A 45,029-nucleotide genomic window follows, 5' to 3' on the forward strand; every position below is an offset into this window, starting at 1 on the left:
ATGGATTACTCAATACGCGCGGTTTATCGCTTGCTTTTGCTGTTCGAGCGCACATTGCGCGAGAAATAAGCGGGATCCTTTTTGGCGACCCAGGCGATAAACGCGCGAATATCCTCATGCTGCCGCAAAGCCTCCCAGGTATGGAAGGATTTGAACAATTCATGTTCGGTGAAGGTCGAATGGATTTTCTGGTGGCAGATCTTGTGAATATCGAACTGCTCGCGTCCCTTGCAGGTCTTGGGAATCAGGTGATGGCGGTCGACGTGGGCCTTGCCGAGCGGGCGGCCGCACAGGGGACATGCGGCGTCGCTCATCCGCTGCGCTCCGTGCTCAGGCCTCTGCCGGCTTGGCTGCCTTGCCGGCCTTGACCGGCTTGGGCAAGGAAATAAGCCGGGTGCCGGCCAGCCTGTCGTGCAGGAATTGCCGGTCCTCGTAGATAAACGCGGTCATCGCCCACGCCACGACGTTGATCGCCAGCGCGCTCGCCACCTCGGTCTTGCTGGTCAGATGAAAACGCCAGCAAATCACCAGGGCCGGCAACACCCAGCCCCAGGCCAGCAGGTAACGCAAGACAGCAGCCTTGAGCGGCACGCTGGCGTGCCCGACCTTGACCAGCTTGATGCGCCAGGTTTTCATGGCCAGCGTATGCCCGCTACCGGTCCACGAATAGATGAAATAGGCGCCTGGAACCAGGAACAGCACGACCGTGCGGCCATGCTCGATAACGCTGTGGCTCATTTTCTGGGTCACCAGCAGGAAGATGAGCAGGCCGAACATGACAACGGCGGTCAGCAGGAACAGCTCGTACACCAGGCAGATCAAACGACGTTTCAGGGTAGGCGTGGCAACCAGGGTCTTGCTATTTTGCATTGGATACGGGAGCGGCCGGAATGCCCGGCGGTGTCATGGGTGGAGTGGTAAGCGCCGCCGGCGTGGCCGGCACGGCCAGCGGCGCGCCTGCGGACGGGCTGACGATGCAGCGCGGCACGGCAGCCGGGGCATTGCGGATCGTGCCGGGCGGACAGGCGGTCGGCGGCTTGGTCGGTGCCAGCGGCTTGGTCTGCGTGGTCGGCGGCAGGTTGGTGACCTGCTTTTTGGCGACGGCGGCGTCAAGTGCCAGCTTTTTCTTTTCTTCTTCGGGCAACTGCTGGTATTTCTCCCATTCGACCGACTTCTTGCTCTTGTCGATCTTTTTGCTCAGGGTATAGTTTTCGCGCGCCAGGCGCCGCTCTTCGGGTGTGAGCTTGACCCAGTCGCGCATGCGTTCCTGCACCCGCAACTGCTCATCAGGTTTCATTGAGGAATAGCGGTTGGCGATATCGAGCCACTTTTGCTTGCGCACCGTTTCCATGTGGTCCCATTCGGCCTTGAGCGGGTCGAGCGCGACCTGCTGCGGACGCGACAGGTCTTTCCACAGGAGTTTGTCGCCCATCGGCGCCGGCTTGATCGCCACGGGCGCGGCCATGGCTGGCGCCGGCTTGACGACCGGCGTCAGTGTCGGTGCGGGCTTGGAAATGGGGGCGGTGACGGGCGCTGCAATCTGCCCCGGAACGACTGCCGGCGCTTGCAAGGGCGGGCCTGCGGGTGGCGGCGCGCCGGTCTGGGCTGCGGCGATGCCCGCCGCGCCGGCTGTTGCCAACAAGGCAAGGGCGAGCGCCAGGGACGTCGACGATGGAATCGCGCGCGTCATCCTTATTGGCCGCGCTGCGCGAGGTAGGCGTTGAAACCCTGGTCCAGATACGCCGTCAGCGGCAACTCGTCGGACAGGACCGCCGCGTCCAGCTCGGCGATTTCAGCGATGCGCTGCTGCTCTTCGTACTGATACACGCCGGCCAGGCCCGCCACCAGCGCCATCAGGGGAAGCGCCACGCCCATGCGGCCGAGCGAGGAAAACGAAAACAGGGCGCCGATATTGCCGGCCAGCTGGGTTTGCGCGGCCTTGACGGGCGCGTGCGGCTTCTTGCGCGCCATCGCGGCGGCGCGCGCGGCGGCCAGGCGCTCGCCGGTCGACGCCGGCAGGTCGTCGAGGTGCTCGTTCAGGGCATGGCGTACCTTGTACGCAAAGTTCAGATCGTCGGTGTTCATAATTTTATTCCCTTGGCTTTCAGCGATTCAGCGAGGGTATGGGTGGCTCGCGAGCAGTGCGTTTTGACGCTTCCCTCCGAACACCCCATCGCTTCGGCTGTTTCAGCCACGTCCATGTCCTGCCAGTAACGCATGAGGAAGGCTTCCCGTTGACGCGCTGGCAGTTTTTGTACTTCGGCATCGATCAGACTGAGTGTCTGCTGGCGCTCGACCTGGTCGGCGCTCGATTCCGCCGAGGCCGAACCTTGTTCCGCCTCCAGCGATTCCAGTATATCAAATTCTTCGTCTTCTCCCTCGCGTTTACCCATGCCCGAGAAGAGGCTGACCCAGGTATTACGCACCTTTTCACGCCGGAAGTAATCGAGGATGGTGTTTTGGAGAATGCGCTGGAACAGCATCGGCAGCTCGGCGGCCGGCTTGTCTCCGTATTTTTCGGCGAGCTTGATCATCGCGTCCTGCACGATATCCAGCGCCGCTTCATCCTTGCGGACGGCGTACACGGCTTGCTTGAAAGCGCGCCGCTCGACATTCTCAAGAAAATCGGATAACTCTTTGTCTGTGGCCATGCGAACAGGGGTGGGATGTGACGGAACCTTGAAGCACCACAGGTACATAGCCTGTGGGCATTGGAGAAAACTGACGCATGCTAGCAAAGAATGGGCCTTTTTGCATGGTATTTACTGTGATTGCCCTGCGGAATGCCACGAAAGCAGCCGTGCCGGGCCGATTTAACTTGACCGCAATGGTGCAACGCAGTAAGGTATATGACGCTTTGCAACCCCGAAGCTGTATGGTCAAGTCGAAAACGCCACACAAGGCCAACATCGACGTGACGCGCTTTCATATGTAGGCAGTTTGCTCTAACCCGCGCCACAAGCGCGAGAGGTTCGCAGTAATCGCTACAGAAACTCACGCCAAACGAGTTGCGTTTAGCGCCGGTTCGTAACGTATCTATGGGTACGTGAAAGATCGACGTGACCGCAGAAAGAAGGGAAGCCTGAGCACTGTCGCGACACGTGTATCTCGTTAGGAAAGAGCATCCGATCACCTCCCAATGGGTCTTGAAAGGAATGTATCATGAACAACGAATCATCGGCCACCATCACGGGGTCCGAAATACTTGTCCGTTGTCTGGCGGAAGAAGGCGTTAAACACGTTTTCGGTTATCCAGGCGGTGCCGTACTGTATATCTACGACGCCATCTTCAAGCAAGACAAATTCCAACACGTCCTGGTACGCCATGAGCAGGCCGCCGTGCATGCGGCAGATGCCTATTCGCGCAGCTCGAACACCGTCGGCGTGGCCCTGGTCACCTCCGGTCCGGGCGTCACCAATGCCGTCACCGGCCTGGCGACGGCGTACATGGATTCGATTCCGATGGTCGTCATTTCCGGCCAGGTGCCCAGCACCGCGATTGGCCAGGATGCCTTCCAGGAATGCGATACCGTCGGCATCACGCGTCCCTGCGTCAAGCACAACTTCCTCGTGAAGGATGTGAAAGACCTGGCCGCCACGATCAAGAAAGCGTTCTTCATTGCGCGCACCGGCCGTCCCGGTCCGGTCCTGGTCGATATCCCCAAAGACATCAGCATGCACAAATGCGTCTACGACTATCCGAAGGATATCGAGATGCGCTCGTACAAGCCGATCGACAAGGGCCATTCGGGCCAGATCCGCAAGGCCGTGCAATTGCTGCTGCAGGCTGAACGTCCGATGATCTACACCGGCGGCGGCGTGATCCTGGCCAATGCCTCGCCCGAGCTGAACAAGCTGGTCGACAAACTCGGCTTCCCGGTCACCAACACCCTGATGGGCCTGGGCGGCTACCGCGCGTCGAGCGACAACTTCGTCGGCATGCCCGGCATGCATGGCACCTACGAAGCGAACATGGCGATGCAGCACTGCGACGTCCTGATCGCCATCGGCGCCCGCTTCGACGACCGCGTGATCGGCAACCCGAAACACTTCGCTTCCAATCCGCGCAAGATCATCCACGTGGACATCGATCCATCGTCGATTTCCAAGCGCGTCAAGGTCGATATTCCCATCGTCGGCAACGTCAAGGACGTGCTGATCGAATTCCTGGCGCAGCTCGACGCCGCCGACGCCAAGGTCAATGCCGCCCCGCTGAAAGACTGGTGGAAGCAGATCGGCGAATGGCGCGGGCGCGACTGCCTGAAATTCGCCGATTCCGACCTGGTCATCAAGCCGCAATCGGTGGTGCAAAAGGTGTGGGAAATCACCAAGGGCGACGCCTTCATTACCTCCGACGTCGGCCAGCACCAGATGTGGGCAGCCCAGTACTACCCGTTCGACAAGCCGCGCCGCTGGATCAATTCCGGCGGCCTGGGCACGATGGGTGTGGGCTTGCCGTACGCCATGGGCGTGCAGATGGCCAATCCCGACGCCACGGTCGCCTGCATCACCGGCGAAGGTTCGATCCAGATGTGCATCCAGGAACTGGCTACCTGCAAGCAATATCACCTGACGCCGAAAATCATTTTGCTGAATAACCGCTTCCTCGGCATGGTGCGCCAGTGGCAACAGATCGATTACGGTTCGCGCTACTCCGAGTCCTATATGGATTCGCTGCCGGACTTCTCGATGCTGGCCGAATCGTTCGGCCACGTCGGCATGAAGATCGACAAGCCGGGCGACGTCGACGGTGCACTGAAAGAAGCCTTCGGCATGAAAGACCGCCTCGTGTTCATGAACTTCATCACTGACCAGTCCGAAAATGTCTGGCCGATGGTCAAGGCCGGCAAGGGCTTGTCCGAAATGCTGCTCGGCTCGGAGGACTTGTAATGCGCCATATTATTTCTGTCCTGCTCGAAAACGAAGCCGGTGCGCTCTCGCGCGTGGTCGGGCTGTTCTCGGCCCGCGGCTACAACATTGAAACCCTGACCGTGGCGCCGACCGAAGACGCCACCCTGTCGCGCATGACCATCGTCACCAGCGGCTCGGACGATGTGATCGAACAGATCACCAAGCACCTGAACCGCCTGATCGAGGTGGTCAAGGTGGTCGACCTGACCGAGGGCGCGCATATCGAGCGCGAGCTCATGCTGATCAAGGTGCGCGCGGTCGGCAAGGAACGCGAAGAGATGAAGCGCACGGCGGATATCTTCCGCGGCCGCATCATCGACGTCACGGAAAAGACCTACACGATCGAGCTGACCGGCAACAAAGGCAAGCTCGACGCGTTCATCGATTCCATCGACCGCGCCTCCATCCTCGAAACGGTACGTACCGGTGGATCGGGTATCGGCCGCGGCGAACGCATTCTCAAAGTTTAATCCGTGCCCACGAGCACGCCCTTACATTAAAAATTACAGGAAATAACATGAACGTTTTTTACGACAAAGATTGCGACCTCTCCCTCGTTAAAGGCAAGAACGTTGCCATCATCGGCTACGGTTCGCAAGGCCATGCGCACGCACAAAACCTGAACGATTCGGGCGTCAACGTCACCGTCGGCCTGCGCAAGGGCGGCGCGTCCTGGACCAAGGTCGAGCAGGCTGGCCTGAAAGTGGCGGAAGTCAACGACGCGATCAAGGCGGCCGACATCATCATGATCTTGCTGCCGGACGAGAACATCGCCCAGGTCTACACCGAGAATGTGGCGCCGCACGCCAAGCAGGGCGCCGTACTGGCCTTCGCGCACGGCTTCAACGTGCATTACGGCCAGGTCGTGCCACGCGCCGACCTCGACGTGATCATGATCGCGCCGAAAGCCCCGGGCCACACCGTGCGCGGTACCTACGCAGCCGGTGGCGGCGTGCCGCACCTGATCGCTGTCTACCAGGACAAGTCCGGCTCGGCGCGCGATATCGCCCTGTCGTACGCCATGGCCAACGGCGGCGGCCGTGCCGGCATCATCGAAACCAACTTCCGTGAAGAAACCGAGACCGATCTGTTCGGCGAGCAAGCGGTTCTGTGCGGCGGCGCGGTCGAGCTGATCAAGGCTGGCTTCGAGACCCTGACCGAAGCGGGCTACGCGCCGGAAATGGCGTACTTCGAGTGCCTGCATGAGCTCAAGCTGATTGTCGACCTGATCTACGAAGGCGGCATTGCCAACATGAACTACTCGATCTCGAACAATGCCGAGTACGGCGAATACGTGACGGGTCCGAAAGTGGTGACCTCGGCCACCAAGGATGCGATGCGCCAGTGCCTGAAAGACATCCAGACCGGCGAATACGCCAAGAGCTTCATCCTGGAAAACAAGGCAGGCGCACCGACCCTGATCTCGCGCCGCCGTTTGACGTCCGAGCACCCGATCGAAGAAGTCGGCGCCAAGCTGCGCGCGATGATGCCGTGGATCGCCAAGAACAAGCTGGTGGATCAGTCAAAGAACTAATTGTTGGCGTAACGGTACACGTGGATCGTACCGTTACACTTTAGACCGTCGTTCCCGCGCCTGGCCCTGCGCGGGAACGACGAATGAATAGATGTAATCAACCTTCTCAAATTTGCAAATTTTGATTACAACGGTACGTGGTCCGTCCGATTCCGGGTATCGTCCGGGTTAACCAAGCTGATGAGGTAGAAATGCCTCATGTGCTTGTCATTCACCTGGAGAAAATCATGTCCCTCAAAAAAATTGCATTAATCGCCGCCCTGACCCTCGCCACCCAAGCGCACGCCCAAACGCAGCTTGCGACCGCCGGCGCGATGGTGATTGTTCCCGCCTACGGTGAAGTCACCCATCCGAACGACCAGGTCGTCGCCACCTTCTTTATCGAAGAGCAGGACAAGGACAAGGCCGCCGCCGCTTCGCGCGTGAACCAGAAGATGAAGCAGGGCACAGAGATCGTGCGCCGCGAAGATCCGAAAGCGATCCTCAAAACGGTCGGCTACTACACTTACCCGATCTATCCGGAAGTGGCGCCGCGTCCGGATGGCCAACCGCAGCCTCGTCCGCTCGTGCCGACCGGCTGGCGCGTCGGCCAGTATCTGGAAGTGAAAACCACCAACCTGGCCCATCTGCCCAGGATGACGGCCGCCGTGCAAAAGATCCTGGCCCTGAACGGCCTCAATTTCGGCCTCTCGCCCGACACCACCCGCAAGCTCGACGCCCAGCGCCTCATTGCCACCTACAAGAACCTGAATGAACGCGTCGCCGCGATCGCCAGCGCCATGGGCCGTACCCTGGCCGAAGCGGTGGTCGATACGGTGGACTTTGAAGGTTCCGGCAACTATGCAGGCCAGCAAGATGCTGCGCCGCAGTTCATGCGCGCCGCCAAGGCGGAATCGGTCGAAGTGGCCGAACCGAGCTTCGAGCCTGGCGAAACCACGCTGCAAATGCGTCTTGTTGGAAAGGTGAAGTTCAGGTAAAAGTATCTGGTCGCTAAGTTGACGGTGCTCCCACTATAATAAGTGGCAAACCCGCCGCGTCCACTTTCGGACGCGGCCGCACGAAGCGATCCAATTACTTGAAACGGAAACATATGGCCACATTCCCACGCCGCAGAAAGCCCTCAGTCCCGAAAGCGAAGGGTGGCAAGCTGTCCCGCTTCAGCAAGATTGGCCGCCGCGTCGATGCCGACGGCAACCCGATGCGGCGCCGTGGAATCTACCTGTTACCGAATGCCTTCACCACCGCCGCCCTGTTCTGCGGCTTTTACGCCATCGTCATGGCCATGAACCAGCGTTTCGAGCACGCCGGCTGGGCCATTTTCATCGCCATGATCCTCGATGGCCTGGACGGGCGCATCGCCCGCCTGACCAACACCCAATCCGAATTCGGCGCCCAGTACGACAGCCTGGCCGACATGGTCTCCTTCGGCGCCGCGCCGGCGCTGGTGATCTACGAATGGTCGCTGCGCGGCCTCGGCAAATTCGGCTGGCTGGCCGCCTTCGTCTATTGCGCCGGCGCCGCCTTGCGCCTGGCGCGCTTCAACACCAATATCGACGTGGTCGACAAGCGCTTCTTCCAGGGCTTGCCCAGCCCGGCCGCCGCCGCCATGGTGGCCGGCTTCGTGCTGATGATGACCGACCTGGGATTTTCCGGCGCCGAGCTGCCCTGGATCTCGTGGGGCATCGCGCTGTTCGCCGGCCTGACCATGGTCACCAACGTCCCGTTCTACAGCTTCAAGGACGTCAACTTCCGCAAATCGGTACCGTTCATCGTGGTGTTCCTGATCGCGCTGGCGCTGGCGCTGGTCTCGATCGACCCGCCAAAAGTGCTGATGCCACTGTTTGTTATTTATGGTTTGTCCGGCTATGCCGTGTACGCGTGGCGCCTTGCCAAAGGCAAGCCCGTGAGCATCGTGCAGACCGACGATGAACCTGTCGACCCGAGCGAACGCCGCTGACCATCGATGCGATTCGATGGCGGCCGGCGCACGCCCTTACACTAGCCCAATGGAGCCGCCATGACGAATTCGAATCGCCTGATCATTTTTGACACCACCCTGCGCGACGGCGAGCAATCGCCCGGCGCCTCGATGACCAAGGATGAAAAGGTCCGCATTGCGCGTCAGCTCGAGCGCATGCGCGTCGACGTCATCGAAGCCGGCTTCGCGGCCGCCTCGCCGGGCGACTTCGAAGCCATCCGCGCCATCGCCAGCGCCGTGCGCGAATCGACCATCTGCTCGCTCTCGCGCGCCAACGACCGCGACATCGCGCGCGCCGCCGAAGCGCTGGCGCCGGCCGAACGCAAACGCATCCACACCTTCATCGCCACTTCACCGCTGCACATGCAGATGAAGCTGCGCATGGAGCCGGAGCAGGTGCTCGAACAGGCGAAAATCGCCATCCGCTGCGCGCGCCAGTACACCGACGACATCGAGTTCTCGCCCGAAGACGGCAGCCGCTCCGACGAAGACTTCCTGTGCCGCGTGCTCGAAGCGGTGATCGCCGAAGGCGCCACCACCATCAACTTCCCCGACACGGTCGGCTATGCGGTGCCCGAAGTGTTCGGCGCCACCATCCGCCGCCTGCGCGAACGCATCCCCAACTCCGACAAGGCCATCTGGTCGGTCCACTGCCACAACGACCTTGGGCTGGCGGTCGCCAACTCGCTGGCCGGGGTGATGATCGGCGGCGCGCGCCAGATCGAATGCACCATCAACGGCCTGGGCGAACGCGCCGGCAACACTGCGCTGGAAGAAGTCGTGATGGCGCTGCGCACCCGCAGCGACCACTTCGGCCTGGAACTGGGCATCGACACCACCCAGATCGTGGCGGCCTCGAAAATGGTGTCGCAGATCACCGGTTTCGCCGTGCAACCGAATAAGGCCGTGGTGGGCGCCAACGCGTTTGCGCACGCCTCCGGCATCCACCAGGACGGCATTCTGAAAGCGCGCGAAACCTACGAGATCATGCGCGCCGAAGACGTGGGCTGGGCCGCCAACAAGATCGTGCTGGGCAAACTGTCGGGCCGCAACGCCTTCAAGGAACGCCTGCGCGAACTGGGCATCGAACTCGAATCCGAAGCCGAAGTCAATGCCGCCTTTGCCCGCTTCAAGGAACTGGCCGACCGCAAGTCCGAGATCTTCGATGAAGACATCATGGCGCTGGTCTCGGACGAGGAACACGCGCAGGAAGACGAACATTACCGCTTCGTGTCGCTTGCGCAGCGCTCCGAAACCGGCGAAATCCCGACCGCCAAGGTGGTGTTCGCGATCGGCGGCAAGGAGTTTGCGTGCGAAGGCGAGGGCGATGGCCCGGTCGACGCCACCGTCAACGCGATCGAGAAGGAAGCGGCCAGCGGCGCCGAACTGGTGCTGTTTTCGATCAACGCGATCAGCAACGGCACCCAGTCGCAGGGCGAGGTCACGATGCGCCTGTCGCGCGCGGGGCGGATTGTGAACGGCGTTGGCTCCGATCCGGACATCATCGTCGCTTCGGCCAAGGCGTATCTGTCAGGGCTGAACAAGCTGCACTCGAAGGTCGAGCGCGTCAACCCGCAGCAGTAGCAGGCATGCGTCTGACCGCACTTTTCTTTGCTGGTTTGTGCGCCGCCGCCAGCGGTGCGCATGCCAGTTCCTGCACCTTCCAGAAAATCCACTGGGCCCGCACCAGCGCTGCCGGCGAGATACTGGTGGGCGCGAGCTTCGGCACGGTGCGCAGCCTTGACCGTGGAAAGACCTGGAAAGACGTGGTTGGCAAGCGCGTTCGTGCCGATGCCGGCGGCGCGCAGGAATCGTTCGTGCACGCCAGCGGCGACGGCGTGCAATACGCCACCCGCAGCACCGGCCAGCGCCGCCACCTGGTGCGCAAGGACGATGCGGCCGCGCCGTGGCTGCCCTTCGCGCTGCACTACGCCGACAGTGCCGCGCCCTTCAACGCAGTGCTGGTGGGCGGGCAGCGCCACATCTTGTACTTCATCGGCGGCGACGAAGCGCAGGCGGGGCCGGTGCGCCCAAGCGCCTTGTACCGCTCGAACGGCGGCATGGTCGAGAAGCTGGTCGACCTGGACACGGCCGGGAGCAAGGACGCCTATCCCTTTTTCCTCGGCGAGGATGGCAGCATGGCGTACGCCGGACCCGACAAGATCTGGGCCAGCTTTGGCGCAGGCGCCGGCTGGACCAGGATCGAAGGCCAGTCCCTGACCAAGCTGCCCTGGACCATGTGCTACAAACCGGCGTCGTGACCTCGCACGCGCACGCCTACCGATACCTGGCGCCGTCCGCAGTCGGTCCAAGCGCGCAGCCGCGCCTGCAACTGGCCACCTCCGACCTGCAAGGCGCGCATCCGCATTTTTTCGAGGGCAGCCTGAGGGCGCCGCGCCTGTCGGCAGAACTCCTGAGCGCTGTCCACCTGATCGTCGGTTCGCGCTTTTTCGTGCCAGCCAATACGCTTGCGCGCATTGTCGCGCTGGCCGACCCGGTGGTCACGTCGGGCGGCGGACGGCTGCGCTTCGAGGGCTTTTCATCCTGCTGCAGCGCCTACATCCGGGTCGACATGCTGCCTGGCGCCTACGAGGGCGATGTGGTCGGCAAAGGGACGACCAACGTCGACTTCAACGCCCCCATGCGCGCCGCGCTGGCCGGCGTGCGCGACGCCGATGGACTCGGCCTGTCGATCGGCCAGGACGCGCTGCGCCTGCGCTCGGGCAGCGCCGACATCGTCGAGAAAAAAGTCGCTCTGCCGCTGCGCTGGCTGCGCGGCATGCTCGAAGTGCAGTCCTACCAGGCGTCGATGCGCAAGAAACTCGAAGCGCGCGGCATCGAAGCGCTGCGCTTTTTTCGCTCGCTGCCCCGTGCGTCGACCAGCAAGACGCCGCTGTGGGTGGTGGCCGGCGCCGGCGGCCTGCGCACCACCACGCGCGCCGAGCCGCTCGGCGTGCGCATCGCCGATACCAGCCGCCTGCGCGTGCTCGAACCACTGCTGCCCAAGGCGCTCTCGCTCGCGGTGTATGCCGACGATGCCCAGCAGGCCAGCGCCTGGGTGCTCGACTTCGGCAGCATGCGCCTGACGCTCGCCTTGAGTGCCGAAGTCTGGCGCGGCTTTTCCGGCGAAGGCCAGGCCCTGCGCGCGCTGATGCAGGCCGGCGACAATGTGGCGCTGGCGCGCGTGCGCGCGCAACTGCAATGGCAGGCGCAGCTTGACTGTGTCGCCCTGGCGCACGAACTCGGGCTCGACAAGTCGCAGGTGGACGACGCGCTGCGGGTACTCGGCGTATCGGGCCTGGCCGGTTACGACGTGGCCGAGGGCAGCTACTTTCACCGCGTGCTGCCGTTCGACCTGGCGCTGGCCGACGACATGCACCCGCGCCTGGCCGGTGCACGCGCGCTGATCGACACCGGCGCGGTGCGCCTGGTGCGCAGGGCGCCGATGGAAGCGTCCGTGCAGGGCGCCGGCGTGCTGCACCGCGTGCGCGAGGTCGACGGCGAACTGCTGTGCACCTGCCCTTGGTTCGGCAAGCACCAGGGGGCGCGCGGACCATGCAAGCATGTGCTGGCCGCCGAAGCCATTCAATCGATGTCGCCGCAAGGAGCTCCATGACACAAGCCGATGACCTGTTCGTCCCCGCCAATCCGGTCGAAGCGGCCATCCGCGCGGGCGACATGGACGCCGTGGCCGCCGCCGCGCGCGCGCTGACGTGGCCCCAGCGCGCCAGCCTGCGCGCCGCCCTGCTGGAGCTCGAACGCGCACTCGCCAAGGTCTACGTGGACAACGATCCCGCGCTCCTGCACTGGTGGGGCGGGCGGCCCAAGCTGGAGCAGGAACGGTGCGTCAGCGCGGCCCTGTTCTTGTGTGGGAACGCGTCCGACCAGGTCGAGCACTGGCTGTGGGACGACGCGCTGTTTCCTTACCTCGATCTGATCGAACCGGCGTCGGTACGGGTCCTTGCCGATGGCCTGATCCGCAAGGACCCGAGCTGGATTCATTCGGTGCAAAGACTGGTGGTGGCCGGCCTGTCTGACCGGCCCGATCACGAGAATTACACGATCGGGCTGATATACGCGCCACGCAGCTTCCGGCCATCCGCCACGCCGCCGCTGGCCATGCTGGAGGCCGATCCGGGCTTGCTGGACGGCCCGCTGTGGCGCATATTCGAGGTCGAAGGCACGGGCGAGACCAACATGTCGGCCATCGAAAAATACAATCACCGGCCGGACAATACCTGGACCCACGCACTGCTCGAAATGGCGCGCCGCGACGGCGTCACGCGCGCGCGGCTGATCGCCGCCACCGTCGGCACGCTGGAAAAGGATTGGCCCCAGTTCCGGGCCGGCTGGTTCTCGCGCTTTCACACGGTGCTCGCGCCAACGCCGGCCGAGATGGCGCCGATTGCCGCGCGCTACGTGGGCCTGTGCCAGAGCCGCATCGCGCCGACCGTGACCCTGGCCCTGTCGGCTCTCTCCGACCTGTTCAAGAGCGGCCACGCCAGCGCCGCCGACGTACTCGGCGGGCTCGAACCGGTGCTGTCGTCGGCGGTCAAGGGGCAGCTTGACGGCGCCCTCAAGCTGCTCGACGCCGTGGTCAAGCAGCACCCGGCAGGCGCGCATGCCGCCGCCGCGCTGGCGCAACTGGCGCTGGCGCATGAATCACCCGATATCCACAAGAAGGTGATCGCGCGGCTGGCGGCGTGGGGCTTTACCGGCGACACGCGCGCCGCGCTCTGCGACGCCTTGCCGCACGTGTCGGCCGCCAATCGCGCCGCGTTGGCGGCGCTGCTCGGCGTGGACGCTGCGGCACCAGTGATGTCCGCGCTGCCGGCTGCGCGCGCCATGCCGTCCCCGCTCGACGCCAGCCGTGTGCTGGCGCCGCTGGCGGACCTGGACGAGGTGGTGCAAACCATCGCCTGCGTGCTCGAAAACGAGGATGACGCGAACCAGTTCGAGCGTGCGCTCGATGGCGCGGTGCGCCTGCTGCCGCTGAACGCCGAGGCGCGCGAGCGGCTGCAGCCGGTGCTCAAGCGCGCGCGCAAGCTGCTCGATTCGCTGCGGCGCCATAATAGTCCGCTCGCCGCCTCGCTGGCGCGCGTCCTGCTGGCCGCTGCCGGCACGCCGTCAGCGCTGGCCGGCCCCGTGGGCGACTCGCCATCGGCCGAGCTATCGCGCCGCATCGACGATTTGATCGTGTTCGCCGCGCGCCATCCTGGCGTGCAGGCGCTGTGCACACCGACCCACCGGGGCGGTTTCATAGCGCCCGATGCGCTGGTGGCGCGCATGGCCGCGCATCTGCAAGCCGGGGCGCAGTCCTCGCAGGACGAACAGGTGCGCTCGCTGCTGCGCCTGGCCAGCGGCGACTGGCCCGATGCCCGCGCCGCCGCGCGTGCGCTGGCGCCAAACGAGTATGTGCAGGCGCTGCGCTACGCGCTCGGCGACGACCTTGCCGTCGGCGCGAACGCGGCATTGTTCGCCGCCGCTGCCCGCATCCGCCATCCTGGCCAGGACGATACGCTGCTCGCGGCCAGCGGCGCGGAGGCGGGGCCGGACGGCGCCCGCGCCGCGCGCTACGCATGGTCGGTCGAGGATGAGGTGTTTGCAGGCGGGACCTATCGCCACATCATCATGGTGGTGACGCCCGCGCCGGCGCATGGCGACGCCCCGTTCATCGCCATGCGCCGCCATCAGCCGTACTTCTGGCAAGGAGGCGAAGGCGAACTGTTTTACGGTGCGTCGATCCTGCCGTCGAACCTGGATGCTTTCTTCGCCAATGGTTTGGTGCAGATTGGCGATAATCTCGACTGGTGGGAAACGCGCTGGCAGCACAAGGCTTACCTGTCGCTGCTGCTCGACCCGGCCACGCCGGCGACGCCGCTGGCGGCGGCCATGCTGGCCTGCGCGCTGGGCGCCAAGGAGCCCGGCCAGTGCGCGCTGGCGGTCGATGTGTTTGTCGCCGTGGTGCTGGAAGGGCGTCTCGATCCGATTCTCCTGGCCGGCGAGATCCGCGCGATGCTGGTGTCGCAGCATGCCAGGGCCGCGCGCTACGCCGCCAGCCTTGCCAGCGTGGCGCGCGCCGATCCGGCCATGCCGGGCGCGGTGTGCGCGCTGCTGTGCGGCGTGCTCGATTTCGGGAACGCTGCGGCGCCCAAGGATGCCGGCGCGCTGCTCGAACTGCTGCTGGAACTGTCGCTCGGCCACGGTGTGGCGCTGGCGCCGCACATGCGCGCCACGGTCGCCGCGCTCACGCTGAGCGGCAAGGGCAAGGCCGCGCAGAAGGCACTGCTGGCGCACCTGGACTGAGGCGCGCTTACCATTTCTGCTCGGTGGCCGCCTGTTCGCTTTTTTCGCAGTTGGTCTTCTTGTGCTGGATGCCGTTTTTCATGATGTCCAGGCCATCGGGCGCGTGGTTCGATTCGACCGTGATGCAGTAGGTGCCGTTGGCGCCGACCACGCGGTAGCGCCGCCTGCTGTAGGGGCCGGGATCGATAATCTCGGTCACCTTGGGCGCCTCGTACCAGCGGTTCGGTGCGGCATCGGCCGCCGCCTGCAAACCCTGGGCCAGCCGGCTTGCGCCGTTACTCACGGGGGCGGTGATGGGCTGGCCGGGATGGGCCTTGCGCAAATCCTGGTCGATTTTGCCGATGCTGCTTCTGGCCTGGCGCATGATCTCGGCCGCGCTCGGGGTTGGCGTGGATGGCGCGTCGGCTGTCACCGCCTCCACCGGCTGTTCGGTGACTGCTTGTGCCGGCGCTTGCGGCGGCGAGGCGGGGGCAGGGCGCGCCGCCGCGCTACTTGCGCCGGCCGTTTTTCTCGCCTCCGGCGGCGCTGGCGGCACCGGTGCCGTCGGCCTGGCCTGCGGCGCGACCGTGACCCACTGGATGCTCTGCCCCGTATCGTGATCGACTGGCGGGAGGCGTCGGGCATATTGCCAGCCCACAATCAGCAAAGCGTGCACGAGCAAGGTCAGCGCCAATGCCGCGGTGTGGCGTTGCCGTGGAGGTGGCGTGAAAGCGAAGTTCATGGGCGCAAGTATAAGCATGGTTTCGCTGGCGTAACAGAACTGGACTTGTCTCTTTTTATGACTTTGCAAAAGTGGCGTGCGGCGGTGCCTTGGGGGGCGCCAGCCGAACCCGCGCGGCGGCGCGGCCGGTGTGGATCGCGCACGCTACTGGAGCGGTATCAAGGCGACGCTGCTTGTTGTCCGATCATGGTTAAATGGTGCGCTAATGGTTTGTTCCTTGAACGCGACCGGGGGAGTGACGAACGGATGGGAATGTCGACGACGGCGCGCTTATGCGGCTGATCTGCCTGGTGCTGGCACCCGTGCTCGCGCTGCGCCTTGCGCATGCCGCCGACACCGTGCAACTGGTGACCTATTATGACTATGCGCCCTGGTTCGTGCCGGCCCAGCCATCCGCTGGGCTGAACGCCCGGCTGGCGAGCAAGCTGAACGGCATGGCTGGCGGACGCTACCATTTTGAATCGGTCTACATTCCGCGCCGGCGGCTCGATGTGCTGTTGCAGAAGGGGACGGTCAATATGGTAGTTGCATGGGTGCATCCGCGCTTTTTTGACGATCCCGGACGCACGCGCTATCGCTGGACTGCTGCCTTGATGGACGACGAATCGCTGGTGGTATCGTCACGCGCGGCGCCGCTGGAGTACGACGGTCCCGGCTCGCTGCGCGGCAAGCGCTTCGGCGCCCCGAGCGGTCACCATTTTCCCGATCTGGAACCGTTCATTGCCGCTGGCGACATCACGCGCGTCGACGTTCCGCAAATCAAGAATGCGCTGCAAATGATCGTCTCGAACCGGCGCCTGGACTTTACCATTGTCGACCGTTCCACCCTGGACGCGCTCAGGAACGATCCCTTCATGGATTCAACGCTGCTGCATGTGGCCAGCCGGCCCAGGACGGCGTCGTACGAGCGCAGCATGCTGGTGCCGCTGGACAAACCCGAGCTGTACCGCTTCCTGCAGGGAGCGCTCGAGGCCTTAAGGAGCGACCGGAGGTGGCTGGCGCCGCGCCAGCACCTGCCTGACAAGCGGCCTGCGACGGTCGACCGGTAAAGGTCATTGACGCGCCAGCTTTCATTTGTGCGTGCTTGCGATAACCGTGTCGACAAATTTTACACGCGGGAGCGAGCTGGCGCGTACTGCGTTGATTGCATTGAAAAAATTCGGCAGGTGTGGATATTGCTTCCGCTTTGGCTCTTATCTGGCGCTATCGTTTCACCGGCGTGCCGCGCGTGCGCTTCCTGCGCCATCAATGCCACCCGGAGCTCGACTATGCCTTGGATTAAATCGGTCAATACAGCAGTCACGGAAAATGCCTGGAATTCATTGGTCAGCGTTGTGCCAAACTGCACGCCCGAGCAAGCGCGTCGACACGCGCTTCTTGACCCGGAGATTGCTTACTTTTTCCACTGCCGCGAGCCGATGGCGGTTTCCAATCCCGCATGGCCTTCACCGCGACAATTGAACGCCGGAGATTGTGCTTTTTTTACCGGAACGCCTTCACCCGGCAGTGCGCCGCAGGCGGACGGCTATACCAAAAGCGGGCTGAGCATCGCCTACGTGAATAATATCAGCGCGGAGAATCTGCTGAAAGTGCTGTGCTACGTTGATACTGACGGCAATGCCGCAGTCGATATAGCCTGCATTTTCGCGGCAAACCTCAACGCGGCGCTCGAAGTCGGGTACAAGGCGCTTGCACCCGACTTCGCGCCGCCGGCGGGAGGCGCTTACGCCTGCGCCAACGCGCGCACGTTCGAGACGCTCAATTCGGGTGCTATCGCTAGCTTGCAAGCGCGCGGCATTACGGTACTGCTGACATTCCTGGGCAACCATGACGCCGCCGGCTGGAGCAATTTCCCTACAAGCGAACTGGCGGATAATTTCGTCGACCAGTTGGTCTGTGTGGTCGGCACCTACGGCCTGGATGGCATCGACATCGACGACGAATATTCCGATCCACCGTCAAAGCCAGTCGTGCCGCTGGTAACGGTGACAAGCAAAATCAAGGAGAGGATGCCCAACAAGATTCTTTCCAAGGCCCTGTACGCAGACCACGGCGCTTTCGCGCCTGTGTATAACAAGATGACGCTGGGAGAGACGCTCACCTACGGTTGGGAGATGAGCTATTTCGACTGCGATCCCGACTCGCGTCTTCGCCCGTATACAAAATTCATGAAGTCGACCAGGTTGGCCTTGGGCTTTGAGGCTCCTTCGGCGCTCCCTGTCACCGCTACCGTGGCATTGCTCAAAGAGCAACAATACGCGGGCATGATGGTTTACGCGTTCGAGACGGATGCCAACGCGACACTGCTCGGCGAGCTCGTCAGAGCATGGTGCGGGCACGGCGCGTGGTGCGGGCCGGATCAGGGCGCCGTTGGGGCGCTGCCCGGCTGATCGTCATCGCCCCTGCGCGGCCGCCCGCATCGGCGTGGGCGGCTACCCCGCGGCGTGCGTCTCGGGTCTCCTCAATCCCTGAAAAAACCCCGCTTTTCCTCATACATCGGGTCCGGCCCGCTGATCATCTTCCTGACGATGCCGTTGCGGTCGAAATGCACGTGCATCATCGAATTCCACACGCCGCTCTCTTTATAGCGGTACGACCACACCTCCAGGTCCGACAGCGAAAGGTAGGAACGTTCGGCCGGGCGTCCCACAGTCACCATCACATCGGCCTTGTTCGCCTTGTCGATCTTGATGCGCCCGAACCCCACATCACCCAGCACCTGCTCGAACGCGGCCAGCCGGCCGTCCGGCCCCATGCGCGCCATCCAGGTGAACTGGCCGAACGGCCCGGTCGCATATTCGAGCACCTGGCCCGCCGGCAGGGGATGCACTGCGGTCGGCTCGCCGAACTTGGCGCGCACCACCTCGAGCGTGTCGCCCGGGACTGGTGGCGTGCGCATCATCGCCGCGCAGCCGGCCAAGGCCAGCAGCGCGCTCAGGATTGCTACTTTGACTAGTTTTTGCATAAAAACCACCATGGAAAGGACCAAAACACCATCATGCACCAGTCGCGGGCAAGCATCACTGGCAGCACGCCCGGTTTTCGCATATACTTGCGGGTCTGGCCGTTTTGGCCGGTTCATCAATCGAAGTTCACGGTGTGTCGGGTTGCGACTCGTGCACCGCATGTGAAAGGTATCATCATGACCGTAGAAAACATCAACAAAGCCGCGATCATCGCGGACAACGCCCGTGCGCAAAACGACACCGGCTCCCCTGAAGTTCAGGTCGCTCTGCTGACCGCACGCATCAACGAACTGAACGGCCACTTCAAAGCTCACGCGAAAGATCACCACTCGCGCCGTGGTCTGATCATGATGGTCAACCGTCGTAAGAGCCTGCTGTCCTACCTGAAAAGCAAAGACGCAACCCGTTATCGCGATCTGATCGCTAAACTCGGCCTGCGCAAGTAATTTTTGCCGATCCAAGTTGATCAAGAAATGCCTGCACAGCTTGCTGTTGCGGGCATTTTGCATTTCTAGTCCCCAAAAAGTAGTAAAGGCAACAAGCAATGTTGCCTGTGGTGAGGTGGACGACAGCGCCTGAAAATCTGTCGGCAAATAGAAAGGGATTACCCATGTTTAATAAAGTTACGAAAACCTTCCAGTACGGCCAACACCAAGTTACCCTGGAAACCGGCGAAATCGCCCGTCAAGCCTCCGGCGCCGTCATGGTGTCGATCGAAGACACCGTCGTCCTGGCTACCGTGGTTGCGCGCAAAGACGCCAAGCCAGGCCAGGATTTCTTCCCGCTGACGGTCGACTACGTCGAGAAAACGTACGCAGCCGGTAAAATCCCGGGCGGTTTCTTCAAGCGCGAAGGCCGTCCTTCCGAAAAAGAAACCCTGACCAGCCGCCTGATCGACCGTCCGATCCGCCCGCTGTTCCCAGAAGGCTACCTGAACGAAGTTCAGATCATCATCCACGTGCTGTCGGTCAATCCTGAGATCGATCCGGACATCGCCGCCATGATCGGCGCTTCGGCTGCCCTGTGCGTCTCCGGCATCCCGTTCAGCGGCCCGATCGGCGCCGCGCGCGTCGGCTACGCCAACGGCCAGTTCATCCTGAACCCGACCACGACACAACTGAAAACATCCGAGATGGACCTGGTTGTTGCCGGTACCGAAACGGCCGTGCTGATGGTCGAATCGGAAGCCAAGCAACTGTCCGAAGAAATCATGCTCGGCGCCGTCGTCTACGGCCATGACCAGATGAAAGTCGTGATCGATGCGATCCACGAATTGGTGCGCGACGGCGGCAAGCCGGAAGTTGAATGGACCGCCCCGGCCAAGAACGAAGCGCTGATCGCCCGCGTCAAGGAACTGGCTGAAACGAACATCAACGACACCTACCAGATCAAGGACAAGGTTGCCCGTACCGCCAAGCTGAAAGCCTCGTTCCAGGAAGTCTACGCCGCCCTGGCCGCTGACGCTGCCGCCACCGGCATCGCCCAGCCGGACAATGTCGACGTTGGCAACGTCCTGTTCGACATCGAAGCCAAAGTCGTGCGTTCGCAGATCCTCAACGGCGAGCCACGCATCGACGGCCGCGACACCCGCACCGTGCGTCCGATCGCGATCCGCACCAGCATCCTGCCACGCACCCACGGTTCGGCCCTGTTCACCCGCGGCGAAACGCAAGCGCTGGTCGTGGCTACCCTCGGCACCGCGCGCGACAGCCAGAAGATCGATGCGCTGATGGGCGAGTACACCGATGACTTCATGATGCACTACAACATGCCTCCGTTCGCCACCGGCGAAACCGGCCGTGTCGGTACGCCGAAGCGTCGCGAAATCGGCCACGGCCGCCTGGCCAAGCGCGCGCTGATCGCCGCCTTGCCCAACCCGGAAGACTTCAGCTACTCGGTGCGCCTGGTATCGGAAATCACCGAATCGAACGGTTCCTCGTCGATGGCTTCCGTCTGCGGCGGCTGCCTGGCGCTGATGGATGCCGGCGTGCCGATGAAAGCGCACGTGGCCGGTATCGCCATGGGCCTGATCAAGGAAGGCGGCAAGTTCGCCGTCCTGTCCGACATTCTGGGCGACGAAGATCACCTGGGCGACATGGACTTCAAGGTAGCCGGTACCGCCAATGGCATTACCGCGCTGCAGATGGACATCAAGATCATGGGCATCACCAAGGAAATCATGCAAGTGGCACTGGCGCAAGCCAAAGAAGGCCGCGACCATATCCTGGGCGAAATGCAGAAGGCCATGCCGCACGTGAAAACCGAACTGTCGGATTTCGCACCGCGCCTGATCACCATCAAGATCAATCCTGAAAAAATCCGTGACGTCATCGGCAAGGGCGGCGCCGTCATTCGCGCGCTGACCGAAGAAACCGGCACCCAGATCGACATCAGCGATGAAGGTATCGTCACCATCGCGTCGGTCGACGCCGCAGCCGGCCAGGAAGCCAAGCGCCGCATCGAAGAACTGACCGCCTCGGTCGAAGTAGGCAAGACCTACGACGGCGTTGTGCTCAAGCTGCTCGACTTCGGTGCGATCGTTCAGGTCATGCCAGGCAAGGATGGCCTGCTGCACATCTCGCAGATCGCCAACGAGCGTGTGAACGCGGTTGCCGACTACCTGAAAGAAGGCCAGCAAGTGCGCGTCAAGGTTCTCGAAACCGACGACCGCGGCCGCCTCAAGCTGTCGATGAAAGCTGCTGAAGGCGCGGAAGCGGCTGCTCAGTAATCGTTAGCGGCTCACGCCTGTAAAAAAAACCGCCAGCGCGCAAGCCCTGGCGGTTTTTTTCACGCTATTCAATCAAGAAAAGGACAACGCTCATGGATGACCTCAACGCTCCGTACCACGCCCACATTTACTACGACGACGCCACGCGCCCGCAGGCACTGGCCTTGCGTCAGCGTTTGCTCGATGCCAAACAGTCCGGCGCTATTGCCCAGCTGTTTTTTGTCGGCGAATTAAGCGAGCACGCGGCCGGCCCGCATCCGCTGCCCGAATACGAGATCCACTACAGCGCCGCCATGCTGCCGGCGGTCATTGCGCTGCTCGAAGCGTCCGGCCTGCGCGCCCTGGTGCACCCGCTGACCGACGACGACCTGGCCGACCACACCACCCTGGCGCACTGGATCGGCGAACCGCTGCCGCTCAAGCTGGAAACCCTGGACCCGCCCGGCGTGAACCAGGGCGTGGCGCGCTTCGGCAAGTCGGCGTTCTAGGCTGGCCTTACTGCGTCATCAGCCGGTTCAGCGCTGAATAGTCCATCGGCGCATATGGCGCGACAGCGACCGTGCCGCTGTCGAGGAATTGGCGGGTCAGGGTATCGGCGCAGCCGAACATCGCCTCCGAGATGGCCGAACCGGCGCTCAGGCGCCGCGCGCCCAGTTGCGCCAGGCGCGCCGGCGCCGGCACGCCATCGCACGCCATCACATTGAGCGGCAGGGGCGTTGCCTTGGCCACGGCCGCGATGTCATCCTCGGTGGTAATGCAGGGCACGAACAGGCCGCTGGCGCCGGCTTCCTGGTACAAGGCGGCGCGCCGGAGGGTCTCACGCACGCGCTCAGTGGTCTGCTCGTGCAAATAGACATCGGTGCGGGCATTGATGAACAGGTTCACGCCGCGCGCGTCGGCAACTGCCCGGATCGCCCTGATCTTTTCCGCCAGCAGCGCCGGCGCGCCGGTGCCATCTTCAATATTGATGCCGACCACACCAGCATCGATCAACTCGCCAATCAGCCCGGCGACCTGCGCGGGATCGGCGCTATAGCCATCCTCCGCATCGACCGTCAGCGGCAGGGAACTGACCCGCAAGATCGCCTTGACGGACGCTATCAGCAGCGCGCGCGGCAGGGTGCTGCCGTCGGCGAAGCCATGCGACCAGGCGACCGCTGCGCTGCTCGTGGCCAGCGCCTTCGAGCCCGCCGCCGCGGCAATGCGCGCGCTGCCCGCGTCAGCGCAATTGGGCAGCATCAGCAAGCCATCGGCGTGCAGTGCGTGGAACAGAATGTCTTTACTGACTTGCATCATTTCTCCTTTGTGGATGTCAAACCGGGCCGGCGTAATCACCAAACGCTTGTTGCGCTATTGATATCACTATACCGGTTCCACGAAAATACGTCCGCCAGGCCCCTCGCAGGAATGGGTGCATGCGGCGGGTGCGAAACGCTTTTCGCCACGCCGGCCCGAACGGCGGCTTGTCCGAAACGCATTTCGCCGCCACCGCCGCCAAACTGGCCGTTCGCTCCTTGCGCGCGCTGGCACAGCCCTTGCAATAGATGGATCAGGACGCGCAGCAGCATCAACCTTACTTCCACGCGCATCCACCATTGAACAGAGGGGTTGCCCGTGAACCGTCGCCTGCTTGAATACAGTCCGGTCTTCGACATCTTCACCAAGGCCACGCCGCGCGCCGAGGTGCAGGAATCCGAGGCCGGCCCGCTTTCCGACGACAGCGCCGACCTGGCGCTGGCCGCCGAACTGCTGGAAGCGGACCAGCCGGCCGACCTGCGGCGCGTGCTGGGCCGCGCCATCGCCGGCGCCGGCGTGCTCGGTGCGCGCGTGGCGCGTTCGCCAATGGGACCGCTGCTGATCACCGAACTGCTGCGCGCCTTGCAGCCGATCCTGACGCCGCTGCGCCCCGGCCTGGCAAGCGCGCACGGCAAGAGCGTGCGCATCAACCTCGGTGCACGCTTGCTCGGCCTCGAACTCGAAGGCCTCAGCCCCGAGGACAAGGAATTCATCCTGGCGCGCCAATTGGTACGCCTTGCCGACGAAGCCGCGCGCCACGCCGGCAAGGCTGGCAGCGCCTCGGCGCAGGGCGCGCGCGCCGCCGTGCAAGCCGCCGCGCGCCAACACGCACCTGGCCTGCTGCCGCGCATCGCGCTGCCGCCGGCCACGCACGGACGCTGGACCCGCCAGGCGGGCCAATTGATTCTTCACGATTGCTGATCCGGACGGATCGTCCATCCGGGCATTTTGTTGTTTCACTCTTCTTTGGGAGCGCATCATGCATGACATCGACCGCACGACAATGGAATATGGCCAGGAAACCAGCTACGAGGGCGAACAGTTCGAGTTCGGCCAGGGAGAGTGGAGCGGCGAATCGGGCCTGAACGAACAGCAGGAAGCCGAATTCGCACAAGAGCTGCTCAACGTGAACAACGAAGCGGAGCTTGACCGCTTCCTGGGCGACTTCATTCGCAAGGTCGGCGCCACGGCCGGCCGCGTGATCCGCTCGCCGATCGGGCAGGCCGTCGGCGGCGTGCTCAAAGGCGTGGCCAAGAAAGCCCTGCCGCTCGCCGGTGGCGCCATCGGCGGCTATTTCGGCGGCCCGCTGGGCGCCAAGATCGGCAGCGGCCTGGCCTCGGCCGCCGGCGGCGCGCTCGGGCTGGAAGGGGAAATGAGCGGCGAAGACCGCGAGTTCGAAGGCGCCCGCCAGTTCGTGCGCCTGGCCGCCGACACGGTGCAGAAAGCATCGCAGGCGCCGGCCTCGGGCGACCCGCGCTCCATCGCCCAGAATGCGGCAACGGCCGCCGCGCGCCAGCATGCGCCAGGTTTGCTCGGACGCGGCGCGGCCGGCGGCGGCTGCGGGAGCTGTGGCGGCGCTGGTGCGGGACTGGGCGGCGCCAGCAGCGGCATGGGCAGCGGCGGCGGGCGTGGCGCCAGCGGCCGCTGGAGCCGTCAGGGCAACAAGATCGTCCTCTACGGCGCCTGACTGTCATGAGCCCGTATGCCTCGTCGCTGCTCGAACAGGAAGCGCGCTCCCTGCAAACCAGGCTGGCGCGGGTCCGCCCCTTTGCCCTGATCGAGCCCATGGTACCGGCGGCCGCGCTGCTGCCGTCGGCCCAGGCGGCGCTCGAGCGCTATCTGGTCACGGGGCGGCGCGAGCTGCAGGCGCTGGTCGCGGCCTTCCAGCACTGGCTGGCCGGCGCGCGCGACACCGCCAGCGCGTCCGAGGCGCAGCGCCGCTTCACCTTCTTGCGCCTCAAGTTCAATGCCACGCTGACCCAGTTCGACCTGTTCAACGACGTCATTACGCAGCGCAGCGAGCATGAAAACGGGGTCTGGCTGTCCGGCCTGGACGCGGTCGCGGCCGACGCCCTGTCCCTGCCGGGCGACTATTACCGCCTGCCGCCCGTGGTCTGTTATCTGGACCGAGGGCCGGGCGCGGCGATCCGGCGCGCGCGCACCCGCCTGCCGGGCGGCGGCGAGAACCCGGTGGCGGTGGTGCGGGTGCCGCGCGAACGCATGATCGGCAGCGGCATCGCCTCGTCGCTGATCCACGAGGTCGGACACCAGGGCGCGGCCCTGCTCGACCTGGTCAATTCGCTGCGCCCCGAACTGCAGGCGATGCAGCAAAGCGACCCGGCCCAGCGCGAGGTGTGGCAGTGGTGGGAACGCTGGATTTCCGAGATCGTGGCCGATTTCTGGTCGGTGGCGCGGGTCGGCGTGGTCTCGACCCTGGGCCTGATCGGGGTGGTCAGCCTGCCGCGCGTGTTCGTGTTTCGCCTCAGTCCCGACGATCCCCATCCGATCCCGTGGATCCGCGTGATGCTCAGTTGCGCGATGGGGCAGGCCCTGTATCCGCATCCGCAGTGGGAGCGCCTGGCCAATGTGTGGCACGACTACTACCCGAGCGCCACGCTGGCGCCGGAGACGGTCGACCTGTTGGGGCGGCTGCGGCGCGGCATGCACGACTTTGTCGGGCTGCTGGTGCGGCACCGGCCGGCCGCGCTGCGCGGCAAGACCCTGCCCGAGGTGCTCGATGTGGCGCGGCGCCAGCCGGCCGCGCTCTCCGCCTTGTACCGGCGCTGGGAGGGCGCGCCCGCGCAGATGTACCGCGCGCCGCCGTCGCTGGTGTTCGCGGTGCTGGGCCAGGCGCGCGCCGATGGCCTGGTCGGGCCGGAGGACGAAAACGTCCTGCTGGCCAAACTGCTGACGCACTGGGCGCTGCGCAGCACACTCGATACCAGCTTCCTGTGCGCCTCGCTGGACGCGCGAGCGCCGGCGCTTGCCCGGGCACCTTTGACTTTCCACTAAGGAGATTGACATGAGCAGCAAGAACAATGTGAAGGAAGCCCGCGCGGGGTCGCTCGAGGTGACCGTGCACGAGGCCCAGACCGGCGCGCCGGCGTCGGACGGGATGGTCAGCGTGTATCGCCACCCGGGCGGCGCGGGCAGTTTCGATGCGTCCAGCTGGGCGCCGTCGGGGGCCATGCCGGAGGCGACCGCCGTCACCGGCGGCACAGGGCAGGCCACCATCGCCAACCTGGCGCCGGGCAGTTATGTGGTGGTGTACGAACACTATCCGCTGACCGCTCCGCGCCTGGTGCAGATCGATGGCGGCTGCCGCGCCGTGGTCTGCTTCCAGCTGGAGCTGAAACTGCGGGCCGAACTCAGTTACGAGACGGTCGACTGCCAGTCCAACACCTGCAGCGTGGCGCGCGTGTCGGACCGGGTGGTGGCGACGATCTGCTTTTCCGGCAACCAGTCCGACCTGAAGCCTCATGTGCGCGTCATGCCCGCACCCGGGTGGATCGCGCGCGAGGGCGATCCGTACGTGTTGTCGCGCGTGGTGCGTCATGCCGGGCCGCAGCAGTTCGAGGCGGTGCTGGCATTCGCACGCCGCCCGGTCGTCATCGGCGGCGCTGGCCATGCGGCCGCGGCCGCGGCGCCGGAGCCGGGCATCGCGGCGGAGCCGGGCGCGCCGGCCCTGATCGGCATCCGCCAGGGTTTCGTCGCCGACGAGCGCACGCCGACACCCATATCGGGCAGCATCGGAGTGTCGCTGACGCGCACCGAAACCGAGCCGACCGACGACCTGCCACTGTGGACCCTGATCCGCAACAGTACCGATGCGATGTCGTTCTCGAACTACCTGAACTTCATGGATGCGCTGTTCTGCACTCCGGGCAACCGCGGCCCCGGCTTCGAGGCCAAGAACAAGCTGTTCGAGCAGCTGCGCCAGCGCCGCGCGCTGCCCTTCAACGATTCGGATGCCTACCGCGTGCTGAAAGTGGCGACCGAAGCGTTCGTGATGGTCAACTGCGGGGTCTTGAGCGATCCGATGCGCTTCAACCCGACCGAGGACCAGGCCTACCTGGACCGGCGCGACATTCCCGCCACGCCCGACCTGGAAACCACCTTCAATGCCGATTACCTGGAAGAGACGGTCGACGGCACCAAGGTGCTGCCGTACCTGGCCATCATCCGGCGCAAGCTGCCGGACGTGCCGATCCATCTGCTGCGCGGGCAGGAGGGCGAGGCCGATCTGTGCTTCGGCATCGTCCAGCAAAAGCTGGCCAACCCTTGCCTGCTGGAGCTGATCTGGTCTTACTGGCACGAAGAGGGGATGCTGGTGCAGACCATGAACGCGATCACCCAGCGCTTCCAGAACGTGCGCGCGCTGGGCCGCGACGATCCGCTGGCGAACCTTGAAATCGATCCGCTGCGCCCACTGAATAACCTGATCTGGGGCTACACCCAGGACGAACAGCATCGCCTTACCGTGGTCCGCCGCAATTACGAGTACGACCATCATTACGGCGTGCGCCTCGACGGCAAGGCGGTCCAGCATTTCCGCCCGGCCGACACGCGCTCGAAATTCCTGGAAGCCTTCCACTACCTGCTGCGCCTGTGCACCTCCTTCTACCGCCAGGACGACGACACCACCGTCAAGGCCGACGCCTTCCCGGTCTTGAACGGCCTCAAGGAAGTGCACCTGATCCTGTCGCAGGGCGCGCACAACCAGTTCGGCGACCTGCCGTCGACGGCGCGCATCGAAATGCTGATGCAGCAGTGGATGCTGGCGCGGCCCGAGTTCCGCGAGTTCCTCCCGACCCGCATCATGGTCGCCTATCCGGAACCGTGGATGGACCGGGTGGACGCCATGAAGAAGCTGCAGGGATGGTCGGACACCAGCGTGATGCACTTCCGCAGCCTGGCCATGTTCGGCGAACAGGTACTGCTGTCGGTGCGCTACGGCGCCTGGAGCGATATCTACGAGCCGACCCAGGCCTTCAACTGGGCGCGCTTCTGGCGCCCGCAGATCCAGGGCTACATCCACGCCTACCGCGCCGCCACCGGGGTCGACCTGACGGTCGACGCGCGCGATCCGAAGGCGGAAGGCACCTTGCCCTCGATCCTGCTGCGCCAGCGCCTGGACCAGCAAGCGCGGATGGCGTGAGCAAGCCCGCCACATGCTCGACTTCGCCAACGCCCTGTACCTGGGCCTGCGCCATCCCAGCACCGCGCTGGGCGAGTGGGATGCGCTGACCCTGGGGCGGCCGGCGGCCAGCGGCGAGCCGCCCGGCGCGGCGCAACTGGCGGCGGCGCTGGCGCTGCTGTGCGGCTGCGAGGCGGCGACCCTGCTGCCATCGACCCTGCACCTGTTCTGCGACCTGTTCGAGCTGATGGCGCAGGCCCCGGTGGCGATCCTGGTCGACGGCGCCAGCTACCCGATTGCGCGGGTCGGGGCCGAACGCGTGGCGGCCAGGGGCACGCCGCTCACGGTGTTCGCCCATGCCGACCTGGGCGCGCTGAGGCAGCTGTCCGCCGCGGCGCAGCGCCAGGGCAGGCGTCCGCTGATCCTGGCTGACGGCTACTCGCCCGGCGCGGCCCAGGCGCCGCCGCTGGCAGCCTACGCCGCGCTGGCGCGCGAGGCGGGCGGCTGGCTGGTGCTGGACGACACCCAGGTCATCGGCCTGTTTGGCAGCGGCGGTGGCGGTTCGCTGCGCCGCCACGGCATCGACGGGCCGCATGTGGTGGTCGGCAGTTCGCTGTCGAAGGCCTTCGGCGCGCCGCTGGCGGTGCTGTGCGCCAGCGCGGACCTGGTGCGGCGCTTCGGGCAATCGAGCCAGGCGCGCGTGCATTCCAGCCCGCCGTCGGTGGCCTCGATCCGGGCCGCGCTGGCCGCGCTGCGCATCAACCGCGCGCACGGCGACCAGCTGCGGCGGCGTTTGTGGTGCCGCGTGGCGCAGTGGCGCGCCAGCGCGGCCAGGCATGGCATCGCACTGCGTGCCAGCGCGTTTCCGGTGCAGACGCTGGCGCTGGGACGTCACACCGATGGCGTGGCGCTGCACGCCTGCCTGCGCAGCGCCGGCGTCGATGCGGTGCTGCAGCGGGCGGGCGCGCAGGCCACGCTCAGTTTCATCGTCACGGCGCGCCATGCGCCGCACGACATCGAACGCGCACTGGCGCTGCTGGCGGCCTGCCTGCGCGCGCAGACAGGTTCAGCCGGACACACAAGGAGGGAGCATGAATACGGAATTTGAAATGCTGGAATTCGGGATGGAACAAGAGCGCGGCGCACGCCGTGGGGCGCCGGCGCGCGCGCCACGGCCCCCGATGGGGCGCACTTGGCCGGCCAGGCCGCCAGCGCCGCGCCGGCCGGCGTGGGGCGGCTGGCGCTACCCGGTGCTGGCGCCGTGGCCGGAACCGTATCCGTACCGCGCCCCGCCCGACGACGCGCCGTACGCGCAGGACGACGAGCCGTACGATGAAGTGCCCAAGACCATCCAGCCGGCGCTGCAGCAAATGCCGCCCAAGGAGCGGCCCGTGTACAAGTCCTACGGCTTCCTGCGCGATGCGGTGAACGCCCTCAAGCCCAACGTGGCGGGCCTGTACCTGATCGAGTTCACTTCCGATGGCCGCAAGCGCGCTTACAGCGGCCAGGCCGGCAGTGTGCGGCGCCGCCTCCAGCAGCATCTGCTGTGCGCCACCATGCTGGGACTGGACGTGGCCAAGCATAAGGTGTTCGTGGCCGAATCCACGCTGGACCGCAACGCGCGCCGCGACGTCGAAAAGACCTTGCACAAGAATATGGGTGTCGGTTCAGCCGGCAGCGGCAAGAAAAAACCAGTGCTGACCAACCAGCGCACCGAATTCGAGGCCGAGCTGCTCGGCGAATCCTGGCGCTGACGTTCGCCATCGCTTCATCAATCCAAGGAGATCATCATGCAAGAGTCAGGATGTGCTTGTGCCAAATGCCGCCAGCAGGCCGAAATGGGCGAACTGGAAATGCTCGAATTCGAGGCGCCCGGTCCCTTCGGGGAGCAGGAGGAAATCGCGCTGGCGATGGAACTGATGTCGGTCGCCAGCGAGGAAGAACTCGAACAGTTCCTCGGCAATATGTTCAAGGGAATCTGGAAGGGCGTCAAAAAGGTCGGCTCCGTCATCGGCAAGGTCGCCAAGCCGCTCGGCGGCATGCTCAAGGGCCTGGCCAAGACCGCGCTGCCGTTCGTGGGCAGCGCGCTCGGTTCCTTCATTCCGATTCCGGGCGTGGGCACGGCCATTGGCGGCGCGCTCGGCGGCGCCCTGGCCAAGGCGCTGGAGATGGAGACCGTCGGCCTGGAAGGCGAGGAACGCGAGCTGGAAATGGCGCGCCGTTTCGTGCGCATCGCCGGCACGGCGGCGCAGCAGGCCGGCCTGGCGGGGCAGGGCGCCGATCCGCAGCGCGCCGCGCGCCAGGCGCTCGATGCGGCACTGCGCTGCCACATGCCGCAACTGCGCGAGTCGTCGCCCGCTCGCGGGAGTAGAAGCGGCAATGGCGGCACGTGGCGGCGCCAGGGCGGCGGCCGGATCGTGCTCGATCTATGATCATCGACTGCCACTGCCATGCGGGCGAGGGCGACGGCTTTTCCGGCCCGTGGGACAGCGACGCCGGCCTCGAACGCTACCTGGCGCGGGCACGCCAGGCCGGCATCGCGCGCACGGTGCTCTTGGCCGCGTTCCACTCCGACTATGCGCAGGCCAACCGCAGCGTGGCGCGCATCGTGGCCGCCGACCCGGGCCGCTTCTACGGCTTCGCCTTCGTGCATGCGCAGCGCGACCGCGGGCGGGTGCGCGCCATGGTACGGGTGGCGGTGGAGGAGTACGGCTTCGTGGGCATCAAGCTGCACCGGCACGACGCGCGCATTTCGCGCGAGGTGTGCGAGACCGCGCGCTTCTTCCGCCTGCCGGTGCTGTACGACGTGACGGGCGAGGTGGCGGTGGCCGAACTGCTGGCCAGCCAGTTCCCCGACGTGAACTTCATCCTGCCGCACCTGGGCAGCTTTGCCGACGACTGGAGCGCGCAACTGGCGCTGGTCGACCACCTGGCGCGCCACCGCAACATCCACGCCGACAGCGCCGGGGTGCGCCGCTTCGACCTGCTGGAGATGGCGGTGCGGCGCGCCGGCGCGCACAAGCTGCTGTTCGGCTCCGACGGTCCGTGGCTGCATCCGGGCGTGGAGCTGGCCAAGATCGGCATGCTGGGCCTGGCGCGGGACGACGAGGCGCTGGTGCTGGGCCAAAACCTGCTGCGCCTGATCGGGCATTGAAGCGCGTAGGGCGTCAGTGGGCCTTGGCCCACGCCTTGCGCCGGATTTGCAGCGCGCGGTCGGTCACGCCCAGGCGCAGCGCGGCGCGCTGGTTGTTGTCGCCTTCCTGTTCCAGCACCAGCTGGATCGCGATGTCGGCCGCGGCCTGGCTGATGCGCGCCAGGCCGATGCGCAAATCGATGGCCTCGCGGATCGCGCTCTCGAAGCGCACATCGGGCCAGCAGGCCGCCATGCCGCCACGCGCGGGCCGCTCGTCGGGCGCGAGGTCGCCGATGGTGATCGGGCCCGGGCCGCTGTGGCGGTACCACAGGCGCGCGACGGTCTGGCGCAGTTCGCGCACATTGCCGGGGTATTGGCGCAGCAGCAGGAATTCGCGCACGGCGTCGTCGAATTCGCAGGGCACGCCCGGCCCGGCCAGCAGCGCCAGGAAATGGCGCGCCAGCGGCAGCACGTCCTCGCTGCGTTCGCGCAGGGGCGGGGTGCGGCAGCGCCAAGCGGCGATGCGATGGTACAGGTCGGCCCGGAAGCGCCCGTTGGCCACGTCGTCTTCCAGGCTGCGGTTGGTGGCGCACACCAGCCGGAAGTGCGAATGCTGCCAGGTATTGCTGCCCACCCGTTTATAGCTGTGTTCCTGCAGCACGCGCAGCAATTGCGCTTGCAGCGGCAGCGGCAGTTCGCCCACTTCGTCGAGGAACAGCACGCCGCCGTCGGCCAGCGCGAAGGCGCCGTCGCGCGCGTTGGCGGCCCCGGTAAAGGCGCCGCGCTCGTGGCCGAACAGCTCGCTGCCGGCCAGCTCGGGCGTGAGGGTGGTGCAGTCGAGCACGGTAAGCTCGCCGCGCCCGCCGAGGCGGTGGATCAGTTGCGCAATCTGGTCCTTGCCGGTGCCGGTTTCGCCGGTGATGAGCACCGGCGACTCGGTGAAGGCGGCCACTTCGACCACGCTGTGCACCAGTGCGCGCCAGGCCGGGCTGACCCCGACCAGGCAGTTGCTCACGGCGGGCGAGTCGGCCAGGCGCTGCAGGGCGTCGCGCCGCTCCAGGCGGGCCCGCACCTGGGCGGCGTCGCCGCTGGCGTCGGTCCAGCTGAGCACATCGAAGACGCCGGCGTCCAGCAGGGCCCACATGTCGGCCGTGGCCGGCGCGCGCGCGCCCACGGCAATGGCGAGCACGCTGGCGCCGGCGGCCAGGGGCCGCACCCGCTCCAGCACGGCGCTATCGACGCCATCGATCAAGACCAGGCCGAAGCCGGCCGTCAGGGCGCCGCCCGCTTCCGGCTCCAGCCCGGCCTGTTCCAGCGCCGCCGCCACCTTGGCGCGCACTTCCGCACTGACCGGTTCAAACGCGTGGATCCAGAGTGGGAGGGCCAGTCGGGCTAGCATGCGCGTCATTCTCCCGGTCAAAGAAAGTTGCACAATGTTTGACAAGGCTCAAATGTTCGTTGAGCCCGGATCGATATAAATCACTATACGTGCTCCTATCTGCACAAACTTTGATCTAGCTCAATACTGATTTTGTTGCGCATAAGTTCGCGACATGGCATGGAAAATGCAAACTACCATGCAAGCACGCGCGGGCCGATCAGGGCCCCGACGGCCGCCGGGATCAGCATCCCGAGCAGGTACCAGAAGCCGACGAATACCGCGCTTGCCTCGGGGCAATGCAGGCAGTACACGGCGGCGGCGGCCGCGCCGGCGCCGAATCCGGCGGCCGCGCCTGCCAGTCGCAGGCGGGTGGGCGCCAGGTTGCGCACGACGTGCAGCGCGGCGCCGAACAGGGGCAGCGAGATCAGCGCGATCAGCAGCGGGCAGCTGCGCCAGGTACGGCCCCAGAACAGCTCGGCGCGCAGCTCGGGCGCCGCTTGCCACAGCATCATTGCCGCCAGACACCAGATCAGCACGACCGGCGCGCTCAGCAGCAGCGCTAGCATGGCGGTGCGCGCGCCCGGCGTGGCCAGGCGTTTGAGCGCCAGCGCGCCGGCCGCTGCCAGGGCGAGCGAGAAGGCAAGCTTGGTCCAGAACGGCGCCAGGGTGGCGGCCTGGGCCAGGTCGGCGCGCAGGCCCAGCCCGGCCAGCACGATGAAGGTGCTGGCGAGCAAGCCGGCGGCCAGCGGCAGCAGGGCGGTGCGGGCCGGGGCCGCCTGCACGCGCACGTCCGGGCCGCTGGAGAGCATGTCAATCAACTCATCTGTGTTCATAGCGCATCCTTCAAGAGGGTTGCCAGGGTTTTCAAGCCGCGGTGGACGGACACCTTGACCGCCGCTTCGGTCATTTGCAGGGCGTCGGCCGCTTCGCGCACCGACAGGCCGTCGAGCTTGGTGTAGACGATCGCCTCGCGCTGCTTGACCGGCAGGGTGGCCAGCAGCTTGCCCAGGTCGCGCCGCGCCTCGCCGGCATCGGCGTCGGCGCTGGAAAAGAAAGCGTCTTCGTCGGGCAGCGGCTCGGTCAGGGCGTCGCGGCGCGCATGGCGGCGCATCCAGTCGACCAGCTTGTAGCGGGCAATCGCCACCATCCACGCCGTCAGCGGCACGCCGGTATCGTAACTCAGGCGCTGGTTATGGATCGCCAGCAGCGATTCCTGCACCAGATCTTCGACCTCGTCCGGCCAGCGGTTCAGGCGCCGCCGCAGGAAGGCGCGCAAATGCGACGCCGTCGCCTGCAAGAAGGCGCGGTAGGCCTGGGCGTCGCCATCGAGTCCTTGCAAGAACAGGGCGTGCAAGCGCAATTCCGTGCTGCGCAAGCTGCTTACCTCAGGTATTCGTTCCATCGGGGCCTTTAGTAACAGCGTTTGATCGATATAGATTATTTTGCGACATATTTTTCCTGGGCTGTAACCAATCCCGGGCGCGTTGCGAACTACCTGTCAGTGTCATTCATAAACAGGCAAAGTCCATGAAACCGTTTCCCACCTTCACCGTATTGACAAGGTCCGGCGCCGCGCCGGCATCATATGCCGCTTCTTGCCGCGAAGTCAAAAAGGGTGCGGCCGCCGGGGGCGCGCGATGAGCCGCGATGCGCGCACCATCCATCCGCTCTGGCTGCGCCTGACGCACTGGCTCAATGCGCTCGCCGTGGTGCTGCTGGTCGCCAGCGGCTGGCGCATCTACAACGCGACCGCCTTTCTCGGCTTTGCCATTCCCCCTGGCATCACCCTGGGCGGCTGGCTGGGCGGCGCACTGCAATGGCACTTCGCCGCGATGTGGCTGCTGCTGGCCAACGGCATCCTGTATTTGCTGCTCAACCTGGCCTCGGGACGGCTTCGGCGCCAGTTCTTTCCGATTTCGCCACGCCAGTTACTGCTCGACATGGGCGCTGCGCTGAAAGGCAAGCTGGCCCATGCCGATCCGCGCCGCTACAACAGCGTGCAGCGCCTGGCTTACCTGTTCGTCATGCTCGACAGCATCGTGCTGGTGCTGTCCGGGCTGGTGCTGTGGAAATCGGTGCAGTTTCCCCTGCTGCGCGTGCTGATGGGTGGCTATGAAGGCGCGCGCCTGGTGCATTTTTTTGCGATGGGCGGCCTGTGCGCCTTCATCGTCGTGCACGTGGCGATGGTGGCCCTGGTGCCGCGCACCCTGCTGGCCATGCTGCGCGGCCGCTAACAATCAAGGCTCGGGAGACCTCAATCATGAAACTGTTCAAACCACGCGGCATCGCCATTCCCGCCGAGGGCGCCGCCATGCTGGCCGACGCCGTCAAACGCATCGCCCAGCCATCGCGCCGGGCCTTCCTGGAGCGCAGCCTGACCCTGGGCGGCCTGAGCTTGCTGACGGGTTGCTCCACCGGCGACCAGGACAGCATCGAGCAGGCGCTGACGGGCATCTCGCGCTTCAACGACCGGGTCCAGGGCTTGCTGTTCGATCCGGCGCGGCTGGCGCCAACTTATCCGGCCAGCATGATCACGCGGCCGTTTCCCTTCAATGCCTTTTATGGCGAGGACGAGGTGCGCGAGATCGATGGCGAGGCCTGGCGCCTGGAGCTGAGCGGCATGGTGGCCGACCGCAAGCCGTGGACCCTGGCCCGGCTGCGCGCGCTGCCGCAGCAGGACCAGATCACGCGCCATATCTGCGTGGAAGGCTGGAGCGCGATCGGCAAATGGGGCGGGGTGTCGTTCGGGCATTTCCTGCGCCATGTGGGCGCCGACCTGAGCGCCAAATACGTGGGCTTCCAATGCGCCGACGATTATTTCACGAGCATCGACATGGCCACGGCGCTGCATCCGCAAACCCTGATGGCGCTGACCTACGACGACCAGCCCTTGCCGCCGCGCTACGGCTTTCCGATGAAGCTGCGCATGCCGACCAAGCTCGGCTACAAGAATCCGAAGCATATCCAGGCCATTTTCGTGACCAATACCTACCCTGGCGGCTACTGGGAAAACCAGGGATATAACTGGTTCGGCGGCAGTTGACCGGCCTCCGATCGCTGTCCCGCACCACCCGCAAGCAGTACTTATCCTGTTCACTCACTTTGAAGGAAATACCATGAAAAACGTTACCACCGCCCTGATCGCCGCATGCCTGATGCTGTCCTCTTCCGTGTATGCTCAGGATGCCATGAAGAAGGATGAGATGGCCAAGGATGGCATGGGCAAGGATGCCATGCACAAGCCGGCCATGCAGAAGGATCACATGGCCAAGGATGGCATGAAGAAAGACGCCATGGGCAAGGATGCGATGGCCAAGGATGGCATGAAGAAAGATGCCATGGGCAAGGATGCGATGGCCAAGGATGGCATGAAGAAGGATGGAATGAAAAAAGACGCGATGGCCAAGGATGAGATGAAAAAAGATGCCATGGCCAAGGATGAAATGAAGAAGTAAACGTGGTGCCCGGCCGCAGCGCCGGGCGTTTCCTCCAGGAGGCCGTATGACGCAAGCCATCGCCAGCAGTACCAGCAGCGCCGCGTATGCCTATGGCGCCGCGAAAGCGTCGCCCGTGACCCTGCAAGCGCAATTGCAGCGCTATCAGCAGCAGTTGTCCGACTGCGTCAACTGCGCCAGCGCCGACACGCCGCAAGGCAAATCCGATATCCAGGCGATCGCTGCACGCATCACCCAGGTGCGGCAGCGCATCGACCAGGAAAGCGGCAGTGCCGCCACGCCGGCGGCGGCCACTGCCAGCGCGCCATCCGCCACGGCGGCGACGGTCACTGCCGGCGCACCGTCTGCCACTTCCTCCGGCAATATCATCGACGTCTACGCCTGAATCCGGCCCTGCATGGCCGGATGCAGCGCCGCAGGCGCACTTGCCCGAGCACTTACTTGAGCGGGATGGCTTGTTCCTGTTCGGTGCCCTGGCTGTCCGATTTGCAGATCGCATACACGCTTTGCTTAACAGATGGTGAGCGGCATAAAAAAACCGCCTGCTGTGGAGGCAGGCGGCCTGGGTTTTTCGCACGCCTGCATGCTGCGCACGCGTGCCGTGCGGGCAACTCGGGGGATTTTCCTGAAACGATGTCTTGAGCGACGCCTATTTAAACGGGACGTTCAGTATCACCGTTGGAATCTTGGGGTAGGCGAACCAGCCCACGCCGTTCCTGTTTTTACCGTTCATGCCGCCCGTGCAGGAAAAATCCGGCATCGTGAATGGAACAGCGCGGTTTTGGCCGTCGACGATCACCATCTCGCATCGGGCCGTATTGCCGCGAATAAAGAAGCGCGCTTCGTACGTTGCGCCGGCTTCAGGCAGGAATGTGGCGGTCACGGAACAGCCTGCATTGGCTTGGCCCTGTACCTCGATCGTCGCCAGGTCGAAGGTGAACTCCTTGCCCGCTGCGATTTTCTGGGCCGGCAATTCGTCAAGCTCGTCCATGCCCATGCTGGTGCCGATGCGTCCGCCCGACGGCATGCTGTCGCAGGCTGGATTGGCAAACACGTTTGCCGTTCCGGTACGCATGCGTCCGGCAGAATCGGTGTCGAAGTACATTCCCAGGGACGCGGTCGGCCCCTCGGGCGGTGGCGTATAGGTAACGCAGCCGGTCAAGGCTGCCAGCAGGACGGGCAGGGCACAGGTTTTGGTGGTCATGGCAGATAGCCGGCTGGGCCGGCGGATAATGTTTGGAAAAGCGGGCAAAAACAAGCCGCCGGTGCTTGCGCAGCGGCGGCTTGCGGGCGAATCGATCCGGTACAGGCGCCCTGACGGGCTTTCCTTCCGTCCCCGGACTTACTTCTCCTGGACGGTGAATTCCCCGTATTGCTTCAATTGTTCGGCCACGGCGGCATTATCGCCGACCACGATCACCGATTGCAGTTCCGGGGCGAAATATTTCTTGCCCATCTCGCGCACCTGCGCCGAGGTCACCTTCTGGATCAGCGGCACGTACTGGCCGAGGAATTCCGGCGGCAGGCCGACCAGCCAGTTGTTGGCCAGGGTACCGGCCACGGCGCGCTGCATCTGGTTGCTGATCAGGTAGCCACCGGCCACGTAGCGCTTGTTCATGCTCAGTTCCGCGTCCGGGACCAGCTCGCTGCCGATGCGGGTGTACTCGTGCAGGTATTCCTTGAGCGCCGCGCCGGTCACTTCATTGCGCACATCGGCCCCGCCGACGATGCTGCCGCCGTTGCGGAAGATGCGCGCACCGGCCGAGGCGCCATAGGTGTAGCCCTTTTCCTCGCGCAGGTTGAGGTTCACCCGGCTGCTGAAACCGCCACCGAGGATGGTGCTGGTCAGGCGCAGCGGCACGTAGTCGGTGGCGCTGGCGGCCATGCCGGGGCTGCCCAGGCGCATGGTCGACTGCACACTGCCGTCGCGCTGCAGGATCAGGCGCACCGGCTTGGCGGCCAGGCTCGCGCCCCGGGTGTCGGGCAGGGCAGGGCCGTCCGCCTTCCAGTCGCCGAAGGCGGCCGTGGCCAGCTTGAGCGCCTCGGCGTTGCCGATGCGGCCGGTGATCACCAGCAGGCTGCGGTCGGGGCGGAAGCGCTTGCCGTGCTCGGCGTGCAGCAATTCCGGCGTGACCGAGGTGATCGATGTCACGGTCGGGCTGGTGTTGCCATACGGGTGAGGGCCGAACACCACCTTGTTCAGGGCGCGGTCGGCGCGAAAGCCCGGACTGGTTTCGGACACTTTCAAGCCCTCCAGCGCATTGCCCTTGCCCAGTTCGACTTCCTTCGGCGGGAAGGCCGGCATACGCGCCACTTCGGCCAGCAGTTGCAGCATCGGGCCGGCGTTCGAGGTCAGGGCATTGGCCGAGACCACGATGCCATCGTGGCTGGCGCCGGCGCCGACTTCGCCACCCAGGCCCTGGGCCGCTTCGGCGATGGCGCGCGAGTCGCGCCTGGTACTGCCTTCATTGAGCAGGCCCGCCAGCAGGTTGGCGAAGCCGGGGTGCTCGCTGTCGTCGGCGGCCAGGCCGGCACCGCGCACGGCCAGCACGTAGTCGACGCGCGGCAAGCCCTGGCGCGGCACGACCCACACCTGCAAGCCATTGGACAGGGTTTGCTTGAAGATCTGCGGAATCGGAATCGGTTTGTCCTTGCCGTACGGGGGCAGGGTATTGGCAGTGGCGGCCTTGGCGCTGTCGGCGGCAAAGGCGGCCGGCGCGAACAGCAGGGAAATACTCAGTGCCAGCATCAGTTTTTTCATGGCGGCTCTCCTTAATTCTTGGCGGCGGGTTGGGCGGCGGGCGCCGCGGCGGCGGTCTTGACGACCGGCTTGCGGTCGATGACGGTGCGGTTCGCTTGCGTCAGGTAGGTCTTGGCCACGCGCTGGATGTCTTCCGAGCTCACGCCATCGATCCAGCCAGGGATCTGGTTGACCACGTTGGCGTCGCCCCACAGGGTTTGCAGCTTGGCCAGGGTGTCGGCGCGGTCGATGAAGCTTTCCAGCGTGTTGTACCAGTTGGCCAGCATGCGCGTCTTGACCCGCTTGAGCGTGGCCGCATCGACCCCGCCTGCCACAATCTTCGCGACTTCGTCATCGATACCCTTGAGCATGGCGTCGGCGCTGCTGCTTGGCTTGTACAGCGCGAACACGGTAAACAAGGTCGGGCCGTCGAATTCCCACGGGCTGGTCAGCCCGTACAGGGAGTCGACGTTGAGCGCCACTTCGCGCCCCTTGACCAGGCCCTGGTACAGCACCGAGGCGTCGCCGCCGGCCAGCAGTTCGCCCAGCACCGCCATCGGCGCCAGGTCGCGGCTGCCGCGCGCCGGCATCTTCCAGGCGGCGGCAATGGCCGGCACCTGTGCCAGCGCGTCGCTTTGCTCGATGCGTTTTTCGGCCGTGCCCAGCGGTTCGCTGAAGTCGGTCGTTGGCGGCGTTGGGCGTTTCGGAATGGCGGCGAAGTATTTTTGCGCCAGCGCGAAGCCCTGGGCCGGGGTCACGTCGCCCGAGATCGCCAGCACTGCATTGTTGGGACCGTAGTAATCGCGGTGAAAATTGCGCACGTCGTCCAGGCTGGCGCCCTCCAGGTCCTGGAAGCTGCCGTAGCCGTCGTGGTTGTTTTCCCATTTCTGGAACGCCTGCTGGTTGATGTCGATCCACATGAAGCCGCCGTACGGCTGGTTCTTCACGTTGACGCGGATTTCTTCCTTGACCACGTCCTGCTGGTTCTTGAGGGTTTTTTCGTTGAAGTCGAGCGTTTTCATGCGGTCCGCTTCGAGCCACAGGATCGACTCGATCGACGATACCGGCGCCGTCTCTATATAGTTGGTGAAGTCGGGCCGGGTCGAACCGTTGTTGCGCCCGCCGCCGCCGGTGATGGCCTTGTCGAACACGCCCTTGGGCGCGTTCGGCGTACCCTGGAACATCAGGTGCTCGAACAGGTGGGCGAAGCCGGTGCGGTTTTTCGGTTCCAGCCGCATGCCCACGTGGTACACCACGCTCACGCCGACGGTGGGCGAGGTATGGTCGGGCGAGACGATCACGGTCAGGCCGTTATCGAGCTTCTTGACGTTGACGGGGATGTTCCAGCTGTCGCTGGCGGCCGCAAAAGCGGTCAGCGACAGGGAAAGTCCGGCGATGAGAACGGGGAGTTGGCGCATGCGCATGAAAGACCTCATGATAAAAACCTGGGAAACGACCTTGGCCGCAGGGGCGGGACCCGCTGCATGGCGAAGTATCTTAACGTACGTTGGTTTTTAAACAAACATATGCATGCGAAAAAAAACCGTCGTAGCGCGAAGCTACGACGGTTTTATGCAGGGCGCGTGAGTGCTTACGCTGCCAGTGCGGCGGCTGCTGCCTTTTTGTTGCGGCGGCGAGCGGTGAAGCCCAGCAGGCCGAGGCCGGCCAGCATCATGGCATAGGTTTCTGGCTCAGGTACTGGTGCCAGGGCGATGTTGGCCGAGTAGCGGCCCGATGCGTTCGACAGGATGCTGCCTTTGACCTGGATGGTGTAGGCGCCAGCGCTCAGGCTGGCGGTCGACAGCGACCATTGGTCGGTCGCGCCGGTCGACAGCAAGGTGCCGCCGAACAGGGTACCAGTGCTGTCGATCAGGTTGAAACCGGTGATGTCCAGGCCATTCTTGGCGTTGCCGGTGATCGACAGGACGCCAGCGGCGAATTCGCCAGCCTGGGACAGGGTGAAGCTGTAGTTGTCAACAAAGGTATTGCCTTTGTTGCCGCCAGTGAAGAAGCCATCGGCTTCAGCGAAGTTGTCTACCAGTTCCAGGGTCGAGTTATTGACGATTTCGACAGCGGATGCGTGGCTCGACACGAGTGCAGCGGATGCCAGCGCGATGGCCGACAGGAAAACTTTGGATTTTTTCATCATAAAACACCTATTAAAGTTGCCTTTTGTTAAGGCCGGATTGGGGCTTGAATCGCGTGTGTGGACGCGAGGGCCCAATCTAACATCGGCATGTGACAGTAGTAAGGATGAGGCCGCCTCTTTACATTTCGTTGCAATTTGCTAAACAGAACGTTTAGTTGATATGAAAACCCTATGACAAATCCATCTTCATAGTGAAGAGCTCGCTTAAAGTCTGCTGCACAGCACCATTTGTGTTTATATCATTTCTGTTTGTAGTCCTATTCCTACAAGAAGACGAGAAATTTAGGAAGGTTGGCTTTAAGTAAATCCTAAGTTGCCGCACTGTTGAGCTAGCTCAACACCCAGGTTTCGCATCATGCTGGTGTGCGGCTCGCCGTCTTGGTGCTGCGCCTGTGCTGTATTGCGCTACTTTGGTGAGGCGGACCGCCGACATGGCCCGCGCAGCTGGCACGGAACCTGCAACTGATTCCTTGCCCGGATGGCGAAGTCGCCGCCGGCATGAAGAAGGAGAGCACCATGTTGGAAGATGCGAGCACCGTGGAACGCCCGCGCGACGATGGCTTTGATGGCGTCAAGCTGTCGGGCGACGTTTTTGGCGCGCTGATCAATCTGTCGGGCCGGCGCCGCTTCACGTCGCAGCGGGTGGTCCTGTACGCGGTGCTGGCCTCGATGGGCCACGAGGGCGCGGCCGCCACCGCGCGCGCGACGCTGGCGCTGTTTCGCGACGCCCACCTCACCCTGGTCGAAGGCAAGGGCGGCCTGCCGGGCGTGTTCTGCGCCCAGCTGCGCGACGCCTATTTCGGCGTGCTGCAGGGCGACCGCGTGATCCGCGATTTCATTGCCCTGGCCGAATCGACCCTCGACGCCATCGTCGGCGAAGGCCGCGGCGCACCCGCGCTGCTCGACGAGCTGGTGCGCAGCGCCACGTCCCTGCTGAGCGTGCTCAACGGCCTGACCCTGGTGTATGAGGAACAATCGAAGCGCCACGCGCAATTGCAAAAGCGCCAGCTCCAGGTAATGATGGGCGATATCAAGACCATCGCCAAGCAGGCCCGCATGGTCGCCTTCAACGCCCAGATCGTCGCCGCGCGCGCCGGCCAGGCCGGCAAGGAGTTTTCCGTGGTGGCCAGCAGCATGACCTTGATCACCGGCGAAATCGACGACCTGGTGCACCAGGCGCTGAACGGCGCGCTGGCCAGCTGAGACCGGGCGGGGAGGGCGTCAGCGCGCCAGGCGCTGGCCCAGCCACTTGCCCAGGCACAGCAAGGTCAAGGTCGGCGGCAAGCCCCACGGCCCCGGAATGACCGAGGCGTCGCACACATGCAGGCCGGGTACGCCGGCTTGCAGCTCGCCGTCGACGCCGTCGCCGATGGGCACGCTGCCGCCCGGATGCGCGGCAAAATGGCGGCTCTTGAACACGTGGCTGGCGCCGCAGGCGGCCAGGATCGCACGCGCCATGGCTTCGCCCTGGCCGAATTTGGCGCGCTCGGCCGGGTGCAGCGTCTTGTCGACCCAGCGCGGCCCCACCGCGCCGCCAGCCTGGTCGCCGATCTTGACCATGATCGACAGCGTGCGGCGATGCGCGAACAGGCGGTCGAAGCGCCCGGCCTGGGCCGTGAAGCCCTGGTACATCGGCTTGGGCAAGGTCATGTCGGCCAGCGAAATGCCGGCCTCGTCCAGTCGCATGCCGGCCGCCATCGGCACCTCGGCACCGCCATCGAGGCCGTCCACGCTACCCATCAGGGCGATCACCGGATCGCTGAACAGGCTGCTGTTTTGCGCCCGCAAGCCGCTCTGGTGCAGCAGGCGCGGGCTGCCGACCCCGCCGCCGGCCAGGATCACCAGCGGCGCCAGCGCTTGCTGGAGTTTTCCGCCGCGTACATACTCCACGCCCGCCGCCTCGCCGTGCATCAGCAGTACGCGCGTGGCGCGCGCCGCGTCGATCAAGATGGCGCCGTGGCGGCAAGCCTCGTCGATGAAGTCGCGCGCGCTCCACTTGGCCCCGAACGGGCAGCCATAGGCGCAGCGCCAGCAAGCGCTGCGGCACAGCTGCGGGCGGATCATCTTGTCGAGCTTTTGCCAATCCATGCCCAGCGTGCGGGCGCCCTGCATGATGCGGGTGGCCATCGGGCCGACCAGCGCATCGGGAAGCGGCCCGATCGGCAGTTCGGCGCGCAGCGCGCGCAGGGCCGGCGCCAGGTCGATGCCGTGCGCGGCGAAGCGCGCCAGGGGCGGATCGGCGGCGGTGGCAAAATTGATGCTGGAGCTGCCGCCGGCGTTGATGCCCTGGACCAGCAGCGAGCCGTCGCGGTGGATGAAGGCGCCCTTGCCGGGAATGGCGGCGATGCGCGCCATCTGGCCCAGCGTGCCGCTGAGCGGGGCGGCGCTGCCTTGTTCAAGGATCAGCACGCGCAGGCCGCGGCTGGCCAGTTCGCGCGCCACGCTGGCGCCGCCGGGGCCGCTGCCGACGACGATCGCGTCGTGCGAGGGCGTGCCGCGCGCGGCGGACGAGGGGGCGGGGGAGTCGGACATGGGCCCGAGTATCGGCCGCCGTGGCGGGCGCGTCAATCGCAATGCGTTCCATCGCGCCGATTTGTGCGAACAGGTGGCGAAAAATGCAGTTCGTCGCAATCCGCTGGAAGCGCGCGCGGCGCGTGGTTAAAGTTACACCATACCGCCACGTCATCGAACCCAAGCCAAGGAGCGCATCATGAACATCGCCAAACACATGGAAGCCATCTTTCTTGCCGTTGTCGCCGTGATCGGCGCCACCACCTTCGCCACGGCCGGTGATGCGCCCCAGCGCAGCGCACCGGAGGTGGCCGCTGTCGGCGCTGCCGGCGGCGCCGCGATGCCGGTGGTGGTCGTCAGTGCGCGCCGCCTGAGCGCCGCTGAAAAGGCGCAGTTGCCACAATAAGCTGGAAGGCCAGCCTGCTTGCTGGTAGTGTATGTACCGGCCGGCCGGACCGGCACCGATAAGAAGATCTGGAGACGCGCAATGAATCAGTTTTTCCACGCCGGCGCACTGGCGGCAGCCTTGTGCACGCTGTTTGCCCCGGCCAGCGCCGCCTCGGACGGGAATGTCACCGAAACGCGCATGGTCGACGCCAGGGCGCAGCGGGTCAGGCTCGACGGCGCCATCGATTTGCGCCTGCGCCAGGGGGCCGTGCCCAGCCTGGTCATCAGCGGCGACCAGCGCCTGGTGCGCTCCATCACCACCGAGCAGGATGGCGACACGCTGTCCATCGGCAGCGAAGGGCGCGGCAGCAGCGTGCGCGCCGAACTGACCCTGCCGAGCCTGCGTGAAGTGGCCTCCGAAAGCATCGGCTGGACCGATGTCAGCGGTTTTTCGGGCGACGAGCTGGAGCTGTCGCTGGAAGGGGCCGGTTCGATGAAGGTCAATTGCAATTACCGCCTCGTCAGCGCCAGCCTGGGCGGGGTGGGCAGCCTGAACCTGCAGGGCGTTGCCAGCGAGGGCGTGGAGCTGGTGCTGCGCGGGGCGGGGTATGCGACCCTGAGCGGCGGCGCCAAGTGGCTCAAGGCCAATCTGGGTGGGCTCGGCGGCCTCGACGCGCAGCACTTCCAGGTCGACAGCGTGACTCTCGACTTGAACGGGCTGGGCAATGCGGCGGTGACGGCGCGCCAGAGCGCGACCTTGCGCCTGAGCGGGCTCGGTTCGGTGACGGTGTACGGCAAGCCGCCCAACCGCAGCGTCAGCGTCGACGGCCTTGGCAAAGTCAGCTGGAAATAACCGTCATGGCTTTCACATGAGACGGACGACTGGATCAACAGGACGGGCAAGCCGTTCCTGGTGCGATACGCGAACCATGAAAAAATTATTCGTTGCGATGATCGTCGCACTTGGCCTGCACGGCAGCGCGCTGGCCGGCTTTACCGAAGGCGCCAACGCCTACAATGCGCGCGACTACACGCGCGCGCTCAAAGAAGTCGCGCCGCTGGCGCGGGCGGGGCATATGGAGGCCCAGCATTTGCTCGGCCTCATGTATTACATGGGGCGCGGAGTGGCGCGCGACTACAAGCAAGCCATGCTGTGGCACCGCAAGGCGGCCGCGCAGGGCAAGGCCGATGCGCAGTATGTAGTGGGGGCGATGTACTACACCGGCAATGCGGTGCCGCTCGATCACAAGGAAGCGATCGCGTGGTTCCGCAAGGCGGCCGAGCAGGGCCACGCGGAGGCGCAGCATGCGCTGGGGTTGATGTACCGGTATCACGCGGCGGGCATGCCGCAGGATAAGGTGCTGGCGTATATGTTGTGGAACCTGGCGGCGGCTGGCGGCAATGCGAATGCAACCGAGCAGAGGGCGGCGATTGCCAAGCGCATGACGCAGGAGCAGATCGACGAGGCGCAGGCGCTGTCGCGCGCATGGCGTCCGGGGACGCCATTGCCGAGGCAGTCGCGTAGCGGGGGAGGGGCGGGGTAAATCGCGCCGCCGTCGCCTCCCACCGGTCGTTCCCATCCCCACCGTCGTTCCCACCCCACCGTCGTTCCCGCGCCAAGGCGGCACTCGGCGGGAGCCCAAGTTCGTAGGTAAGCCAGTGACTACAGCACGAACTTGGGTTGCCGTGGGGGCGC

Annotated in this window: 47 protein-coding genes; 31 read left to right on the forward strand and 16 right to left on the reverse strand. The window is 65.0% G+C overall.

Annotated features, from left to right (window positions below; genetic code table 11):
• Positions 1-23 precede the first annotated feature (23 nt).
• Genes PO883_RS28110 through PO883_RS28130 form a run of 5 tightly spaced genes read right to left on the reverse strand, consistent with a single transcriptional unit; the run spans position 24 to position 2,651 of the window.
• Entirely contained in the window at positions 24-314 is a 291-nt protein-coding gene (locus PO883_RS28110; RefSeq protein WP_289312701.1) for a hypothetical protein, read from the reverse strand.
• Positions 315-330: 16 nt separating this feature from the next.
• On the reverse strand, positions 331-870 hold the full coding sequence (locus PO883_RS28115; protein ID WP_167085148.1) for an RDD family protein: 540 nt from the start codon (positions 868-870) through the stop codon (positions 331-333).
• On the reverse strand, positions 860-1,690 hold the full coding sequence (locus PO883_RS28120; RefSeq protein WP_289312702.1) for a DUF3106 domain-containing protein: 831 nt from the start codon (positions 1,688-1,690) through the stop codon (positions 860-862). Before PO883_RS28120 ends, PO883_RS28115 begins: the two co-directional genes overlap by 11 nt.
• A 2-nt stretch (positions 1,691-1,692) precedes the next feature.
• Positions 1,693-2,085: a DUF3619 family protein gene (locus PO883_RS28125; RefSeq protein WP_289312703.1), complete on the reverse strand. Its 393-nt coding sequence runs from the start codon at positions 2,083-2,085 to the stop codon at positions 1,693-1,695.
• Positions 2,082-2,651 carry an RNA polymerase sigma factor gene (locus PO883_RS28130; protein WP_099876475.1) on the reverse strand — a complete coding sequence of 190 codons (570 nt, stop codon included), beginning with the start codon at positions 2,649-2,651 and terminating at the stop codon, positions 2,082-2,084. The genes PO883_RS28125 and PO883_RS28130 overlap by 4 nt, the downstream gene beginning before the upstream one ends.
• A 511-nt stretch (positions 2,652-3,162) precedes the next feature.
• On the opposite strand from PO883_RS28130, the gene PO883_RS28135 reads away from it, so the two are divergent.
• From PO883_RS28135 to PO883_RS28175, 9 genes are all read left to right on the forward strand, one after another.
• On the forward strand, positions 3,163-4,890 hold the full coding sequence (locus PO883_RS28135) for an acetolactate synthase 3 catalytic subunit (protein WP_289312704.1): 1,728 nt from the start codon (positions 3,163-3,165) through the stop codon (positions 4,888-4,890).
• Complete coding sequence (ilvN, locus tag PO883_RS28140) at positions 4,890-5,381, forward strand: acetolactate synthase small subunit (protein WP_054263691.1); 492 nt, start codon at positions 4,890-4,892, stop codon at positions 5,379-5,381. The genes PO883_RS28135 and ilvN overlap by 1 nt, the downstream gene beginning before the upstream one ends.
• 47 nt (positions 5,382-5,428) lie before the next feature.
• Positions 5,429-6,445, forward strand: coding sequence for a ketol-acid reductoisomerase (gene ilvC / locus PO883_RS28145; protein WP_054263690.1), 1,017 nt, complete (start codon positions 5,429-5,431; stop codon positions 6,443-6,445).
• A gap of 227 nt (positions 6,446-6,672) precedes the next feature.
• A complete protein-coding gene (locus PO883_RS28150) occupies positions 6,673-7,422 on the forward strand; it encodes an SIMPL domain-containing protein (protein WP_289312705.1) in 750 nt (249 codons plus the stop codon).
• 113 nt (positions 7,423-7,535) lie between these two features.
• Positions 7,536-8,402 (forward strand): CDP-diacylglycerol--serine O-phosphatidyltransferase, encoded by an 867-nt coding sequence (gene pssA, locus PO883_RS28155; protein WP_289312706.1) that lies wholly within the window; start codon positions 7,536-7,538, stop codon positions 8,400-8,402.
• Between the two features lie 60 nt (positions 8,403-8,462).
• Positions 8,463-10,007, forward strand: coding sequence for a 2-isopropylmalate synthase (locus tag PO883_RS28160; protein WP_289312707.1), 1,545 nt, complete (start codon positions 8,463-8,465; stop codon positions 10,005-10,007).
• 5 nt (positions 10,008-10,012) lie between these two features.
• The gene (locus tag PO883_RS28165; RefSeq protein WP_289312708.1) at positions 10,013-10,684 is read left to right on the forward strand and encodes a hypothetical protein; all 672 of its coding nucleotides are present in this window, start codon (positions 10,013-10,015) and stop codon (positions 10,682-10,684) included.
• Complete coding sequence (locus tag PO883_RS35235; protein ID WP_289312709.1) at positions 10,663-12,039, forward strand: SWIM zinc finger family protein; 1,377 nt, start codon at positions 10,663-10,665, stop codon at positions 12,037-12,039. Before PO883_RS28165 ends, PO883_RS35235 begins: the two co-directional genes overlap by 22 nt.
• Positions 12,036-14,729, forward strand: coding sequence for a DUF6493 family protein (locus tag PO883_RS28175; RefSeq protein ID WP_289312710.1), 2,694 nt, complete (start codon positions 12,036-12,038; stop codon positions 14,727-14,729). Before PO883_RS35235 ends, PO883_RS28175 begins: the two co-directional genes overlap by 4 nt.
• Before the next feature lie 7 nt (positions 14,730-14,736).
• Here PO883_RS28175 and PO883_RS28180 read toward each other — a convergent pair whose 3' ends face one another.
• Positions 14,737-15,450: a hypothetical protein gene (locus tag PO883_RS28180; protein ID WP_289312711.1), complete on the reverse strand. Its 714-nt coding sequence runs from the start codon at positions 15,448-15,450 to the stop codon at positions 14,737-14,739.
• Positions 15,451-15,722: 272 nt separating this feature from the next.
• Here PO883_RS28180 and PO883_RS28185 point away from each other — a divergent pair, with 272 nt between their 5' ends.
• Positions 15,723-16,499 (forward strand): ABC transporter substrate-binding protein, encoded by a 777-nt coding sequence (locus PO883_RS28185; RefSeq protein WP_289312712.1) that lies wholly within the window; start codon positions 15,723-15,725, stop codon positions 16,497-16,499.
• 219 nt (positions 16,500-16,718) lie between these two features.
• Complete coding sequence (locus tag PO883_RS28190) at positions 16,719-17,840, forward strand: glycosyl hydrolase family 18 protein (RefSeq protein ID WP_289312713.1); 1,122 nt, start codon at positions 16,719-16,721, stop codon at positions 17,838-17,840.
• Positions 17,841-17,911: 71 nt separating this feature from the next.
• On the opposite strand, the gene PO883_RS28195 is transcribed toward PO883_RS28190, so the two are convergent.
• Complete coding sequence (locus PO883_RS28195) at positions 17,912-18,415, reverse strand: hypothetical protein (protein WP_289312714.1); 504 nt, start codon at positions 18,413-18,415, stop codon at positions 17,912-17,914.
• A gap of 177 nt (positions 18,416-18,592) precedes the next feature.
• Here PO883_RS28195 and rpsO point away from each other — a divergent pair, with 177 nt between their 5' ends.
• From rpsO to PO883_RS28210, 3 genes are all read left to right on the forward strand, one after another.
• The gene (gene rpsO / locus PO883_RS28200) at positions 18,593-18,862 is read left to right on the forward strand and encodes a 30S ribosomal protein S15 (protein ID WP_054263682.1); all 270 of its coding nucleotides are present in this window, start codon (positions 18,593-18,595) and stop codon (positions 18,860-18,862) included.
• Positions 18,863-19,026: 164 nt separating this feature from the next.
• Positions 19,027-21,144: a polyribonucleotide nucleotidyltransferase gene (gene pnp, locus PO883_RS28205; protein ID WP_289312715.1), complete on the forward strand. Its 2,118-nt coding sequence runs from the start codon at positions 19,027-19,029 to the stop codon at positions 21,142-21,144.
• A 92-nt stretch (positions 21,145-21,236) separates the two neighbouring features.
• On the forward strand, positions 21,237-21,632 hold the full coding sequence (locus PO883_RS28210) for a DOPA 4,5-dioxygenase family protein (RefSeq protein ID WP_289312716.1): 396 nt from the start codon (positions 21,237-21,239) through the stop codon (positions 21,630-21,632).
• Between the two features lie 7 nt (positions 21,633-21,639).
• Here PO883_RS28210 and PO883_RS28215 read toward each other — a convergent pair whose 3' ends face one another.
• The gene (locus PO883_RS28215; protein WP_289312717.1) at positions 21,640-22,437 is read right to left on the reverse strand and encodes an isocitrate lyase/phosphoenolpyruvate mutase family protein; all 798 of its coding nucleotides are present in this window, start codon (positions 22,435-22,437) and stop codon (positions 21,640-21,642) included.
• 122 nt (positions 22,438-22,559) lie between these two features.
• Here PO883_RS28215 and PO883_RS28220 point away from each other — a divergent pair, with 122 nt between their 5' ends.
• The 9 genes from PO883_RS28220 to PO883_RS28260 all read left to right on the forward strand — a co-directional run bounded on the left by PO883_RS28220 (position 22,560) and on the right by PO883_RS28260 (position 30,731).
• On the forward strand, positions 22,560-22,688 hold the full coding sequence (locus PO883_RS28220; RefSeq protein WP_289312718.1) for a hypothetical protein: 129 nt from the start codon (positions 22,560-22,562) through the stop codon (positions 22,686-22,688).
• A 70-nt stretch (positions 22,689-22,758) separates the two neighbouring features.
• The gene (locus PO883_RS28225; RefSeq protein WP_289312719.1) at positions 22,759-23,361 is read left to right on the forward strand and encodes a hypothetical protein; all 603 of its coding nucleotides are present in this window, start codon (positions 22,759-22,761) and stop codon (positions 23,359-23,361) included.
• A gap of 58 nt (positions 23,362-23,419) precedes the next feature.
• On the forward strand, positions 23,420-24,127 hold the full coding sequence (locus PO883_RS28230; RefSeq protein ID WP_289312720.1) for a hypothetical protein: 708 nt from the start codon (positions 23,420-23,422) through the stop codon (positions 24,125-24,127).
• Positions 24,128-24,132: 5 nt separating this feature from the next.
• A complete protein-coding gene (locus tag PO883_RS28235; RefSeq protein ID WP_289312721.1) occupies positions 24,133-25,452 on the forward strand; it encodes a hypothetical protein in 1,320 nt (439 codons plus the stop codon).
• A gap of 10 nt (positions 25,453-25,462) precedes the next feature.
• Positions 25,463-27,598 (forward strand): 8-amino-7-oxononanoate synthase, encoded by a 2,136-nt coding sequence (locus PO883_RS28240; protein WP_289312722.1) that lies wholly within the window; start codon positions 25,463-25,465, stop codon positions 27,596-27,598.
• Between the two features lie 13 nt (positions 27,599-27,611).
• Complete coding sequence (locus PO883_RS28245) at positions 27,612-28,685, forward strand: aminotransferase class I/II-fold pyridoxal phosphate-dependent enzyme (protein ID WP_289312723.1); 1,074 nt, start codon at positions 27,612-27,614, stop codon at positions 28,683-28,685.
• Positions 28,669-29,331, forward strand: a complete 663-nt coding sequence (locus tag PO883_RS28250; RefSeq protein WP_289312724.1) for a hypothetical protein — start codon at positions 28,669-28,671, stop codon at positions 29,329-29,331. The genes PO883_RS28245 and PO883_RS28250 overlap by 17 nt, the downstream gene beginning before the upstream one ends.
• Positions 29,332-29,367: 36 nt before the next feature.
• Complete coding sequence (locus tag PO883_RS28255; protein WP_289312725.1) at positions 29,368-30,009, forward strand: hypothetical protein; 642 nt, start codon at positions 29,368-29,370, stop codon at positions 30,007-30,009.
• Positions 30,006-30,731, forward strand: a complete 726-nt coding sequence (locus PO883_RS28260; RefSeq protein WP_289312726.1) for an amidohydrolase family protein — start codon at positions 30,006-30,008, stop codon at positions 30,729-30,731. The genes PO883_RS28255 and PO883_RS28260 overlap by 4 nt, the downstream gene beginning before the upstream one ends.
• Before the next feature lie 13 nt (positions 30,732-30,744).
• On the opposite strand, the gene PO883_RS28265 is transcribed toward PO883_RS28260, so the two are convergent.
• The 3 genes from PO883_RS28265 to PO883_RS28275 all read right to left on the reverse strand — a co-directional run bounded on the left by PO883_RS28265 (position 30,745) and on the right by PO883_RS28275 (position 33,493).
• Entirely contained in the window at positions 30,745-32,109 is a 1,365-nt protein-coding gene (locus tag PO883_RS28265) for a sigma-54 dependent transcriptional regulator (RefSeq protein WP_289312727.1), read from the reverse strand.
• Between the two features lie 173 nt (positions 32,110-32,282).
• Positions 32,283-32,924, reverse strand: a complete 642-nt coding sequence (locus tag PO883_RS28270; RefSeq protein WP_289312728.1) for a DUF1109 domain-containing protein — start codon at positions 32,922-32,924, stop codon at positions 32,283-32,285.
• Complete coding sequence (locus PO883_RS28275) at positions 32,921-33,493, reverse strand: sigma-70 family RNA polymerase sigma factor (RefSeq protein WP_289312729.1); 573 nt, start codon at positions 33,491-33,493, stop codon at positions 32,921-32,923. The genes PO883_RS28270 and PO883_RS28275 overlap by 4 nt, the downstream gene beginning before the upstream one ends.
• A 235-nt stretch (positions 33,494-33,728) precedes the next feature.
• Between PO883_RS28275 and PO883_RS28280 the strand changes: the two genes are divergently transcribed.
• The 4 genes from PO883_RS28280 (at position 33,729) to PO883_RS28295 (ending at position 35,931) form a co-directional block, all read left to right on the forward strand.
• The gene (locus PO883_RS28280) at positions 33,729-34,325 is read left to right on the forward strand and encodes a cytochrome b/b6 domain-containing protein (protein WP_289312730.1); all 597 of its coding nucleotides are present in this window, start codon (positions 33,729-33,731) and stop codon (positions 34,323-34,325) included.
• Positions 34,326-34,351: 26 nt separating this feature from the next.
• Complete coding sequence (locus tag PO883_RS28285; RefSeq protein WP_289312731.1) at positions 34,352-35,134, forward strand: molybdopterin-dependent oxidoreductase; 783 nt, start codon at positions 34,352-34,354, stop codon at positions 35,132-35,134.
• A gap of 73 nt (positions 35,135-35,207) precedes the next feature.
• Positions 35,208-35,546, forward strand: coding sequence for a pentapeptide MXKDX repeat protein (locus tag PO883_RS28290; RefSeq protein ID WP_289312732.1), 339 nt, complete (start codon positions 35,208-35,210; stop codon positions 35,544-35,546).
• 46 nt (positions 35,547-35,592) lie between these two features.
• Positions 35,593-35,931 (forward strand): hypothetical protein, encoded by a 339-nt coding sequence (locus tag PO883_RS28295; protein ID WP_289312733.1) that lies wholly within the window; start codon positions 35,593-35,595, stop codon positions 35,929-35,931.
• A gap of 264 nt (positions 35,932-36,195) precedes the next feature.
• Here PO883_RS28295 and PO883_RS28300 read toward each other — a convergent pair whose 3' ends face one another.
• The 4 genes from PO883_RS28300 to PO883_RS28315 all read right to left on the reverse strand — a co-directional run bounded on the left by PO883_RS28300 (position 36,196) and on the right by PO883_RS28315 (position 40,435).
• Positions 36,196-36,750 (reverse strand): hypothetical protein, encoded by a 555-nt coding sequence (locus PO883_RS28300; RefSeq protein ID WP_289312734.1) that lies wholly within the window; start codon positions 36,748-36,750, stop codon positions 36,196-36,198.
• Between the two features lie 138 nt (positions 36,751-36,888).
• Positions 36,889-38,307, reverse strand: coding sequence for a pitrilysin family protein (locus PO883_RS28305; RefSeq protein WP_289312735.1), 1,419 nt, complete (start codon positions 38,305-38,307; stop codon positions 36,889-36,891).
• 11 nt (positions 38,308-38,318) lie between these two features.
• Positions 38,319-39,710, reverse strand: a complete 1,392-nt coding sequence (locus PO883_RS28310) for a pitrilysin family protein (RefSeq protein WP_289312736.1) — start codon at positions 39,708-39,710, stop codon at positions 38,319-38,321.
• A 167-nt stretch (positions 39,711-39,877) separates the two neighbouring features.
• A complete protein-coding gene (locus PO883_RS28315) occupies positions 39,878-40,435 on the reverse strand; it encodes an FxDxF family PEP-CTERM protein (protein WP_289312737.1) in 558 nt (185 codons plus the stop codon).
• Positions 40,436-40,951: 516 nt separating this feature from the next.
• Here PO883_RS28315 and PO883_RS28320 point away from each other — a divergent pair.
• Positions 40,952-41,638, forward strand: coding sequence for a methyl-accepting chemotaxis protein (locus tag PO883_RS28320; RefSeq protein WP_289312738.1), 687 nt, complete (start codon positions 40,952-40,954; stop codon positions 41,636-41,638).
• 18 nt (positions 41,639-41,656) lie between these two features.
• Here the strand turns inward: PO883_RS28320 and PO883_RS28325 are convergent, their stop codons facing one another.
• Positions 41,657-42,967, reverse strand: a complete 1,311-nt coding sequence (locus PO883_RS28325) for a GMC family oxidoreductase N-terminal domain-containing protein (RefSeq protein ID WP_289312739.1) — start codon at positions 42,965-42,967, stop codon at positions 41,657-41,659.
• A 178-nt stretch (positions 42,968-43,145) separates the two neighbouring features.
• Here PO883_RS28325 and PO883_RS28330 point away from each other — a divergent pair, with 178 nt between their 5' ends.
• The 3 genes from PO883_RS28330 to PO883_RS28340 all read left to right on the forward strand — a co-directional run bounded on the left by PO883_RS28330 (position 43,146) and on the right by PO883_RS28340 (position 44,877).
• On the forward strand, positions 43,146-43,352 hold the full coding sequence (locus PO883_RS28330; RefSeq protein WP_289312740.1) for a hypothetical protein: 207 nt from the start codon (positions 43,146-43,148) through the stop codon (positions 43,350-43,352).
• A gap of 81 nt (positions 43,353-43,433) precedes the next feature.
• Positions 43,434-44,186 (forward strand): GIN domain-containing protein, encoded by a 753-nt coding sequence (locus PO883_RS28335; protein WP_289312741.1) that lies wholly within the window; start codon positions 43,434-43,436, stop codon positions 44,184-44,186.
• A gap of 76 nt (positions 44,187-44,262) precedes the next feature.
• Complete coding sequence (locus tag PO883_RS28340) at positions 44,263-44,877, forward strand: tetratricopeptide repeat protein (protein ID WP_167085085.1); 615 nt, start codon at positions 44,263-44,265, stop codon at positions 44,875-44,877.
• The last annotated feature ends 152 nt before the right edge of the window (positions 44,878-45,029 follow it).

The sequence above is a fragment of the Massilia sp. DJPM01 genome, assembly GCF_030348125.1.
Taxonomy (GTDB): Bacteria; Pseudomonadota; Gammaproteobacteria; order Burkholderiales; family Burkholderiaceae_D; genus Telluria_A; species Telluria_A frigida.

Excerpts from the sequence above, each read along its gene's own strand:
- PO883_RS28110 (WP_289312701.1), bottom strand. The coding sequence starts at position 314 with ATGAGCGACGCCGCATGTCCCCTGTGCGGCCGCCCGCTCGGCAAGGCC.
- PO883_RS28115 (WP_167085148.1), bottom strand. The coding sequence starts at position 870 with ATGCAAAATAGCAAGACCCTGGTTGCCACGCCTACCCTGAAACGTCGT.
- PO883_RS28120 (WP_289312702.1), bottom strand. The coding sequence starts at position 1,690 with ATGACGCGCGCGATTCCATCGTCGACGTCCCTGGCGCTCGCCCTTGCC.
- PO883_RS28125 (WP_289312703.1), bottom strand. The coding sequence starts at position 2,085 with ATGAACACCGACGATCTGAACTTTGCGTACAAGGTACGCCATGCCCTG.
- PO883_RS28130 (WP_099876475.1), bottom strand. The coding sequence starts at position 2,651 with ATGGCCACAGACAAAGAGTTATCCGATTTTCTTGAGAATGTCGAGCGG.
- PO883_RS28135 (WP_289312704.1), top strand. The coding sequence starts at position 3,163 with ATGAACAACGAATCATCGGCCACCATCACGGGGTCCGAAATACTTGTC.
- ilvN (WP_054263691.1), top strand. The coding sequence starts at position 4,890 with ATGCGCCATATTATTTCTGTCCTGCTCGAAAACGAAGCCGGTGCGCTC.
- ilvC (WP_054263690.1), top strand. The coding sequence starts at position 5,429 with ATGAACGTTTTTTACGACAAAGATTGCGACCTCTCCCTCGTTAAAGGC.
- PO883_RS28150 (WP_289312705.1), top strand. The coding sequence starts at position 6,673 with ATGTCCCTCAAAAAAATTGCATTAATCGCCGCCCTGACCCTCGCCACC.
- pssA (WP_289312706.1), top strand. The coding sequence starts at position 7,536 with ATGGCCACATTCCCACGCCGCAGAAAGCCCTCAGTCCCGAAAGCGAAG.
- PO883_RS28160 (WP_289312707.1), top strand. The coding sequence starts at position 8,463 with ATGACGAATTCGAATCGCCTGATCATTTTTGACACCACCCTGCGCGAC.
- PO883_RS28165 (WP_289312708.1), top strand. The coding sequence starts at position 10,013 with ATGCGTCTGACCGCACTTTTCTTTGCTGGTTTGTGCGCCGCCGCCAGC.
- PO883_RS28175 (WP_289312710.1), top strand. The coding sequence starts at position 12,036 with ATGACACAAGCCGATGACCTGTTCGTCCCCGCCAATCCGGTCGAAGCG.
- PO883_RS28180 (WP_289312711.1), bottom strand. The coding sequence starts at position 15,450 with ATGAACTTCGCTTTCACGCCACCTCCACGGCAACGCCACACCGCGGCA.
- PO883_RS28185 (WP_289312712.1), top strand. The coding sequence starts at position 15,723 with ATGCGGCTGATCTGCCTGGTGCTGGCACCCGTGCTCGCGCTGCGCCTT.
- PO883_RS28190 (WP_289312713.1), top strand. The coding sequence starts at position 16,719 with ATGCCTTGGATTAAATCGGTCAATACAGCAGTCACGGAAAATGCCTGG.
- PO883_RS28195 (WP_289312714.1), bottom strand. The coding sequence starts at position 18,415 with ATGCAAAAACTAGTCAAAGTAGCAATCCTGAGCGCGCTGCTGGCCTTG.
- rpsO (WP_054263682.1), top strand. The coding sequence starts at position 18,593 with ATGACCGTAGAAAACATCAACAAAGCCGCGATCATCGCGGACAACGCC.
- pnp (WP_289312715.1), top strand. The coding sequence starts at position 19,027 with ATGTTTAATAAAGTTACGAAAACCTTCCAGTACGGCCAACACCAAGTT.
- PO883_RS28210 (WP_289312716.1), top strand. The coding sequence starts at position 21,237 with ATGGATGACCTCAACGCTCCGTACCACGCCCACATTTACTACGACGAC.
- PO883_RS28215 (WP_289312717.1), bottom strand. The coding sequence starts at position 22,437 with ATGCAAGTCAGTAAAGACATTCTGTTCCACGCACTGCACGCCGATGGC.
- PO883_RS28220 (WP_289312718.1), top strand. The coding sequence starts at position 22,560 with ATGCGGCGGGTGCGAAACGCTTTTCGCCACGCCGGCCCGAACGGCGGC.
- PO883_RS28230 (WP_289312720.1), top strand. The coding sequence starts at position 23,420 with ATGCATGACATCGACCGCACGACAATGGAATATGGCCAGGAAACCAGC.
- PO883_RS28235 (WP_289312721.1), top strand. The coding sequence starts at position 24,133 with ATGAGCCCGTATGCCTCGTCGCTGCTCGAACAGGAAGCGCGCTCCCTG.
- PO883_RS28240 (WP_289312722.1), top strand. The coding sequence starts at position 25,463 with ATGAGCAGCAAGAACAATGTGAAGGAAGCCCGCGCGGGGTCGCTCGAG.
- PO883_RS28245 (WP_289312723.1), top strand. The coding sequence starts at position 27,612 with ATGCTCGACTTCGCCAACGCCCTGTACCTGGGCCTGCGCCATCCCAGC.
- PO883_RS28250 (WP_289312724.1), top strand. The coding sequence starts at position 28,669 with ATGAATACGGAATTTGAAATGCTGGAATTCGGGATGGAACAAGAGCGC.
- PO883_RS28255 (WP_289312725.1), top strand. The coding sequence starts at position 29,368 with ATGCAAGAGTCAGGATGTGCTTGTGCCAAATGCCGCCAGCAGGCCGAA.
- PO883_RS28260 (WP_289312726.1), top strand. The coding sequence starts at position 30,006 with ATGATCATCGACTGCCACTGCCATGCGGGCGAGGGCGACGGCTTTTCC.
- PO883_RS28265 (WP_289312727.1), bottom strand. The coding sequence starts at position 32,109 with ATGCTAGCCCGACTGGCCCTCCCACTCTGGATCCACGCGTTTGAACCG.
- PO883_RS28270 (WP_289312728.1), bottom strand. The coding sequence starts at position 32,924 with ATGAACACAGATGAGTTGATTGACATGCTCTCCAGCGGCCCGGACGTG.
- PO883_RS28275 (WP_289312729.1), bottom strand. The coding sequence starts at position 33,493 with ATGGAACGAATACCTGAGGTAAGCAGCTTGCGCAGCACGGAATTGCGC.
- PO883_RS28280 (WP_289312730.1), top strand. The coding sequence starts at position 33,729 with ATGAGCCGCGATGCGCGCACCATCCATCCGCTCTGGCTGCGCCTGACG.
- PO883_RS28285 (WP_289312731.1), top strand. The coding sequence starts at position 34,352 with ATGAAACTGTTCAAACCACGCGGCATCGCCATTCCCGCCGAGGGCGCC.
- PO883_RS28290 (WP_289312732.1), top strand. The coding sequence starts at position 35,208 with ATGAAAAACGTTACCACCGCCCTGATCGCCGCATGCCTGATGCTGTCC.
- PO883_RS28295 (WP_289312733.1), top strand. The coding sequence starts at position 35,593 with ATGACGCAAGCCATCGCCAGCAGTACCAGCAGCGCCGCGTATGCCTAT.
- PO883_RS28300 (WP_289312734.1), bottom strand. The coding sequence starts at position 36,750 with ATGACCACCAAAACCTGTGCCCTGCCCGTCCTGCTGGCAGCCTTGACC.
- PO883_RS28305 (WP_289312735.1), bottom strand. The coding sequence starts at position 38,307 with ATGAAAAAACTGATGCTGGCACTGAGTATTTCCCTGCTGTTCGCGCCG.
- PO883_RS28310 (WP_289312736.1), bottom strand. The coding sequence starts at position 39,710 with ATGCGCATGCGCCAACTCCCCGTTCTCATCGCCGGACTTTCCCTGTCG.
- PO883_RS28315 (WP_289312737.1), bottom strand. The coding sequence starts at position 40,435 with ATGATGAAAAAATCCAAAGTTTTCCTGTCGGCCATCGCGCTGGCATCC.
- PO883_RS28320 (WP_289312738.1), top strand. The coding sequence starts at position 40,952 with ATGTTGGAAGATGCGAGCACCGTGGAACGCCCGCGCGACGATGGCTTT.
- PO883_RS28325 (WP_289312739.1), bottom strand. The coding sequence starts at position 42,967 with ATGTCCGACTCCCCCGCCCCCTCGTCCGCCGCGCGCGGCACGCCCTCG.
- PO883_RS28330 (WP_289312740.1), top strand. The coding sequence starts at position 43,146 with ATGAACATCGCCAAACACATGGAAGCCATCTTTCTTGCCGTTGTCGCC.
- PO883_RS28335 (WP_289312741.1), top strand. The coding sequence starts at position 43,434 with ATGAATCAGTTTTTCCACGCCGGCGCACTGGCGGCAGCCTTGTGCACG.
- PO883_RS28340 (WP_167085085.1), top strand. The coding sequence starts at position 44,263 with ATGAAAAAATTATTCGTTGCGATGATCGTCGCACTTGGCCTGCACGGC.